General features: G+C 71.0%; 50 protein-coding genes, 1 rRNA gene and 1 pseudogene. 33 read left to right on the top strand and 19 right to left on the bottom strand.

Going from position 1 to position 49131, the window contains the following annotated elements:
- The 9 genes from rrf to ACF1G2_RS35430 all read left to right on the top strand — a co-directional run.
- Window positions 1-91 (top strand): 5S ribosomal RNA (gene rrf, locus ACF1G2_RS35470); the annotation flags it as partial.
- A gap of 72 nt (window positions 92-163) precedes the next feature.
- Window positions 164-811: an HAD family hydrolase gene (locus ACF1G2_RS35465; protein ID WP_391802279.1), complete on the top strand. Its 648-nt coding sequence runs from the start codon at window positions 164-166 to the stop codon at window positions 809-811.
- A 43-nt stretch (window positions 812-854) separates the two neighbouring features.
- Entirely contained in the window at window positions 855-2063 is a 1209-nt protein-coding gene (locus ACF1G2_RS35460; protein ID WP_391802278.1) for an MFS transporter, read from the top strand.
- The gene (locus ACF1G2_RS35455) at window positions 2032-3210 is read left to right on the top strand and encodes an acetoin utilization protein AcuC (RefSeq protein WP_391802277.1); all 1179 of its coding nucleotides are present in this window, start codon (window positions 2032-2034) and stop codon (window positions 3208-3210) included. Before ACF1G2_RS35460 ends, ACF1G2_RS35455 begins: the two co-directional genes overlap by 32 nt.
- Window positions 3211-3341: 131 nt before the next feature.
- The gene (locus ACF1G2_RS35450; protein ID WP_391802276.1) at window positions 3342-4157 is read left to right on the top strand and encodes a phosphatase; all 816 of its coding nucleotides are present in this window, start codon (window positions 3342-3344) and stop codon (window positions 4155-4157) included.
- A gap of 128 nt (window positions 4158-4285) precedes the next feature.
- On the top strand, window positions 4286-4495 hold the full coding sequence (locus tag ACF1G2_RS35445) for a helix-turn-helix domain-containing protein (protein WP_158988220.1): 210 nt from the start codon (window positions 4286-4288) through the stop codon (window positions 4493-4495).
- A 120-nt stretch (window positions 4496-4615) separates the two neighbouring features.
- Window positions 4616-4714, top strand: coding sequence for a 30S ribosomal protein bS22 (locus ACF1G2_RS35440; protein ID WP_003948845.1), 99 nt, complete (start codon window positions 4616-4618; stop codon window positions 4712-4714).
- Window positions 4715-4908: 194 nt separating this feature from the next.
- Window positions 4909-5949, top strand: a complete 1041-nt coding sequence (locus ACF1G2_RS35435; RefSeq protein ID WP_391802275.1) for an NAD-dependent epimerase/dehydratase family protein — start codon at window positions 4909-4911, stop codon at window positions 5947-5949.
- 2 nt (window positions 5950-5951) lie between these two features.
- Window positions 5952-7070: a lysophospholipid acyltransferase family protein gene (locus tag ACF1G2_RS35430; RefSeq protein WP_391802274.1), complete on the top strand. Its 1119-nt coding sequence runs from the start codon at window positions 5952-5954 to the stop codon at window positions 7068-7070.
- 65 nt (window positions 7071-7135) lie between these two features.
- Here the strand turns inward: ACF1G2_RS35430 and ACF1G2_RS35425 are convergent, their stop codons facing one another.
- The 3 genes from ACF1G2_RS35425 to ACF1G2_RS35415 all read right to left on the bottom strand — a co-directional run bounded on the left by ACF1G2_RS35425 (window position 7136) and on the right by ACF1G2_RS35415 (window position 10915).
- On the bottom strand, window positions 7136-8341 hold the full coding sequence (locus ACF1G2_RS35425) for a DUF5667 domain-containing protein (protein ID WP_352187031.1): 1206 nt from the start codon (window positions 8339-8341) through the stop codon (window positions 7136-7138).
- Between the two features lie 342 nt (window positions 8342-8683).
- Complete coding sequence (locus ACF1G2_RS35420) at window positions 8684-9475, bottom strand: ECF subfamily RNA polymerase sigma factor, BldN family (protein WP_137988687.1); 792 nt, start codon at window positions 9473-9475, stop codon at window positions 8684-8686.
- Window positions 9476-9964: 489 nt separating this feature from the next.
- A complete protein-coding gene (locus tag ACF1G2_RS35415; protein ID WP_391802273.1) occupies window positions 9965-10915 on the bottom strand; it encodes an HAD family hydrolase in 951 nt (316 codons plus the stop codon).
- Between the two features lie 135 nt (window positions 10916-11050).
- Here ACF1G2_RS35415 and ACF1G2_RS35410 point away from each other — a divergent pair, with 135 nt between their 5' ends.
- The 6 genes from ACF1G2_RS35410 to hemB all read left to right on the top strand — a co-directional run bounded on the left by ACF1G2_RS35410 (window position 11051) and on the right by hemB (window position 17599).
- Window positions 11051-11341 (top strand): glutaredoxin family protein, encoded by a 291-nt coding sequence (locus ACF1G2_RS35410; protein WP_391802272.1) that lies wholly within the window; start codon window positions 11051-11053, stop codon window positions 11339-11341.
- Between the two features lie 272 nt (window positions 11342-11613).
- Window positions 11614-12405: a redox-sensing transcriptional repressor Rex gene (locus ACF1G2_RS35405; protein ID WP_391802271.1), complete on the top strand. Its 792-nt coding sequence runs from the start codon at window positions 11614-11616 to the stop codon at window positions 12403-12405.
- The gene (locus ACF1G2_RS35400; protein ID WP_391802270.1) at window positions 12402-13757 is read left to right on the top strand and encodes a glutamyl-tRNA reductase; all 1356 of its coding nucleotides are present in this window, start codon (window positions 12402-12404) and stop codon (window positions 13755-13757) included. The genes ACF1G2_RS35405 and ACF1G2_RS35400 overlap by 4 nt, the downstream gene beginning before the upstream one ends.
- Complete coding sequence (gene hemC / locus ACF1G2_RS35395; RefSeq protein WP_391802269.1) at window positions 13754-14740, top strand: hydroxymethylbilane synthase; 987 nt, start codon at window positions 13754-13756, stop codon at window positions 14738-14740. Before ACF1G2_RS35400 ends, hemC begins: the two co-directional genes overlap by 4 nt.
- Window positions 14737-16407, top strand: coding sequence for a uroporphyrinogen-III synthase (locus ACF1G2_RS35390; protein ID WP_361438144.1), 1671 nt, complete (start codon window positions 14737-14739; stop codon window positions 16405-16407). Before hemC ends, ACF1G2_RS35390 begins: the two co-directional genes overlap by 4 nt.
- Before the next feature lie 190 nt (window positions 16408-16597).
- Entirely contained in the window at window positions 16598-17599 is a 1002-nt protein-coding gene (gene hemB / locus ACF1G2_RS35385) for a porphobilinogen synthase (RefSeq protein ID WP_391802268.1), read from the top strand.
- A 39-nt stretch (window positions 17600-17638) separates the two neighbouring features.
- Here the strand turns inward: hemB and ACF1G2_RS35380 are convergent, their stop codons facing one another.
- Entirely contained in the window at window positions 17639-18187 is a 549-nt protein-coding gene (locus tag ACF1G2_RS35380; RefSeq protein WP_391802267.1) for a hypothetical protein, read from the bottom strand.
- Between the two features lie 161 nt (window positions 18188-18348).
- Between ACF1G2_RS35380 and ACF1G2_RS35375 the strand changes: the two genes are divergently transcribed.
- A complete protein-coding gene (locus ACF1G2_RS35375) occupies window positions 18349-18618 on the top strand; it encodes a DUF1876 domain-containing protein (protein ID WP_391802282.1) in 270 nt (89 codons plus the stop codon).
- A gap of 9 nt (window positions 18619-18627) precedes the next feature.
- Here ACF1G2_RS35375 and ACF1G2_RS35370 read toward each other — a convergent pair whose 3' ends face one another.
- The gene (locus ACF1G2_RS35370) at window positions 18628-19341 is read right to left on the bottom strand and encodes a DUF4232 domain-containing protein (RefSeq protein ID WP_391802266.1); all 714 of its coding nucleotides are present in this window, start codon (window positions 19339-19341) and stop codon (window positions 18628-18630) included.
- A 272-nt stretch (window positions 19342-19613) separates the two neighbouring features.
- Here ACF1G2_RS35370 and ACF1G2_RS35365 point away from each other — a divergent pair, with 272 nt between their 5' ends.
- Complete coding sequence (locus tag ACF1G2_RS35365) at window positions 19614-21122, top strand: helix-turn-helix domain-containing protein (RefSeq protein WP_391802265.1); 1509 nt, start codon at window positions 19614-19616, stop codon at window positions 21120-21122.
- A gap of 61 nt (window positions 21123-21183) precedes the next feature.
- Here the strand turns inward: ACF1G2_RS35365 and argS are convergent, their stop codons facing one another.
- The gene (argS, locus tag ACF1G2_RS35360) at window positions 21184-22944 is read right to left on the bottom strand and encodes an arginine--tRNA ligase (protein ID WP_391802264.1); all 1761 of its coding nucleotides are present in this window, start codon (window positions 22942-22944) and stop codon (window positions 21184-21186) included.
- A gap of 196 nt (window positions 22945-23140) precedes the next feature.
- Between argS and lysS the strand changes: the two genes are divergently transcribed.
- Both lysS and ACF1G2_RS35350 read left to right on the top strand, forming a co-directional pair.
- A complete protein-coding gene (lysS, locus tag ACF1G2_RS35355) occupies window positions 23141-24865 on the top strand; it encodes a lysine--tRNA ligase (protein WP_391802263.1) in 1725 nt (574 codons plus the stop codon).
- 164 nt (window positions 24866-25029) lie between these two features.
- Window positions 25030-25236 (top strand): hypothetical protein, encoded by a 207-nt coding sequence (locus ACF1G2_RS35350; RefSeq protein ID WP_391802262.1) that lies wholly within the window; start codon window positions 25030-25032, stop codon window positions 25234-25236.
- 42 nt (window positions 25237-25278) lie between these two features.
- Here ACF1G2_RS35350 and ACF1G2_RS35345 read toward each other — a convergent pair whose 3' ends face one another.
- The 3 genes from ACF1G2_RS35345 to ACF1G2_RS35335 all read right to left on the bottom strand — a co-directional run bounded on the left by ACF1G2_RS35345 (window position 25279) and on the right by ACF1G2_RS35335 (window position 28336).
- Window positions 25279-26469, bottom strand: coding sequence for a DUF2637 domain-containing protein (locus ACF1G2_RS35345; protein ID WP_391802261.1), 1191 nt, complete (start codon window positions 26467-26469; stop codon window positions 25279-25281).
- A gap of 139 nt (window positions 26470-26608) precedes the next feature.
- A complete protein-coding gene (locus tag ACF1G2_RS35340; protein ID WP_391802260.1) occupies window positions 26609-27334 on the bottom strand; it encodes a DUF3558 domain-containing protein in 726 nt (241 codons plus the stop codon).
- Between the two features lie 141 nt (window positions 27335-27475).
- Window positions 27476-28336 carry a DUF3558 domain-containing protein gene (locus ACF1G2_RS35335; protein ID WP_391802259.1) on the bottom strand — a complete coding sequence of 287 codons (861 nt, stop codon included), beginning with the start codon at window positions 28334-28336 and terminating at the stop codon, window positions 27476-27478.
- A 162-nt stretch (window positions 28337-28498) separates the two neighbouring features.
- Here ACF1G2_RS35335 and ACF1G2_RS35330 point away from each other — a divergent pair, with 162 nt between their 5' ends.
- Window positions 28499-29692 (top strand): RtcB family protein, encoded by a 1194-nt coding sequence (locus ACF1G2_RS35330; protein ID WP_391802258.1) that lies wholly within the window; start codon window positions 28499-28501, stop codon window positions 29690-29692.
- A 113-nt stretch (window positions 29693-29805) separates the two neighbouring features.
- On the opposite strand, the gene ACF1G2_RS35325 is transcribed toward ACF1G2_RS35330, so the two are convergent.
- Together ACF1G2_RS35325 and ACF1G2_RS35320 are read right to left on the bottom strand one after the other, a co-directional pair.
- Window positions 29806-30570, bottom strand: a complete 765-nt coding sequence (locus tag ACF1G2_RS35325; RefSeq protein WP_391802281.1) for an SDR family NAD(P)-dependent oxidoreductase — start codon at window positions 30568-30570, stop codon at window positions 29806-29808.
- 62 nt (window positions 30571-30632) lie between these two features.
- Window positions 30633-30968, bottom strand: a complete 336-nt coding sequence (locus ACF1G2_RS35320; protein WP_391802257.1) for a YnfA family protein — start codon at window positions 30966-30968, stop codon at window positions 30633-30635.
- A gap of 75 nt (window positions 30969-31043) precedes the next feature.
- On the opposite strand from ACF1G2_RS35320, the gene ACF1G2_RS35315 reads away from it, so the two are divergent.
- Window positions 31044-31532, top strand: a complete 489-nt coding sequence (locus ACF1G2_RS35315; RefSeq protein ID WP_391802256.1) for a hypothetical protein — start codon at window positions 31044-31046, stop codon at window positions 31530-31532.
- A 29-nt stretch (window positions 31533-31561) separates the two neighbouring features.
- On the opposite strand, the gene ACF1G2_RS35310 is transcribed toward ACF1G2_RS35315, so the two are convergent.
- A complete protein-coding gene (locus ACF1G2_RS35310) occupies window positions 31562-32944 on the bottom strand; it encodes an FAD-dependent monooxygenase (protein WP_391802255.1) in 1383 nt (460 codons plus the stop codon).
- Window positions 32945-33068: 124 nt separating this feature from the next.
- Between ACF1G2_RS35310 and ACF1G2_RS35305 the strand changes: the two genes are divergently transcribed.
- Both ACF1G2_RS35305 and ACF1G2_RS35300 read left to right on the top strand, forming a co-directional pair.
- The gene (locus tag ACF1G2_RS35305) at window positions 33069-33629 is read left to right on the top strand and encodes a TetR family transcriptional regulator (protein WP_391802254.1); all 561 of its coding nucleotides are present in this window, start codon (window positions 33069-33071) and stop codon (window positions 33627-33629) included.
- Between the two features lie 24 nt (window positions 33630-33653).
- Window positions 33654-34139, top strand: coding sequence for a MarR family winged helix-turn-helix transcriptional regulator (locus tag ACF1G2_RS35300; protein WP_391802253.1), 486 nt, complete (start codon window positions 33654-33656; stop codon window positions 34137-34139).
- Window positions 34140-34164: 25 nt separating this feature from the next.
- Here the strand turns inward: ACF1G2_RS35300 and ACF1G2_RS35295 are convergent, their stop codons facing one another.
- Window positions 34165-34902, bottom strand: a complete 738-nt coding sequence (locus tag ACF1G2_RS35295) for a Mut7-C RNAse domain-containing protein (protein WP_391802252.1) — start codon at window positions 34900-34902, stop codon at window positions 34165-34167.
- 84 nt (window positions 34903-34986) lie between these two features.
- Complete coding sequence (locus tag ACF1G2_RS35290; protein ID WP_391802251.1) at window positions 34987-35838, bottom strand: NAD(P)H-binding protein; 852 nt, start codon at window positions 35836-35838, stop codon at window positions 34987-34989.
- A 237-nt stretch (window positions 35839-36075) separates the two neighbouring features.
- Between ACF1G2_RS35290 and ACF1G2_RS35285 the strand changes: the two genes are divergently transcribed.
- Window positions 36076-36525, top strand: coding sequence for a GNAT family N-acetyltransferase (locus ACF1G2_RS35285; protein WP_391802250.1), 450 nt, complete (start codon window positions 36076-36078; stop codon window positions 36523-36525).
- On the opposite strand, the gene ACF1G2_RS35280 is transcribed toward ACF1G2_RS35285, so the two are convergent.
- Window positions 36522-37082, bottom strand: coding sequence for a GNAT family N-acetyltransferase (locus tag ACF1G2_RS35280; RefSeq protein WP_391802249.1), 561 nt, complete (start codon window positions 37080-37082; stop codon window positions 36522-36524). The genes ACF1G2_RS35285 and ACF1G2_RS35280 overlap by 4 nt on opposite strands.
- A 14-nt stretch (window positions 37083-37096) precedes the next feature.
- Complete coding sequence (locus ACF1G2_RS35275; protein WP_391802248.1) at window positions 37097-38059, bottom strand: DUF6597 domain-containing transcriptional factor; 963 nt, start codon at window positions 38057-38059, stop codon at window positions 37097-37099.
- Between the two features lie 79 nt (window positions 38060-38138).
- Here ACF1G2_RS35275 and ACF1G2_RS35270 point away from each other — a divergent pair, with 79 nt between their 5' ends.
- Entirely contained in the window at window positions 38139-38723 is a 585-nt protein-coding gene (locus ACF1G2_RS35270) for a TIGR03086 family metal-binding protein (RefSeq protein WP_391802247.1), read from the top strand.
- A 46-nt stretch (window positions 38724-38769) separates the two neighbouring features.
- On the opposite strand, the gene ACF1G2_RS35265 is transcribed toward ACF1G2_RS35270, so the two are convergent.
- Window positions 38770-39015: a hypothetical protein gene (locus ACF1G2_RS35265; RefSeq protein WP_391802246.1), complete on the bottom strand. Its 246-nt coding sequence runs from the start codon at window positions 39013-39015 to the stop codon at window positions 38770-38772.
- 235 nt (window positions 39016-39250) lie between these two features.
- On the opposite strand from ACF1G2_RS35265, the gene ACF1G2_RS35260 reads away from it, so the two are divergent.
- Window positions 39251-40147 carry an ABC transporter substrate-binding protein gene (locus tag ACF1G2_RS35260; RefSeq protein ID WP_391802245.1) on the top strand — a complete coding sequence of 299 codons (897 nt, stop codon included), beginning with the start codon at window positions 39251-39253 and terminating at the stop codon, window positions 40145-40147.
- A gap of 247 nt (window positions 40148-40394) precedes the next feature.
- On the opposite strand, the gene ACF1G2_RS35255 is transcribed toward ACF1G2_RS35260, so the two are convergent.
- On the bottom strand, window positions 40395-40805 hold the full coding sequence (locus ACF1G2_RS35255; RefSeq protein ID WP_391802280.1) for a MerR family transcriptional regulator: 411 nt from the start codon (window positions 40803-40805) through the stop codon (window positions 40395-40397).
- Between the two features lie 94 nt (window positions 40806-40899).
- Here ACF1G2_RS35255 and ACF1G2_RS35250 point away from each other — a divergent pair, with 94 nt between their 5' ends.
- Window positions 40900-42864: an APC family permease gene (locus ACF1G2_RS35250; protein ID WP_391802244.1), complete on the top strand. Its 1965-nt coding sequence runs from the start codon at window positions 40900-40902 to the stop codon at window positions 42862-42864.
- Between the two features lie 98 nt (window positions 42865-42962).
- Here the strand turns inward: ACF1G2_RS35250 and ACF1G2_RS35245 are convergent, their stop codons facing one another.
- On the bottom strand, window positions 42963-43553 hold the full coding sequence (locus ACF1G2_RS35245; RefSeq protein ID WP_391802243.1) for a hypothetical protein: 591 nt from the start codon (window positions 43551-43553) through the stop codon (window positions 42963-42965).
- A 257-nt stretch (window positions 43554-43810) separates the two neighbouring features.
- Here ACF1G2_RS35245 and hemL point away from each other — a divergent pair, with 257 nt between their 5' ends.
- The 6 genes and pseudogenes from hemL to ACF1G2_RS35215 all read left to right on the top strand — a co-directional run.
- Window positions 43811-45118 carry a glutamate-1-semialdehyde 2,1-aminomutase gene (gene hemL, locus ACF1G2_RS35240; RefSeq protein ID WP_391802242.1) on the top strand — a complete coding sequence of 436 codons (1308 nt, stop codon included), beginning with the start codon at window positions 43811-43813 and terminating at the stop codon, window positions 45116-45118.
- Complete coding sequence (locus tag ACF1G2_RS35235; protein WP_391802241.1) at window positions 45115-45795, top strand: histidine phosphatase family protein; 681 nt, start codon at window positions 45115-45117, stop codon at window positions 45793-45795. The genes hemL and ACF1G2_RS35235 overlap by 4 nt, the downstream gene beginning before the upstream one ends.
- Window positions 45796-46137: 342 nt before the next feature.
- The gene (locus ACF1G2_RS35230; protein ID WP_391802240.1) at window positions 46138-47391 is read left to right on the top strand and encodes a hypothetical protein; all 1254 of its coding nucleotides are present in this window, start codon (window positions 46138-46140) and stop codon (window positions 47389-47391) included.
- 111 nt (window positions 47392-47502) lie between these two features.
- Window positions 47503-48108 carry a TlpA family protein disulfide reductase gene (locus ACF1G2_RS35225; RefSeq protein WP_391802239.1) on the top strand — a complete coding sequence of 202 codons (606 nt, stop codon included), beginning with the start codon at window positions 47503-47505 and terminating at the stop codon, window positions 48106-48108.
- Window positions 48109-48112: 4 nt separating this feature from the next.
- Window positions 48113-48850: a cytochrome c biogenesis CcdA family protein gene (locus ACF1G2_RS35220; protein ID WP_383166028.1), complete on the top strand. Its 738-nt coding sequence runs from the start codon at window positions 48113-48115 to the stop codon at window positions 48848-48850.
- A gap of 4 nt (window positions 48851-48854) precedes the next feature.
- Window positions 48855-49131, top strand: a pseudogene (locus tag ACF1G2_RS35215) (cytochrome c biogenesis protein ResB); the annotation flags it as partial.

Genomic DNA, 49131 nt, shown 5'->3' with positions numbered 1-49131 from the left:
GCCCGGTTACATTCCGAACCCGGAAGCTAAGCCTTTCAGCGCCGATGGTACTGCAGGGGGGACCCTGTGGGAGAGTAGGACGCCGCCGAACAATCATTGTGGGAAAGCCCCGCACCTTATGGTGCGGGGCTTTTCTGCGTTCACCCCCGATTATCGTGTGGGCATGCGCTATGAACTGATCGTCTTCGACAACGACGGTGTCCTCGTCGACAGTGAGCCCCTCGCCAACACCATCCTGGCCGGCTACCTCACCGAGCTCGGGCACCCCACCTCCTACGAGGACTCCCTGCGGGACTACATGGGCTCCGCCGTGCATCGCGTCCACGATCTGATCGGGGAGCGGACCGGCCGACGGTTGCCCGTGGACTTCGACGAGACCCTGCACGCGCGTACGTTCGCCGCCTTCGAGCGGGAGTTGGTGGCGGTCGCCGGGGTCACCGATGTGCTGAAGCAGCTCGTGGCCCGCGAGGTTCCGTACTGTCTCGCCTCCTCCGGATCCCATGAGCGGATCCGGGTGGGGCACCGGAAGACCGGGCTCGACGCATGGTTCCGGGACGAGAACATCTTCAGCGCCGAGGACGTCGGCAAGGGCAAGCCGGCACCCGATCTGTTCCTTCATGCCGCCGCTCGGATGGGGGTCGCGCCCGAGCGGTGTGTGGTCGTCGAGGACAGCCGGCTCGGGGTCCAGGCGGCGCTGGCCGCCGGGATGGACGTGTACGGGTTCGCCGCGATGACGCCCGAGGAGAGGCTCACCGGAGCCAACGGGTTCTTCCGGACCATGGCCGAGCTGCCGGCGATTTTGGGTCTGTGATCCATCTACCCATGGGTAGGCCCGGGTCCTACGCTGTGCCGCCATGACGGATGCGCGTTTGCGGCGTGGGCGGGGAGCCCTGGCGGTCAGTTTCTTCGTGCAGGGAGTGACGTTCGCGCTCCTGGTGACCCGAATACCGGCCATCCAGGACCGGTACGGCATCTCCGACGGGCTGCTCCCCGTCTTCCTGGCCGCCGTGCCGATCCTCGCCGGTGTGTCCAGCGTGGCCACCGAGAAGGTGGTGGCCCGGGTGGGGCCGGGGGTGGTGCTGCGGTGGGCGCAGCCGGTCGTCCTCCTGGCGCTGCTGGCCGTCGGCGCGGGTACGCGGCTGTGGCAGGTCGCCGTCGCCCTCGGGGTCTTCGGGCTCGCGGTCGGTGCGCTGGACGCGTCCATGAACATGCTCGGGGTGAGCCTCCAGCGGGCGTACGGGCGGTCCATCATGCTCGGGTTCCACGCCGCGTACAGCCTGGGCGGTATCGCCGGGGCCTCGCTGGCCTGGGCCGGGGCGCACTGGGATCTGCCGCTGTTCGTGTCGTACCTGCCGGTCGTCGCGTTGCTGCTGCCGGTGGCTCTCGTGGGGAGCCGCTGGTACACGCCGGGGGTGAAGCGGTCCGAGGCCGAGGAGGCCAGGGAGGCCGAGGCGCGTGGGGTCGGGGTCTCCTTCGCGCTCCTGCTGCCGCTCTGTCTCGTGATGACCTTCGCGTACATCGGGGACTCGACGGTCTCCAACTGGAGTGCCAAGTACCTCCAGGACGTGCTCGGCAGTTCGGAGGAGCTGGCGACCGTGCCGTACAACGCCTATATGGTCACCACGCTCCTGGGGCGTGCGGTGGGCGACTTCGGGGTGCGGCGGATGGGGGCAGCCACGGTCGTGCGGTGCGGCGCGGTCCTCGCCGCGCTGGGGTTCGCGCTGGTCGCGGTGGCGCCGGGGGCCTGGGTGGGGATGGCCGGGTTCACCGTCCTGGGGCTCGGGCTGAGCGTGGTCGTGCCGCAGACCTTCGCGGCCGCCGGGCGGCTCTTCCCCGAGGCGAGCGACGCGGCGGTCGCGCGGCTGAACGTCTTCAACTACGTGGGGTTCCTGATCGGCTCCCCGTTGGTGGGGGCCCTCGGGGACGCCTGGAGCTATCGGGGGGCGATGCTCGTGCCGATGGTGCTCGTCCTGGTGACGGTGGTGTACGCCACGTCGTTCGGTTCTCGAGCGGCCCGATACGGTGGCGGGCATGAGCGGCCGCGCACTGTTGATGTGGGATGAAGCTGTCACGCAGTACGACTTCGGGTCCGAGCATCCGATGGATCCGGTACGGCTCGCGCTGACCATGGGCTTGGTGCGGGCGTACGGGCTCGACCGTGCCGTGGACGTGGCGGCGGCGAGGCCGGCCGGTGACTCGACGCTGCGTCTGGTGCACCGTGAGGACTATGTGGCGGCCGTGCGGGCGGCCTCGGCCGATCCGCGCCACGCGGACCAGTCGTACGGCCTGGGGACGGTCGACGATCCGGCGTTCGCGGGGATGCACGAGGCGTCGGCGCTGATCGCCGGGCAGTCGGTCGGGGCTGCGGAGGCGGTGTGGCGCGGTGAGGCGGCGCACGCGGTGAACTTCGCGGGCGGGCTGCATCACGCGATGCCGGGTGCGGCGTCGGGGTTCTGCATCTACAACGACGCGTCTCTGGCGATCGCCCGCCTTCTGGAGCTGGGTGCGGAGCGGGTCGCGTACGTGGATGTGGACGTCCATCACGGTGACGGGGTGCAGGCGGCGTTCTGGGAGGATCCGCGGGTTCTGACGATCTCGCTGCACGAGCATCCGCGGACGCTTTTCCCGCAGACGGGGTGGCCGGAGGAGACGGGTGCGTCGGGTGCCGCCGAGGGGTCCGCGGTGAACCTGGCGCTGCCGGCGGGGACCGGGGACGCCGGGTGGCTGCGGGCGTTCCACGCGGTCGTGCCCGAGCTGATCGCCGACTTCCGGCCGCAGGTCCTGGTGACGCAGCACGGTGCCGATACGCATTTCGAGGATCCGCTGGCGCATCTGGCGGTGTCGCTGGACGCGCAGCGAGCGGTGCAGGTGGCCTGTCATGAGCTCGCGCACGCACATGTGGACGGCGGGAAGTGGGTCGCGCTGGGTGGTGGCGGCTACGCGGTGGTGGACGTCGTGCCGCGATCGTGGACGCATCTGGTGGGGATCGCCGGGCACGCGGAGATCGAGCCCGAGTCGGTGATCCCTTCCTCGTGGCGTGACCTGGTCTACGCACGGACCCGGCAGCCGGGGCCGATCCGGATGACGGACGGGCGCTGGCCGGTGGAGTGGCGGGAGTGGGAGCAGGGGTACGACCCGGCGGACCGGCTCGATCAGGCGGTCCTCGCGACGCGGCGGGCGGCGTTCCCGCTCCGGGGGCTGCTCGCGTAGCCGTATGCGTCCGCGAGGCACGCCTCGGAGACCTTTGAAGATGCCTGGGGACGGGCGGGTTGTTACGCCGACTGTGCGGTCTCCCTTGGGTTCTGGCCCCTCGTCACCTCCGCTCGGGCAGCATCGAGAGGGTGCTGAGTACCGGGGCGCTGCGGGCGCATCTGTTGGCGGCGGGGTTGGCCGGGACCGTGGCGACCTCGCGGGAGGAGAGCCTGCGGAGCTATCGGCTCTTCGCGGCTCGGGACCCGCGGGTGATGCTGGGCCTCGACCCCGAATGGGGCTGGGGCGAGGGAGACTTGCTGCGGCTGATGGCGGACAAGTGCGGGGTGTCGCGGGATCCGGCGCACCGCTCGGGGCCTGATGTCATCGATCCGGAACGGACGTTGAGCGCGCTGGACGCCTTCGCCGGGCGGCTCGGCGAGGCGGCCGGCCGACGCGCTCCGGTGCTGTTCGGGACCGGTCATCCGCATCGCTTGCTCGGCTTCTACGGAGAGCTCGCAGACGCTTTGTCGGCGGCGGGATGTCTTGTTCTCACACCCGCGCAGGGGCGATGTGTCGACATAACGACCCGGTTCGGTCTACGCACGTACGTCCTCGACTACGCGCGAGGTGTCGCGCTGGTGCGAGAACCGGGTCTGCCGGGAACCGGGCGTGAGACGGGGGCGCACACCCACTCGCCGCTGCCGGTCAGGGCCGCTCTGGAGGGGGTGGTGGAAGAAGGATGGCCGCTTCCGGAACTCGTCGTGGGGGACCACGGGTGGGTCTGCGGTGCAGGTCAGCTGGGTATCGAGGCCATGGGGCTGGCCGATACGGACGATCCCGCGCTGTTCGTCGGAGAGGCGGAGGGCCAGGTCTCCGTAGCAGTTCCGCTCGATGACGGGGTCCGGTCCGATTACTACCGCCCGCTTACTCGCTATGTACTCAATCGAGCGTGTCTGTCACGGTAAACGGCCGATGGCTGCTCCTCTTCCCCACTCGTACCACACGCCCCTAGTCTGGAGCGTGAGCGCACAGCGACGCAGGGTCACCGGAGGGGAAGCCGGTGGGCGTCGTGTGCGGAAGGTACAGGTGGGTCATGGCTGCTGGCGATCGGCCTCTGAACGAGGTCAAGTTTCTTACCGTGGCGGAAGTCGCCTCGGTGATGCGAGTGTCGAAGATGACCGTGTACCGCTTGGTGCACAGCGGTCATCTGCCGGCGATCCGGGTGGGCAGGTCCTTCCGGGTCCCGGAACAGGCGGTTCACGAGTACCTCAGGGAGTCCTTCGTGGGGGTGGAGACGGCCTAGCCGAGGGCCCCGTACCCCTCGGATTACAACTGCGGCGCTCTGGCCGGTAGGCTAGGCCGACGTAGGTCGTGTGGGCCCAGACGCCCCGCACCGAGTGAGAAGAAGTGAGCGAGGGTAGTCGTGGGCTCTGTTATCAAGAAGCGGCGCAAGCGGATGGCCAAGAAGAAGCACCGCAAGCTGCTCAAGCGCACCCGTGTTCAGCGTCGCAACAAGAAGTAAGCGACGGCTGTAACGACGGCTGTTTGTGCGTCGAAGCGTGGCCCTTCACCGAAATCGGTGAGGGGCCACGTTTTTTTCGGCCGGTTCCACCCGGTTGCCCACGGCGGTCATCGCGGCGCAACAACGAGGCGCTACGGTGGCGCACAGGGCCCTGCGGGAGAACCCGGGGCCGAGAGCGACGGAAGGCGCTGATCTTGGGCAAGGTCGTGCTCGTCACCGGTGCGGCCCGGCACCTCGGAGGCCGATTCGTACGGCGTCTCCAACGGGACCCCGAAGTGGACAGAGTGGTCGCCGTGGACGCCGTTCCACCGGCACACGACCTGGGCGGAGCCGGTTTCGTACGGGCGGACATCCGCCAGCCCGCCATCGCCAAGGTACTCGCGGAGCACGAGGTGGACACGGTCGTCCACATGGACGTCACCGGTATCGCGCTGGGCGCCGGCGGCCGTGCGTCCACCAAGGAGACCAACGTCATCGGCACCATGCAGCTGCTGGGTGCCTGCCAGAAGTCGCCGAGGATCCGGCGCCTCGTGATCAAGTCCAGTACGAGCGTCTACGGCTCCGCGCCCCGCGACCCGGCCGTCTTCACCGAGACGACGCCGCCCAAGTCCCTGGCGAGCGGTGGCTTCGCCAAGGACGCTGTCGAGGTCGAGGGGTACGTACGGGGCTTCGCGCGGCGCCGCCCGGACGTGGCCGTCTGTGTCCTGCGGTTCGCGAACATCCTCGGGCCGCGGGCGGACTCCCCGCTCGCGGAGTATCTGTCCCTGCCGGTCATGCCGACCGTCTTCGGCTACGACCCGAGACTGCAGTTCGTCCACGAGGACGACGTCGTCGACGTCCTGGAGCTCGCCTCGGGCGAGCCGCGCCGGGCGACGCTGAACAGCGGCACGTTCAACGTGGCCGGTGACGGTGTGCTGCTGCTGTCGCAGTGCGCGCGGCGGCTGGGGCGCCCGACGGTGCCCGTGCTGCTGCCCGCGGTCACCTGGGTGGGCTCGGCGCTGCGGACGGTCGGGGTGACCGACTTCTCGCCCGAACAGATCCGGCTCCTCACCCACGGCCGGGTGGTCTCCACCGTTCAGATGCGCGAGACCCTCGGTTTCACCCCTCGGTTCACGACGGCCGAGACCTTCGCGGACTTCGTCCGCAGCCGAGGACCGGGGCTGCTGCCGCCGGAGACGCTCGCGGGGGCCGTGGACCGGGTCGCGGCCCGGCTGGATCAGAAGGAGCCCAGGTAACGATGGCGGACGCCAAGGTCATTCCCTTCGACGACGACCGTTCACGGGCGCGCCGGCGGCCCGGCAGGGCGGCCAGGGACGCCGCCGTACGGGCTCTGCCGGGGCAGCAGGGGCCCGAGGACGTTCCGGGCCCCGCCGTGCCGGTGGAGGCCGCGAAGACCCCGAGGACCGTGGAGACCGCGACGACCCCGAGAGCCGTGGAGGCCGTGGAGGCTTCCGGCGGCGGCCCGGACGGCGCCGCGGACCGGTCGGAGGGCGCCTCGGGTGCGGAGGGGCGTCGGAGCGGGTGGGAGCGCAGGCTCGCGGGTGGGCTGTCGTTCCTGCGGCGGCGCGTGACCGGTGAGTACGAGGTCGACGAGTTCGGTTACGACAAGGAGCTCACCGACCAGGTCCTGATGTCGCTGGTGCGGCCGCTCGCGGAGAAGTACTTCCGTGTGGACGTGAAGGGCGTGGAGAACATCCCCGCCGAGGGTGGCGCCCTGGTGGTGGCGAACCACTCGGGGACGCTGCCGCTGGACGGTCTGATGATGCAGGTCGCCGTCCACGACCATCACCCGGCGGGCCGTCATCTGCGGCTGCTCGCGGCGGACCTGGTCTTCATGCTGCCGGTGATAAACGAGCTCGCCCGTAAGGCCGGGCACACGCTGGCGTGCGCGGAGGACGCGGAGCGGCTGCTGCGGTCCGGCGAGATCGTGGGTGTGATGCCGGAGGGGTTCAAGGGCATCGGGAAGCCGTTCAGCGAGCGGTACAAACTGCAGCGCTTCGGCCGGGGCGGGTTCGTGTCGACGGCGCTGCAGGCAGGTGTGCCGATCGTGCCGTGTTCCATCGTGGGGGCGGAGGAGATCTATCCGATGCTCGGCAACGCGAAGACGCTGGCGCGGGTGCTGGGCTTCCCGTACTTCCCGATCACACCGACGTTCCCCTGGCTGGGACCGCTGGGCGCGGTGCCGCTGCCGACGAAGTGGACCATCCAGTTCGGTGAGCCGATCCCGACGGACGGCTATCCGCCGGAGGCGGCGGAGGACCCGATGCTGATGTTCAACCTGACGGACCAGGTCCGCGAGCAGATCCAGCACACGTTGTACAAGCTGCTGGTGCAGCGCAGGTCCGTGTTCTTCTGATCTGCCGGCCGTACGTGTGTGGGGCGCCTCCTCCGGAGAGGGGGCGCCCCACACACGTATCGGCGCTAGGGGGCGTCCTCGCTGTCGATGCCGAGACCGGGGAGCAGGCCCGGCAGCAGCGGCGGCAGCGTGACATCCGGCATGTCGGGTGTCGTGTGGCTGCCGGACGGCGTCGGGAGTGTCCCCGTCGGCGGGTTGTCGAGCAGGCCGCCCGTGTTCCCGCCGAGCAGGCCGTCGTCCTGTGGGGAGCCCGTGCCCGATCCGGAGCCCGAGGGCTGCGGCCGGGTGGAGCCCTCGCCGCCCGTGGAGGGGGCGGCCGGGGAGGACGGCGGGCGCTGGGTGTGCGTACGCGGGGTGTCCTGCGGGGTGCCGGCGCCGCCGCTCTCGACGGCTCCCTTCTCCGGCGTGCGGGGGAGCATGCTCTGGAGCGGCTCGACCTCTTCGTCTATGGCGACGAAGACGTCGTTCACCTCCTTGCCGACGTCGCTGAGCTGGACGGGAAGCCGGTCGCGCAGGCCGTTCCAGGTGGAGCGGTGGGCTTGGGCGAAGGAGTTCAGCCGGGCCATCGGCCCGATCTCGCCGTCCCGTTCGTACGCCTGGCGCAGCAGTCGGTGGCCCTCGGAGGCGTCGTGCTTCATGCCGCCGAGGACGCGGCGGATCTCGCTGAGCGACTCGTGGTCGAGGTCGCCCGCGCGTCCTCGCTCCATGAGCCTGCGCGCTTCGCTGAGCCGCGTCGACGCCTGGTCCAGGAAGATCCCGCCCCGCTCGGAGTCGTCGTCGGCCATGCCGCGCTTGATGTCCTCCATCCCGCGCTTCAGCCCGTAGAGCGAGTCACCGGGGAGGGCGTCGGAGCTGGCAGCGGCCACACCGCTGAACGCTCCCGCGGCCACACCGACCGTGAGACCGCCTGCGGCGATGCCCTTCGACCAGCGGGAGCGGGGGCGCAGTTTCCGGAGCGGGGAGGCCCGGTGGGCTCCCCGCCCGCTCGACGTCCGTTGCTCCGGCACCGTAGGGCCCGCGGCTGCGCTCCCCTCCGCGAGCATCGCTTCCATGGCGGCGACGAGCTGCGCTCGTTGCACCACCTTGACCTCGGGGTCCATCTCCGGTCTCGGCAGCTCGCCGAGACCGTTCGCCAGGGCCAACAGCCGCCCCTGCTCCGCCGGTTCGGCCGACGCCTCGGGCTGCTCGGCCGTCGCGTCGTCGGGCGTCCGGTCATCCAGGGCCTGGGCGAAGGCGTTCGCCCGCCGGTGCGCCGATACGTTCGCGATCACTGGCGGCACCTCCTCTCGTCATGACGGTCGACTCCCCGGGGTGTCCGGAAGGTTGCACGCCTTGAACACATCCACACGAAAGAGTGAGTGGCTGCGGGCATGGCGTGACCACAGGGAGCCTGCATTCCGCACAACGAGCGGCGCGGCACTTGGGTTACGCGCGAAAGATGATCGGACCAGTGCGTCATCGAGGCGTCACCGACTGTGAGTTGGACGGGGGTCGGGGGACGTGGGGGAAGTGGGGGACATGGGGGTGGGGACGTGTGGGGGCGGAGCCGGGGGTGAGTCGTTGCGCGGGCGCGGGCGCGGCGGGCGGGGGCGCGTGTGGGGGGCGTGCAGCGGTCAGCGGGCGTCGTCCGGGAGGAGACGCGCGAGGGTGCGCACGGCCCGGTACTGGAGGGTCTTGATCGCGCCCTCGTTCTTGCCCATGACCCGAGCCGTCTCTGCGACCGACAGGCCCTGCAGGAAGCGCAGGGTCACGCACTCCTGCTGCTGGGGGTTGAGTCTGCGGACGGCGTCGAGCAGCGCGGCGTTGGAGAGGGACTCCAGGACGGAGTCCTCGGGGCTGCGCTCGACCTCGTTGGCGTCGAGCATCTCGCCGGTGGTCACCTCCAGCCGGAAGCGGCTGGACTTGAAGTGGTCGGCGACCAGGTTGCGGGCGATGGTGACCAGCCAGGCCCCGAAGTCGCGGCCCTGCCAGGTGAAGGTGGAGATCCGGCGCAGGGCGCGCAGGAACGTCTCGCTGGTGAGGTCCTCCGCCGTCGCCTTCCCGCCGACGCGGTAGTAGATGTAGCGGTAGACGGTGTCGCTGTACTGGTCGTACAGGCGGCCGAAGGCCTCGGCCTCGCCGGCCTGGGCGCGCTCCACCAGGTCCATCATGCGGGCGCTGTCGCTGTCGGCGGTGGGGCGGCGGGCGGCGGTCGAGGTTCCGGTGCCGCCGCGGCTGCCCCGTCTGCCGACAGCGGCACCGCTCTCGGCGAGGGCATAGCAGGGACCGGCGGGTGCCGGTGCGGCGAAGGCAAAGGCGGGGACAGGGCCGGCGTACGCGGTGGGGACGAAGCCGCGCAAGTGGTCGAGGACCGTTGCGCGCAGCGTAGCCAGGCCCGAGGCGTCAACCCCGACGTGTGGGTACACGGGACTCCCAGAGGCAGAGCTTCCATCACGTGCAGTGCGGGACCGTTCACTCGTCGTGGCGACGTGTGGGTTCCGTTGTGCGTCTGAGGAGAATAACGCTTCGTACAGGCAGCGCTACACCCAGTTGCTCAAATCATCGATTCCGTCGCATCCGTTACTACTTGCGGACGGGATTCTTAGCACTTGGTGACCGGTTGTTGATCAGTTGGCTTCCGAGTGTGACTGCGTGCACGCTCTGTTGTGGTCGAGTGCTAGGGCCGTGAGTGATCTGGGCCGCTGCTGGGTAGGGAGCCGCGAATGCCCCTGAGTCGACCTGCGCGGCGGTGTTCGACCACGTAAGGGTGAGGGCGACGGATCCCGCGTTGTCGCAGACGATCGCAGCCGAAACGTATCGGCAGGGGACGGCGTGCGGCCGGTGCCCGCGTGCCGCGGCAGTGTGTTCGGTGGTGCCCGGTGTGTCGCGCGTGGCGACCGGTGCGGGGCGCCGGGTCAGCGGCGGCGGCGGTGCAGGGCCACGGCGGCGGCCGTGCCGCCCGCGAGCGCGCCGACCCCGGCCGCGGCGGGGATGCCGACCTTGGCGGCCTTGCGGCCCGTCCGGTAGTCGCGCAGCCGCCAGTCACGGGCCTTCGCGTGCTTGCGCAGCTTGGTGTCCGGGTTGATGGCGTAGGGGTGGCCGACCAGCGAGAGCATCGGGATGTCGTTGTGCGAGTCGCTGTACGCCGCGCAGCGGTTCAGGTCCAGGCCCTCGGCCGAGGCCAGGGCGCGCACCGCCTCCGCCTTGGCGGGCCCGTGCAGGGGCTCCCCGACGAGCTTTCCGGTGTAGACGCCGTCGACGGACTCGGCGACCGTGCCGAGCGCGCCGGTGAGGCCGAGGCGCCGGGCGATGATCGTGGCGGTCTCGACGGGCGCGGCGGTGACGAGCCAGACCTTCTGCCCGGCGTCGAGGTGGGCCTGGGCGAGGGCGCGCGTGCCGGGCCAGATGCGGTCGGCCATGTACTCGTCGTAGATCTCCTCGCCGATGGACATCAGCTCGGAGACGCGGTGGCCCTTGACGATGGACAGCGCGCTGTCGCGGGCGTCCTGCATGTGCTCGGGGTCCTCGACGCCGGCGAGCCGGAACCAGGCCTGCTGCCAGGCGAAGCGGGCCAGTTCGCGGCGCTGGAAGAACTTCCGCTTGTACAGGCCGCGGCCGAAGTGGAAGATCGCGGCGCCCTGCATCACGGTGTTGTCGAGGTCGAAGAAGGCGGCGGCCTCGGCGTCGCCCACGACGGGGAACTCGGGCTCGGCAGGCTGCTCGGGCGCGGCGCGCGCCGCCGTCTCCCGTTCCAGTTCGAGCTGTTGCGAGGTCTTGCGCGCCGCCTCGGCGGCGGCCTCGCCTGCCAGAACGCTGCGCGCGGTGGCGGAGCGCCTACGGGGGGTGAGCCATCCCATTGCGGCCATGTCGTGAGCATAGCCAGTCTGTTCGGTGGTTCCCGACGCGTCGGGATGCGGCGGCGTGAACACTCCGCGACTCTCCTGTTAAGCGGACATCGGGGGCAAGCTGGAGACAGGGGGCACGGCACGGCGCGGCGCAGAATGGACGGCATGTTTGGACGAGCGAAGAAGAACACCTCCGCCGCTCCCGCCGCCGCGCGGACGGTGACGCTGATCGGCAAGCCGGGCTGTCATCTCTGCGACGATGCCCGTGCCGTGATCGAGGCGGTCTGCGCCGAGACCGGAGCGAGCTGGGAGGAGAAGGACATCACCCAGGACGAGGAGCTCCACCGGGCGTACTGGGAGCAGATTCCGGTGGTCCTGGTCGACGGCGAGCAGCACACGTTCTGGCGTGTGGACGCCGGGCGGCTCAGGCGTGAACTGGGTGGCTGACGCGAAGACGGTTACCATCGTGGACGTTTTGTTGGGTTTCGGGGGCATGATCGTGAGGAGAGTGTGCGGTTTTGCCCCCTTCGGTTTCCCAACGGCTTGAGGCGCTCCGCGGTTCCGTCCTGGCGCGAACCGGTCGCGTGACCCCGGTCACTTTGGCCGGACAAAACGGACACCATCTTTGTGCACGCGTTCACAAAGACATAGCCTGCATTCGACGGGGCGGTCTTGGGACACACGGCCGCCTGCAGCCCCGCTCATCCCGCAGGAGCACCGTGGCAACTGGCCGAACTCACCGACCGGCGACCCGTAGCCGAGGAATTCCCGAGGCCACCGTCGCCCGGCTTCCGCTGTATCTGCGTGCGCTCACCGCACTGTCGGAGCGCTCCGTACCCACGGTCTCCTCCGAGGAGCTCGCGGCGGCCGCGGGCGTCAACTCCGCGAAGCTGCGCAAGGATTTCAGCTACCTCGGTTCCTACGGCACGCGGGGCGTCGGCTACGACGTCGAGTACCTCGTCTACCAGATCTCCCGTGAGCTCGGCCTGACGCAGGACTGGCCCGTCGTCATCGTCGGTATCGGTAACCTCGGCGCCGCGCTCGCCGGCTACGGCGGCTTCGCCTCCCGTGGCTTCCGGGTCGCCGCGCTCATCGACGCCGACCCCGCCATGACCGGCAAGCCGGTCGCCGGGATCCCCGTCCAGCACAGCGACGACCTCGAGAAGATCATCGAGGAGGACGGCGTCTCGATCGGCGTCATCGCGACCCCCGCCGGCGTCGCCCAGCAGGTCTGCGACCGGCTCGTGGCAGCAGGCGTGACCTCGATCCTGAACTTCGCCCCGACCGTGCTCTCCGTGCCCGACGGCGTGGACGTGCGCAAGGTCGACCTCTCCATCGAGCTGCAGATCCTCGCCTTCCACGAGCAGCGCAAGGCGGGCGAGGAGGCGGAGACCGAGGCCACCGCCGTACCGGCGCCGCCCGTGCCGCTCGGCCCGACGGGCGAGACCCCGGCCAAGGGCACCGGCCGCAAGGGACCCGACGGGGACGTCCCCGCCGTGATGCCGGCATGAGTCTCCTCGTCGTCGGCCTCAGCCACCGCAGCGCTCCGGTCAGCGTCCTGGAGCGGGCCTCGCTCGCCCCGGACACCCAGGCCAAGCTGCTGCAGGACACCCTCGCCGCCGAACCGGCCGCCGAGGGCGCGGTCCTGGCCACCTGCAACCGGATCGAGCTCTACGCCGACGTGGACAAGTTCCACGCCGGTGTCGCCGAGCTGTCCACGCTCCTCGCCCAGCACAGCGGCGTCGGGCTGGAGGAGCTCACCCCCTATCTCTACGTGCACTACGAGGACCGGGCCGTCCACCACCTCTTCTCGGTGGCCTGCGGGCTCGACTCCATGGTCGTCGGCGAGGGTCAGATCCTCGGCCAGATCAAGGACGCCCTCGCGCTCGGCCAGGACCTGCACACCGCCGGCCGCCTCCTCAACGACCTGTTCCAGCAGGCGCTGCGGGTCGGCAAGCGCGCCCACAGCGAGACCGGGATCGACCGGGCCGGGCAGTCGCTCGTCACGTTCGGCATGGAGCAGCTCGCGGAGGGTGCGGACGCCGACGCCTGGGTCGCGGGCAAGCGGGCCCTGGTGATCGGCGCCGGCTCGATGTCCTCGCTGGCCGCCGCCACCCTGGCGCGCTCCGGCGTCGCCGAGATCGTGATCGCCAACCGTACGGCCGCGCGCGCGGAGCGGCTGGTGCAGATCCTCACCGAGCCCGGCGGTACGGGCGTGGCCGCACGCGCGGTCGAGATGGTTGCCGTCGGCGACGAACTGACACGTGCCGACATCGTCGTCTCCTGCACCGGAGCCACCGGACTCGTCCTGACCGGTGAGGCCGTCGAGACCGCGATGGCGGGCCGTACGGCCCCGCTCGCCCTGCTCGACCTCGCCATGCCGCGCGACATCGACGCCGCCGCCCACCGCACGCCGGGCGTCCGGCTCGTCGACATCGAGTCGCTCGCCGAGGCCTCCGCCGACGCCCCCATGGCCGCCGACGTCGACCAGGTGCGCTCCATCGTCTCCGACGAGGTGGCCGCCTTCGGCGCCGCCCAGCGCGCCGCGCACATCACCCCGACCGTGGTCGCCCTGCGCACCATGGCCGCCGACGTCGTCGCGGGCGAGGTGGCACGGCTGGAGGGCCGGCTGCCCGGCCTCGACGACAAGCAGCGCGCCGAGATCACCCAGACCGTGCGCCGGGTGGTCGACAAGCTCCTGCACGCGCCCACCGTGCGGGTCAAGCAGCTGGCCAGCGAGCCCGGCGGCGCCGGGTACGCCGACGCGCTGCGGACACTCTTCGACCTCGACCCGGAGACGGTCGCCTCCGTCTCCCGGGCCGACCTGAATGACGCCGACGTCAAGAACCGAGGGCGAGTATGACCGAGAGGGCACTGAGGCTCGGGACCAGGCGCAGCAAGCTCGCCATGGCCCAGTCCGGGCATGTGGCCGACGCCGTCCGGCGGACGACCGGCCGGCCCGTCGAGCTCGTGGAGATCACGACGTACGGGGACGTCTCCCGTGAGCACCTCGCGCAGATCGGCGGCACCGGCGTGTTCGTCGCCGCTCTGCGCGACGCGCTCCTGGCCGGCGAGGTGGACTTCGCCGTCCACTCCCTGAAGGACCTGCCGACCGCGCAGCACCCCGACCTCGTGCTGGCCGCCATCCCGGAGCGCGAGGACCCGCGTGACGTGCTGGTCGCCCGCGAGGGAGTGACGCTGGACCGGCTGCCCCAGGGCGCCCGGATCGGCACCGGCTCGCCGCGTCGCGCCGCCCAGCTCAACGCGTACGCGCGCAGCCACGGGCTGGCCATCGAGACCGTGCCGATCCGCGGGAACATCGACACCCGCGTCGGATACGTACGTGGCGGAGAGCTGGACGCGGTGGTTCTCGCCGCGGCCGGCCTCAACCGCATCGGCGGGACGGCGGAGCTCACCGGCTCCCTGTCGCTCGACCACCTGTCGGTCGACTCCGTCCTGCCCGCCCCCGGCCAGGGGGCACTGGCGATCGAGTGCCTGGCGTCCGACGCCGACCTCGTCGCCGCGCTCGCCGCGCACGACGACCCGCACACCCGGGCCGCCGTGACCGCCGAGCGCTCCCTGCTCGCCGCCCTGGAGGCCGGCTGCTCCGCACCCGTGGGTGCGCTGGCCGACCTGCTGGCCGAGGATTCCGGCCGCGGGCAGATTGTCACCGAAATGCGCCTGCGCGGCGTCGTCGGCACCACCGACGGCTCGACGCTGGTGCAGCTGTCCACCACCGGTCCCGTACCCGCGTCGCACGACGAGGCGATGGCGCTCGGACGCGAACTCGCGGACGAGATGCTCGCCAAGGGTGCGGCCGGTCTTATGGGGGAGCGAGCACTTTGAGCCCCACCAGCCCGACCACCAGCCCCGCGCCCTCGGCCTTCTTCGGCCACGGGAGCGTCACCTTCCTCGGCGCCGGTCCAGGCGACCCCGGACTGCTGACACTCCGGGCCGTCGAAGCCCTCGCCGGCGCGGACGTACTGATCGCCGAGCCGGAGGTGCTCGAAGTCGTCCGGTGCCATGCGCGCGCGGGCGTGAGCACGCCTGAGCTGACGATTGTTGACGAGGCGTCAACAACCGCCGGTGTCCCCGTGTTGAGGGATGCCACCAATCTTGTCATGGAGGCCGCACGCGGCGGCAAGCGGGTCGTCCGTGCGGTGACCGGCGACCCCGGCCTCGACGGAAACGCAGGTCAGGAGATGCTCGCCTGCGCCGCCGAGGGCATCCCCTTCGAGGTCGTGCCCGGTGTCGCCACGGCGGTGGGCGTACCCGCGTACGCCGGTGTCCCGCTGCGCGACGCGCAGGGCACCGATGTGCGCTTCGTCGACGCCCGGACCGCCGACGACCGCTGCTGGACCGAGGTCGGAGCGTCGGACGGCACCGTGGTCGTGTCCACCTCGCTGGACGCGGTGGCGGCGGCGGCCGGTGAGCTGGTGGCGGCTGGCCGTAAGCCGGACACCCCGCTCACCGTGACCATCGGCGGCACGACGACCCGGCAGCGGACCTGGACCGCGACGCTCGGCACGATCGCGCAGGTCTTCAAGCAGGGGAAGATCCTCCCCTCGCCCGAGGGCCACCGGCCGGTCATAGCCGTGGTCGGCGAGCGCAGCGCCCCGGCGCAGCGGGACCAGCTGGCGTGGTTCGAGTCCAAGCCGCTCTTCGGCTGGCGGGTCCTCGTGCCGCGCACCAAGGAGCAGGCCGCGTCGCTCTCCGACCAGCTGCGTTCGTACGGTGCGGTGCCGCACGAGGTGCCGACCATCGCCGTCGAGCCGCCGCGGACCCCGCAGCAGATGGAGCGGGCCGTCAAGGGCCTGGTGACCGGACGCTACGAGTGGATCGCCTTCACGTCGGTCAACGCGGTGAAGGCGGTGCGGGAGAAGTTCGAGGAGTACGGGCTCGACGCGCGTGCCTTCGCCGGGATCAAGGTCGCGGCGGTGGGCGAGCAGACCGCCGCGGCGCTCGTCGACTTCGGTGTGAAGCCGGACCTGGTGCCGAGCGGTGAGCAGAGCGCCGCCGGGCTCCTGGAGGACTGGCCGCCGTACGACCCGGTCTTCGACCCGATCGACCGCGTCTTCCTGCCGCGGGCGGACATCGCGACGGAGACCCTGGTCGCGGGTCTGATCGAGCTCGGGTGGGAGGTCGACGACGTCACCGCCTACCGGACAGTGCGCGCGTCGCCGCCGCCGGCGGACACGCGTGAGGCGATCAAGGGCGGTGGCTTCGACGCCGTGCTGTTCACCTCGTCCTCGACCGTGCGGAACCTGGTGGGGATCGCCGGGAAGCCGCACAACGTGACGGTCATCGCCTGTATCGGTCCGGCGACCGCGAAGACCGCGGAGGAGCACGGGCTGCGGGTGGACGTGCTCTCGCCCGAGCCGTCGGTGCACAAGCTCGCGGAGGCGCTGGCGGACTTCGGTCTGCGGCGGCGGGCGGCGGCGCTGGAGGCGGGGGACCCGGTGACGCGGCCCTCGGAGCGTCGGCCGGGCGCGCGGAGGCGTCGGACGACGTAGTCGTCGTCGCGTTGTGCACGGGGTGCGGGGCCTTGTCCGGGTCCCGCACCCCGGTGCGTTGTCGGGGCCTCGGGCAGGCGCGGGGATCGCGGGTGGGCACGGCGGAACGATTGCTCACCACGCGGTGGCGGGGTGTATGCCCACAGGCGGTCGGTAAGTGCATCGGTTCAGTCGGCGTAGCCTCGGGCGTATGAACTCGTACGGAACCTTTCCCGGGGCGCGGCCGCGGCGGCTGCGGACGACGCCTGCGATGCGCCGGATGGTGGCCGAGACGCGGCTGAGCCCGGCCGATCTGATCCTTCCCGCGTTCGTGCGCGAGGGGATCACCGAGCCGCGGCCGATCGCCGCGATGCCCGGCGTGGTGCAGCACTCTCGGGACACCCTGCGGAAGGCCGCCGTGGAGGCGCTGGAGGCCGGGGTCTCCGGGATCATGCTCTTCGGTGTGCCGGACGACGAGAAGAAGGACGGTGCCGGGACCGCGGGCACGGACCCGGACGGGATCCTGCAGGTCGCGATCCGGGACGTGAAGGCGGAGGTCGGCGACGACCTCGTCATCATGTCGGACCTGTGCCTGGACGAGTACACCGACCACGGACACTGCGGTGTCCTGGACGAGCACGGGCGGGTCGACAACGACGCGACGCTGGAGCGGTACGCCGAGATGGCCCAGGTCCAGGCCGACGCCGGCGTCCATGTCGTCGGGCCGTCCGGGATGATGGACGGTCAGGTCGGGGTGGTCCGTGACGCGCTGGACACCATCGGCAAGGAGGACGTGTCGATCCTCGCGTACACCGCGAAGTACTCCTCCGCCTTCTACGGCCCCTTCCGCGAGGCCGTCGGCTCTTCGCTGCAGGGCGACCGCAAGACGTACCAGCAGGATCCGGCCAACCTCCGTGAGTCGCTGCGGGAGTTGGCGCTGGACCTGGAGGAGGGGGCCGACATGGTGATGGTGAAGCCGGCGGGTCCCTACCTGGACGTGCTGGCGAAGGTCGCGGACGCCGTGGACGTGCCCGTCGCCGCGTACCAGATCAGTGGGGAGTACGCGATGGTCGAGGCGGCGGCCGAGAAGGGCTGGATCGACCGCGACAGGGCCATCTTCGAGACCCTGACCGGGATCAGGCGCGCCGGGGCGCAGATGATCCTGACCTACTGGGCGACCGAGGTGGCCCAGAAGCTGGGCCGCGGCGTCTGACGCCGGCCGGACGGGCTTCGCGGCCGGCTTCGGGCCGGACTACCGTGCGGCTCCTCGTACGACGCCTCGACAGGGACGGAACCGCAGGACGGTTCCGTCCCCTTCGTCTTCGTGGGCCGTGAGGACACGGACGCTCCTGCCGTCGGCCGCCCGGTGAGCGTACTGCGCGACGCCGTCCCCGGACGCGCCCGTGCTGAGGCTGCGTATCGGCGCGTTCCGCAGCCGCACCGTGCGGTCGTGGGTGTAGCGGCCGGGCGGGCCGACCGTGATGAGAGGCCGGATGCGGTCGGCGATGGCCAGCTGGTTGGCGGGATCCGCGGAGAAGGCCAGGTGGGCGGTGGAGTCGGCCCACTGGGCGTAGTTGAGGATCGTGCGGCCGTCGGAGCCCGCCAGGCAGTGGCGTGCGAGGAAGGTGTCCGGCAGCTCGGCCTGTGCCCAGACGTCCACGACCGCGTCCATCACGAACCGCTGCCGCTCGGCGTCCTCCGTGAGCCACTCGGAGATCAGGACGAGGCCCGCGTCCGGCCGGCCGAAGAGAGGGATCGCGTCGGTCTCCACGAGCTCCGTGGGAGCTAATTCGTTAGTCATGACTAACAGTTTGACCGGATGCCACCGAACGCGCAAACCAATTAACGGACGGTGATCATCGCGGTCGGCCGTGACGGCCGGCGCGCCGTGTGCTCAGGGCCGGTTGGTGAGGACGGGCCGCGCGGCGCACCCTGGAAGTACCTCAGGAGGTGGTCCTCATGATGCACACGCTCGTCGGATGGCACATCGAGATGGAGTTCCAGGAGGACGGCGACCGGACGAGGTCGGCCGCCATGGTGCGCCTCGGTGACGGCACCGAGTTCCGCGCCCAGGGCAACGCCCACAGGCACCCGTCCGACCCGGAGCAGCTGCGGGTGGGCGAGGAGATCGCGGGCGCCCGCGCACTCATGGATCTCGCCTCGCAGCTGCTCCAGAAGGCACACACCGAGATCGACGAGGCGTCCGGGAGGACCTCCCGCCCGATCCGCTGACCGGCGGGCTCAGAAGGTCAGAGCCTGGTCCATCTCGCGCTGCCAGTACGTGACGGTGGCGTCGTCGTCGGCGTACGTACCGCTCGGCGCCGCCACCGTCCTGCCGCTGCCCACGGATCCGCCCGAGCCGTCGCCCCGGGCGAAGTGGACAGACACGTTCCGCACGGTGCGGCCGTGCGCGTCGGGGTCGCCGCCCCGCTCGCCCGTGAGGATGACCGAGGCGTACGCCGAGGCGCCGGGGGTGAGGGTGACGACGGCCTGGGGCCGCGACTCCTCGAGGGTGCCGATGGGGGCCTGGGCGTCGTCGAAGCCGACGAACGGTGCGCCGTAGGCGTTGCAGGCGCGGCTGCCGGTGTTGGTGACGGTCAGCAGCAGGTGGTTGACGGGGCGGGACACCTTGCTCACGACGACCTTGGCCGTGGCGCCGGTGCAGGCGGTGGTGACCGGGCCGTCGTCCTTCGCTCCGGTCGTGGGCCTCGCCCCCTGCCGCGACGACGGCTGCTTCGACTGCGGCTGCTGCGAGGGCGGGGCGGCCGACGGTGATGCCGCGATCGGCTGGGTGGAGGGCTTCGGAGCCGGAGTCTGCACGGCCGGCGCCGTCCCCGCAGACGCCTTCGAGGAGGTGGCGGCGGACTCGGCGCCGTCCCCCTGGCAGGCGGTGAGTGACAGCGCGGCGACCAGGGCGGTCGCGGCGGTCGTGACGGCACGAGTGGTGTTGCGCATAGGTGTTCCCCCGTGAAGTGCGATGAACGGCTTGATCAGTGACGGTTGATCAGCACGATGGCGATGGCGGTGCACACGATCAGCACCGCGAGGGCCACGGCGTCCGTGGCTCGGCTGTTCGGCATGGCTCATACCCTGCGGGCCGATGCGTTCCGTCCGCAATCGGCACGGGACAATAGGGGAAGCTGGAACGCACGCACCTACCTGACCTGGGGAAACAAGGCTTCCCTGGAACGCGTTCCTGGGACGGCGAGACGAGGGGGACGGGGCGGGTGGCAACGGAGACGGGCGGTTTCGCGGAGCTCGTACGCGGACTGAAGGAGCGATCCGGGCTCAGCTACGGGGCGTTGGCCAAGAAGCTGCACGTGAGCACGTCGACGCTGCACCGGTACTGCAACGGGGACGCGGTCCCGACGGAGTTCGCCCCCGTGGAGCGGCTCGGGCGGCTGTGCGGGGCCACGCGCGAGGAGTTGATCGCGCTCCACCGCAGCTGGATCGTGGCCGACGACGCGAGGAGGCGGCGGGCCCTGCCGGAGCCGGCGGCTCCGGTCGCCTCGCCGGCCGGGACGACGGACGACGTGACCGTCACTGCGGATGCAACGGCTGCAACGGCGGCCCCCGTCGAACACGTCGAGTCCGATGTGCCGGTGGAGCGTGTCGAGCCCGCCGGACCTGTCGAGCCCGCCGGACCTGTCGAGCTCGTCGGGCCTGTCGAGTCGGCCGAGCCGGTTCTCTCCGCCGGGCCGGCCGAGACCGGCGTGGGCGCGCCGGAGGGCGTCGTACCCGGGAAGAACCCGGCCGTCGTGCCCGGGAAGGACCCGGCCGAGACCCTCGTCACCGTGAGAGCGCCCTCCACGGCCGTCCCCCGGTCCCGCAAGCGGCTGCGGATCGCGCTCGCGGCGGCCGCCGTCGTCGCGCTCGCCGTACCCGTCGCGTACGGCATCGGGCGGTCGGATTCCGTGGAGCCCACCGGTGACGCGGGCAAGGGCGAGCGCGTCGCGGCCGGTCCCTCCACGGCGCCCGGCGTGACCGTCTCCCCGAGCGGCTCGCCGTCCACCGCGTCCCCGTCCGCCTCCACGCCCCCCGTCTCGGCGAAGCCGTCGGGCGCGTCCGCGACTCCGAGCCGAGTGAAGGGCAGCTCGGCGCCCGGCGGAAAGGGGACCGGAACGCCCGTGCGCGCCGGCATCAGCTCGTACAACTGGACGGGACCCTGCGGGCAGCACTACCTGCTCGACCGCCGGCCCGACCAGGTCCCGCCGCCGCCGATGCAGGAGCAGTCCCGCCGCTGGGCGGCCTCGTTCGACGGGGTCGACGCCGGGCACATGTACCTGGAGCTCACCACCACCGGCCGTACCGACGCCGCCGTGGTCATCACCGGCCTCCACGTACGGGTGGTGGAACGCGGTGAGCCCCTCGACCGGACGGTCTACTCCATGGGCGAGGGCTGCGGCGGCGGCGTCACGCCCCAGACCTTCGACATCGACCTCGACGCGGCGCAGCCGTCCGCCAAGCCCATCGCGGGCCAGGACGGCGACCGGACGGTCCCCGCCAAGGACTTCCCGTTCAAGGTGTCCACGAGCGACCCGCAGGTCTTCAACCTCGACGTGCACACCGAGGGGCATGTCGTGACGTGGTACCTGGAGCTGGAATGGAGCGACGGCGAACAGCACGGCAAGGTCGTCGTCGACGACGGCGGCAAGCCCTTCAAGACCAGTGCGATGAAGGGCGAGAAGCGATACGGCTACCGGTACGACACGGACGAGTGGGCCCTGCTGGAGTGAGCGAAGGCCCCGGCACCGTACGGATACGGTGCCGGGGCCTTCGTCGTACGGCGGCGCGACGTCAGAGGCGCTCGGGCGTCCGGATGCCCAGCAGGGCCATGCCCTGGTGCAGCGTCCGGGCCGTCAGGTCGCAGATGAACAGACGGTTCTCCGCGACCTCCTGCGGCGGCTCGGGCTTGATGACCGGGCACTGGTCGTAGAACGTCGTGTACAGCGACGCCAGCTGGTACAGGTACGCGGCGAGCTTGTGCGGGGCGTACTCGGCGGCGGCCTCGGCCACCGTCTCGCCGAACTGGTCCAGGTGCAGGCCGAGCGCACGCTCCGCCGGGGCCAGCTCCAGCTCGGGATGGGCGACCGGAGTCCGGTCGCCGGCCTTGCCGAAGATCGACTTGATACGCGCGTACGCGTACTGGAGGTACACCGACGTGTCGCCGTTCAGCGACACCATCTGGTCCAGGTCGAACTTGTAGTCCCGCGCCGCCGAGGTCGACAGGTCCGCGTACTTCACCGCGCCGATGCCGACCTGGGCACCCCGCTCGGCGATCTCGTCCTCGGTCAGGTCGCGCGCCTTCTCGCGGACCACGGACGCGGCCCGGACGATCGCCTCGTCCAGCAGGTCCACCAGCCGGACCGTCTCGCCCTCACGGGTCTTGAACGGCTTCCCGTCCTTGCCGAGCACCGTGCCGAAGGCGAGCTGGACGGCCTTCACGTCCTCGTTCAGCCAGCCCGCCCGGCGGGCGGTCTCGAAGACCATCTTGAAGTGCAGGGACTGCCGGGCGTCGACCACGTACAGCAGGGACGTCGCCTTCAGGTTCTGCACCCGGTCCCGGATCGCCGACAGGTCCGTCGCCGCGTAGCCGAAGCCTCCGTCGGACTTCTGGACGATCAGCGGCGTCGGGTTGCCGTCCGGGCCCTTGACGTCGTCGAAGAAGACACAGAGCGCGCCGTTGGAACGGACCGCGACACCGGACTCCTCCAGGATGCGGCAGGTCTCGGTCAGCATGTCGTTGTAACCGGACTCGCCGACGATGTCGGGGTCGCGGATGTCCATGTCCAGCTTCTCGAAGACGGAGAAGAAGTAGATCTTCGACTCGTCGACGAACTTCTGCCACATGGCGAGCGTCTGCGGGTCACCGGCCTGGAGGTCGACCACCCGGCGGCGCGCCCGCGTCTTGAACTCCTCGTCGGAGTCGAAGAACTTGCGCGCGGCCTTGTAGAGCCGGTCGAGGTTCGACATCGCCTCTTCGCCGGACACCTGCGCGTCCTTGTGGTCCAGCTCGTGCGGGTGCTCCTCCAGGTACTGGATGAGCATGCCGAACTGGGTGCCCCAGTCGCCGATGTGGTGGCGGCGGACCACCTTCTCGCCCGTGAACTCCAGGATCTCCACCATCGCGGCGCCGATCACGGCGGAGCGGAGGTGGCCGACGTGCATCTCCTTGGCCACGTTCGGCTGGGCGTAGTCGATCACCGTCGTGCCCGCGTCCTCCGCGAACGGCACGCCGAGGCGGTCGTCGGCGGCGCGCGCGGCGAGGGTCCTGACGATCGCCGCGTCGGTGACCGTGATGTTCAGGAAGCCGGGGCCCGAGACCTCGATCTCCTTCAGCACGTCGTTCGCCGGGATGCCGTCGACGACCTTCGTCGCCAGCTCACGCGGATTGCCCTTGAGCTGCTTGGCGAGGGCCAGGATGCCGTTGGCCTGGAAGTCGGCCCGGTCGCTTCGTCGCAGCAGCGGGTCGGCGGAACCGGCCTCCGGCAGGGCTGCCGAGAGACCTTCCGCGAGACGCTGCTGCACGGTCGAAGCGAGGGAAGGGACCGAGGCCATGAGCTTCCGTTCCTGTCGGTGGTTCAGTGGTGGGCTTTATCGCTTGTCAAGTGTCCCATGGGCGGGCAACGTGTTTTCTCCCTGTGGACAACTCCAGCGCTGTGGACAACCTCGGAGTGGACTGTTCCGTCTGGGAGAATGACTGACGTAAGGCTGCAAGGCTTTCGAGGGACCAAGGAAGAAGGACGTACCGACCGTGGCTCAGAGCAGCACCGAGACCGACTGGGTCTCCCGTTTCGCGGACGAGGTCATCGCCGAGTCGGAGCGACGTGCGCCTGGCAAACCGGTCGTCGTCGCCTCCGGACTCTCCCCCTCCGGCCCGATCCACCTGGGCAACCTCCGCGAGGTCATGACCCCGCACCTGGTCGCCGACGAGATCCGCCGCCGCGGACACGAGGTCCGTCACCTCATCTCCTGGGACGACTACGACCGCTACCGCAAGGTGCCGAACGGCGTCGAGGGCGTCGACGAGTCCTGGGCCGAGCACATCGGCAAGCCGCTGACCTCGGTCCCGGCCCCGGCCGGCTCGCCGTACGCGAGCTGGGCGGAGCACTTCAAGGCCGCCATGGTCGAGTCGCTCGCCGAGCTGGGTGTGGAGTACGACCCGATCAGCCAGACGGAGCAGTACACGTCGGGCGCGTACCGCGAGCAGATCCTGCACGCGATGAGGCACCGCGGTGACATCGACGCCATCCTCGACCAGTACCGGACGAAGAAGGCGCCGAAGAAGCAGTCGCAGAAGGCCGTCGACGAGGCGGAGCTGGAGGCCGAGGAGGGCTCGGGCGCGGCCGCCGAGGACGACGGCTCCGGCGGCGCCGGCGGCTACTTCCCGTACAAGCCCTACTGCGGGCAGTGCGAGAAGGACCTGACCACCGTCACCTCGTACGACGACGAGACCACCGAGCTGGCCTACACCTGCACGGCGTGCGGCTTCTCCGAGACCGTCAAGCTGAGCGAGTTCAACCGCGGCAAGCTGGTCTGGAAGGTCGACTGGCCGATGCGCTGGGCGTACGAAGGCGTGATCTTCGAGCCCTCGGGCGTGGACCACTCCTCGCCCGGCTCGTCGTTCGTCGTCGGCGGCCAGATCGTGCGCCAGATCTTCGACGGCGTGCAGCCGATCGGCCCCATGTACGCCTTCGTCGGCATCAGCGGCATGGCCAAGATGTCCTCCTCGCGCGGTGGCGTGCCCACTCCCGCGGACGCGCTGAAGATCATGGAGGCGCCGCTGCTGCGCTGGCTGTACGCGCGCCGCAAGCCCAACCAGTCCTTCAAGATCGCCTTCGACCAGGAGATCCAGCGGCTCTACGACGAGTGGGACAAGCTGGAGGCCAAGGTCGCCGACGGCTCCGTGCTGCCGGCCGACGCGGCCGCGCACGCACGCGCCGCGCGCACGGCAGCCGGGGAGCTGCCGCGCACGCCGCGCCCGCTCCCGTACCGCACGCTGGCCTCGGTCATGGACATCACCGCCGGCCACGACGAGCAGACCCTGCGGATCCTCACCGAGCTGGACCCGGAGACGCCGGTCACCAGCCTGGACGAGGTCCGTCCGCGCCTGGACCGCGCCGAGAACTGGATCACCACCCAGGTCCCGGCCGACCAGCGCACGATCGTCCGCGACGAGCCGGACGCCGAGCTCCTCGGCTCCCTCGACGACCAGGGCCGCGAGTCCCTGCGCCTCCTCCTGGAGGGCCTGGACACGCACTGGTCCCTGGACGGACTGACCACGCTCGTCTACGGCGTCCCGAAGGTCATGGCCGGTCTCGACCCCGAGGCCAAGCCGACCCCGGAACTGAAGGTCGCCCAGCGTGCCTTCTTCGCCCTGCTCTACCAGCTGCTCGTCAGCCGCGAGACCGGGCCGCGCCTGCCGACGCTGCTGCTCGCGGTCGGCGCCGACCGGGTGCGCAAGCTGCTCGGCTCGTAGCCGCACGGAGAGCACGAAGGGCCGCCACCGGGTTCGGTGGCGGCCCTTCGCCGTGTCCGGTCCCGCCGTCCGGTGCCGTCGACGGACTCCTCCACACTTCGGACTAGGCGGGATTCCGACGTGGGCACGACGAAACCGGGTGCCGCGCGGGAGACCGTGGAGACATGAAGAACGACGTCATCGCAGTCATCGGATGGATCACGCTCGTGCAGGGCGCACTCGGCGCGGGCGGGCAGATCTTCGGCGACAAGCCCTGGGGACTGCTCCAGAAATGGTGGGACATCCCCACCGCCGGATACCTCGCCCTCGCCGTCGTCGGCGCCGCGCTCGCCCTGTGGGGCGAGACCGCGAAGAAGCGGGCCAAGGCCTGAGACCCGGGGCCCGGCCCCGGCCCGGGGCCGGCCCGCGTGCGGCTACGGAATGTGGTTCTCCGCAACCTCCTGCTGGATGCGCTGCCGCAGGCCCGGTGTGACCTGCCGAAGAAGCGACGTGCTGCGAGGGTGCCGCGTGCCGTACCGGTCGCTGAGCAGTATGTCGAGTTCCTCGTTGCTCGGGAACTGCTGGTTCTCCTGGACGTAGTCCCACATCGCCTTGTACGCGACCTCCGCGAACTCGGCCGTGGACGGCTCCGGATCGACGTACTCCTCGTACTCCTCGAACTGCTGTTCCTGGCGAGGGCCCGGGTCCGGAAAGTCCTCGGGGCCCTGCGGAACCGCCACCGGGGTCGGCTCCAGCCCCTCCACGTACTGGGGGTCGTAGGCCGTCTCGTGAGCCTCCGGCGGGAGCGTCTGCGCCTGGAACCACGGACTGTCGTGGTTCGCCGGCAGCTGCGGCTGCGGTGCCAGCTCGACCGGCGGCTGGACGGCCTCGACCGGTACCGCCTCCGCCAGCACGGGCTGGGGAGGGAGCAGAACCGGTTCCACGCCCGCCGCCGCGAGGCCCGCCGGGGCCGTCTCGGCGAGCGGCACGCCGTACTTCGCCAGCCGCAGCGGCATCAGCGCCTCCACCGGCGCCTTCCGCCGCCACGCGCGACCGAACCGCGCCTGCAGCCGGGCCTGGTAGATCAGCCGGTCCTGCTCCAGCTTGATCACCTGCTCGTACGAGCGCAGCTCCCACAGCTTCATCCGCCGCCACAGCCGGAACGTCGGTATCGGAGACAGCAGCCACCGCGTGAGCCGCACGCCCTCCATGTGCTTGTCCGCGGTGATGTCGGCTATTCGGCCCACCGCGTGCCGCGCCGCCTCCACCGCGACCACGAACAGCACCGGGATCACCGCGTGCATGCCGACGCCCAGCGGGTCCGGCCACGCGGCCGCGCCGTTGAACGCGATCGTCGCGGCCGTCAGCACCCACGCCGTCTGGCGCAGCAGCGGGAACGGGATCCGGATCCAGGTCAGCAGCAGGTCCAGTGCCAGGAGCACACAGATACCGGCGTCGATACCGATCGGGAAGAAGTACGAGAAGGTGCCGAAGCCCTTCTCCACGGCGAGCTCACGCACAGCGGCGTACGAACCCGCGAAACCGATACCGGCGATGACCACCGCACCGGCGATCACCACACCGATCAGTATCTTGTGCGTGCGTGTCAGCTGCACCGCGGCCACCCGCGATCCCCTCCCGTCAATCCACATCTCGCGGGCACAGCGTGGCACACGTGTGAGGAGCCCGACCCCCGGGGGAGGGACAGGCTCCTCGAAAACATGCGCAAATACGGGTGTACGCGACGCCCGCGGCCCGCGTGGGCTACTTGTTCGCCGCCGCGACCGCCGCGACGGCCTCCTTCGACGCCTTCAGCGCACCAGCCAGGACCGTCTTGTCCGAGGGTCCGTCGGCACCGGCGTACCCCGCACCGTTGTACGTGAGCAGCACGAGCACGTTGCCCGTACGCGCCACGACCGAGGCGTACGTGAAGTCCTCGCCCGTCTTGCGCACCTCGTACGTGACGGCCTTCGCCTCGTCCCCGAGACCGGCCGACTCCGACGTCTTCAGCTTCTTCGCGCCCTCGGTCGCCTGGACCTTGGCGAGCTCCTTGGCGAAGTTCTCCTGGGCGCGCTTCTCGCCGCTGCCCAGAGAGGCGTCCGACTCGTAGCGGTAGAAGGAGACGTCGAGCCAGCGGTACTGCGAGCCCTTCACACCCTTGTCGTCGAGACCGTTCCACGAGCAGCCGCCACGGCTCGCCGTGTCGCTCGACGCGGCCGCCGTACCGTTCTTCGCCTTCGCCTTCGGCACCAGGCTCTCGGTCGTCTTCGCGGAGATCGACTTGCACACCTCGGGCAGCTCCGCGAACTTCGCGGGCTCGGGCGCCTTCGTCGTCTGCTGGCTGCTGGGGGCCGAGGAGGCCGAACCCTTGCCCTTGTCGGGCGTACCCGAACCGCTGTCGGAGTCCGAGGAGCAGCCGGCGACGACGAGCATCACCGGAACGGCTGCGCAGGCGAGTATGCGGGTGAGTCGCGGGGCTGATCGGTGCATGGTTCCTTCAGTCGCTTGTCGTACGGTCCGGTCACGGTCCGGCCAGGCGGCCACGGTACGCCGACACGTTACGTGGTCCCGGCGCGGTCGCGGAGTGCTCGCGGCGTGGCCGCCGGACGGCCCCGGGGCGGGACGGGGCCGCTACTCCTCCAGGCGTTCGGAGAGCAGACGGGCCAGGTTCAAGGCCTTTTCCTGCAGTTCCCGGCTGTCCGGGGCCTCCGCGGAGCCGGTCGTCTGTTCCACGTACTCGACCGTCACGACCACGTTGGATGTGCGGAACACCACGCTCACGGTGCGATGCCGGCCGTTCGCCCCGCCGGCGCTGAGCGCGTCGTCGAGGAAGGCGATCTGGCCGAGGCCCTGCAGGACGCGCGGTTCCAGACCGGTCGTCGGGGCGCCCGTGGGGGTCTGCTGCGGGGACTCGGTGCCCGAGGCCGTGGGCTGCGCCCCGCCGCCCGGCGCCACGCTCGTGCTCGGGCCTCCGCCGGCGTCGCCGGAGGGGCTGGGGCTCTGCGTGGGCTGGGTCGGCTGAGTGGGCGGGGGCGGCTGCGTCGGCTGGGGGAGGTCCGCCGCGAGCTGCTTGCCCGAGAACACCTCCTGCGCGCGGTCGTCGTCGCTCACGGCGGGGTCGTAGGAGACGACCCGCTCGATGTCGAGCCGCAGCCGGTGCATGGCGTCCGGGGTGTCGGCGTTCCAGCTGCAGCCGACGCGGCGGTCGGTGTCGTAGGTGACGGCGGCGGAGCCGCGGTACACGGCGTTCCGCTCCTCGTCGGGGAGCTGGGCCGCACCGGGGAGCAGGTCGCGGAGCGTGTTCTGCGGGACGGCGCCGCAGGGCTCGAAGAGGGTGCGGTAGCGGCCGGGGGGCGCGGCGGGGGTGGCGGGGCCGGCCTTGGAGTCGACGGCGCCGGTTCCGGCCCCGCCTCCGGAGGAGCATCCGGTGAGTCCGAGGACGAGCGCTGCGGCGAGCGCTGCCAGACCGGGTACGTACGCCTGTCGCTGCACGCTCCCAGGCTCCCTTCTCCCGAAAACTGTTTGCCGCCGGATACCGGCCGGTGGACACAATGTCTACCGCACGCACGGCTGTTGATGCCGGTCCGTTGTCACCTGTACGGGCCTTGGTTCCGGTTTTTGCGTTATCAGGCTTTTGTGGGGAATCGAGGAAGTATGTCGTATGTAGAGGTACCGGGCGCGAAGGTGCCCATCCGGATGTGGACCGATCCTTCCACGGTCGAGGGCGGCGCGATGCAGCAGCTCCAGAACGTGGCCACGCTGCCGTGGATCAAGGGCCTGGCCGTGATGCCGGACGTGCATTACGGCAAGGGTGCGACCGTCGGCTCGGTCATCGCGATGCACGGTGCGGTCTGTCCGGCGGCGGTGGGCGTGGACATCGGTTGCGGGATGTCGGCGGTCAAGACGTCGCTGACGGCGAACGACCTGCCGGGGGACCTGTCGCGGCTGCGGTCGAAGATCGAGCAGGCGATTCCGGTGGGCCGCGGGATGCACCGCGACGAGGTGGACCCCTCGCGGCTCTTCCAGTTCCCGACGGCGGGCTGGGACGACTTCTGGTCGCGGTTCGACGGGATCGCGGAGTCGGTCAAGTTCCGTCACGAACGTGCCCAGAAGCAGATGGGAACGCTCGGATCGGGGAACCACTTCATCGAATTCTGTCTCGACGAGTCGGGTTCGGTCTGGCTGATGCTGCACTCCGGGTCGCGGAACATCGGCAAGGAGCTCGCCGAGTACCACATCGGCGAGGCGCAGAAGCTGCCGCACAACCAGGGGCTCGTCGACCGTGACCTGGCGGTCTTCGTGTCGGACACCCCGCAGATGGCGGCCTACCGCAACGACCTGTTCTGGGCGCAGGAGTACGCGAAGTACAACCGCGCGATCATGATGGCGCTCTTCCAGGAGGTCGTCCGCCGGGAGTTCCGCAAGGCGAAGGTGACCTTCGACCCGGTGATCTCCTGCCACCACAACTACGTGGCGGAGGAGCGGTACGAGGGAATGGACCTGCTGGTCACCCGTAAGGGAGCGATCCGGGCCGGCTCCGGCGACTTCGGGATCATCCCGGGCTCCATGGGCACCGGCTCGTACATCGTGAAGGGGCTCGGCAACGAGGCGTCCTTCAACTCCGCCTCGCACGGCGCCGGCCGGAAGATGAGCCGGAGCGCGGCGAAGCGGCGCTTCTCGACACGGGACCTGGAGGAGCAGACGCGGGGCGTGGAGTGCCGTAAGGACTCCGGCGTCGTGGACGAGATCCCGGGTGCGTACAAGCCGATCGAGAAGGTCATCGATCAGCAGCGGGACCTGGTCGAGGTGGTCGCGAAGCTGAAGCAGGTCATTTGCGTGAAGGGCTGATGCCTGTGGTGCGGAGGCCGAAGCGCGGAGGGAGGGGGCCGGTGCCCGGCACCGGCCCCCTCTGCGTCCGCTGATCCGGCTGGGGCCGGTCGCGGCCGGTCGCGGCCGGCTGCTCAGAGTTCGCGGTGGACCTTGGTGTTGGAGGCCTGGGCGCGGGGGCGGACCACCAGGAGGTCGATGTTGACGTGGGAGGGGCGGGTGCAGGCCCAGGTGATGGTGTCGGCGACGTCGTCGGCGGTGAGGGGTTCGGCCACGCCCGCGTAGACCTTGGAGGCCTTCTCGGTGTCGCCGCGGAAGCGGGTGGTGGCGAACTCGTCCGTCTTGACCATGCCGGGGGCGATCTCGATGACGCGGACCGGGGTGCCGACGATCTCCAGGCGGAGGGTCTCGGCGAGGACGCGGGCGCCGTTCTTGGCGGCGACGTAGCCGGCGCCGCCTTCGTAGGTGGCGTGTCCGGCGGTGGAGGAGAGGACGACGACCGTGCCGTCGCCGCTCTCGGTGAGGGCGGGGAGCAGGGCCTGGGTGACGTTGAGGGTGCCGATGACGTTGACCTCGTACATCTGGCGCCAGTCGTCGGGGTTGCCGCTGGAGACGGGGTCGGCGCCGAGGGCTCCGCCGGCGTTGTTGACGAGGACGGCGATGGTGCGGAAGGCGGTCGCGAAGGTCTGGACGGCGTCGCGGTCGGTGACGTCGAGGGCGTAGGCGGTGGCCTGGTGGCCGGCCTCGACGATCTCGGCGGCCAGCGCCTCGATCCGGTCCTTGCGGCGGGCGGTGAGGACCACGCGGTATCCGGCGGCGGCGAGCTGCCTGGCGGTGGCCGCGCCGATTCCGCTGCTCGCTCCGGTGACGACGGCGATGGGGGTACCGGCGGCAGTCATGACGTGCTCCTCGCGCATGTGGTCGATTGTGTCGATCGCGTGGTCAGGATAGGTCCGGGGTCTCAGCGGCCGCGGGGGGCGTACATGATCACGGCCATGCCGGCCAGGCAGATGAGGGCTCCGGTGATGTCCCAGCGGTCGGGGCGGTAGCCGTCGGCGACCATGCCCCAGGCGAGGGAGCCGGCGACGAAAACTCCGCCGTAGGCGGCGAGGATGCGGCCGAACTCGGCGTCGGGCTGGAGGGTGGCGACGAAGCCGTAGATGCCGAGGGCGGCGATGCCTGCGCCGATCCAGATCCAGCCGCGGTGTTCGCGTACGCCTTGCCAGATGAGCCAGGCTCCGCCGATCTCGAAGAGGGCGGCGACGGCGAAGAGGGCGGCGGACCGGGCGATGAGCATGGAGTCAGGGTGCCATGGGACACGCTGACTGACAGGTAGTCAGAATATATGCGGTGTTGTCGGTATCTTCTGGGCATGAGTGCGATGCGCAGGATCCTTCTCGGTGTGGTGCTGGCGGCCGCGGCGGTGGTCGGTACGGGCGAGGGGGCCCGCGCCGTCGGGGCCGAGGTCGGGGTCGAGGCTGAGGCCGATCTGGCGCATCACGGCCATCTGTCCTTGTGGGAGGGGCGGATGGGTGTCCGGCTGGTGAGTGAGAACCACGGTCCCTCGGACGTGCCCCAGGCGACGGTGCGGTTGGCCTTCTCCGAGGCGATGGCGGGTGGGCAGGTGCTTCCACCGTCCTGTCTGTGGGCGAGTGAGCGGGTCGTGGTCTGCCGTACGGGGGAGCTGCGCGCCGCCGGGGCGGTCGAGGAGCTGGTGCTCGATCTGCGGACGGCCGGTTCGCCGGACGAGGTGATGGTCGACATCGCGACGATCTGGTCCGACGGCGTCGCCGACGGGAACGCCCTGAACGACCGCCATCGCGTCCTGGTCCTGGCCACCGGGGACCCGTACGTCTTCTGATCCGGCTTCCGCCCGCCGCGGCCGCATCGTCAGAAGGTGTAGCCGTCGGGGCGGACGAGGAGTGTCGTCCGGCGCGCGGGGTCGGTCCAGGTCGCCCGTACCACCCGGGCCGGTGTCGTGGGGGACGCCGGCAGCTGGGGTGTGGTCCCCTCGGGGGCGATCAGGACGAACTCGCCCTCGCGCAGCAGCTCGTAGAGCCTGCCCTCGCGCAGCTTCAGGTCGGGGACGCGCCGGGTGTCCCGGCCGTAGGAGATGCCGATCCCGCTGATCATGCCCATGGCCTTGGCGGACGCGGCCGGGACGCGGTTGAGGAGGTGCGCGGCGAGAGCGCGCAGGGCGAGCCGGACGGGGCCGCGGGCCATGGCGAGCCGGATGATGGCGCCGCTGCTGCGGAGCACCGAGGCGCCGACGGGGTGCCGCTCGGACTGGTAGCTGTCGAGGAGGGCCTCGGGGTCGGGCGCTTCGCCGCGCAGGACGGCCGCGAGCTTCCAGGAGAGGTTGGCGGCGTCCTGGAGGCCGGTGTTCATGCCCTGACCGCCGGCGGGGGAGTGGACGTGAGCGGCGTCTCCGGCGAGGAAGACGCGTCCCGTGCGGTAGGCCGGGGCCTGGCGTTCGTCGCTGTGGAAGCGGGAGAGCCAGCGGGCGTCGTGCATGCCGAAGTCGGTGCCGAGGGCGCGGCGGGTGATGGCTCGGACCTCGTCCAGGTCGAGGGGTTCGCTGTCGGGGACCTCGCGGTCGCGGTCCCAGCCCATGACGCGGTACCAGCCGTCGCCGAAGGGGGCGATGAAGGCGAAGGCGTCCCCCACCCCGTTGACCGTGAGCATCCCTTCGGGCTTCTCGGCGAGCCGGACGTCGGCAAGGACGATGGAGCGGATCACCGACTCGCCGGGGAAGGGCAGGCCGAGGGCGGTCCGCACGGTGCTGCGCACGCCGTCGGCGCCGACGAGATAGCGGGCGCGGATGGTGGTCGGGGTGCCGTCGGGGCCGGTGACCTCGGCGGTGACGTGGTCGGTGTCCTGGCTCAGTCCGCGCAGTTCCGTTCCGTACCGGAAGTCCACACCGGTGGACAGTGCGCGCCGTTCGAGGAGTCGCTCGACCTGGTACTGGGGAGTGATGAGGAGGTACGGGAAGCGCGAGCGGAGCCGGGTGAGGTCGAGGGAGAGGCGGCGGAAGAGCTTCAGCTCGGTGATGGGGGTGCCGGTGGCGATCAGTTCGTCTGCGAGGCCGCGGGCGTCGAGCTGCTCCAGGGTCCGGGCGTGCACTCCGAAGGCGCGGGTCATGTTGCTGATGCCGTGCGGGCGGCGCTCGATCACCGTGGCGCGGAGGCCCGCGGTGGCGAGGTCGCCGGCGAGCAGCATTCCGGTGGGGCCGGAGCCGGCGACGAGGACGTCCGTGTCCAGAGGGTGGTTCATGACTCACTCCTGACTGACAGTGGTGCCCACGACCGTTGGCCAACGAGTGTTGGTCAACGCTTGTTGGCAAATGTAGACCCCGTCGCTTTGGGCTGTCAACGCCCGTTGGCCTACAGTTGTTGGCATGACGACCGCCCGCCGCTCCGACGCCACCCGCGCCGCGATCCTCGAAGCCGCCCGCGAGCGGTTCGCCTCCGACGGCTACGACCGCGCCACGATCCGGGCCATCGCCCGCGACGCGGGGATCGACCCCTCGATGGTGATGCGCTACTACGGCAGCAAGGAGGGGCTGTTCGCCGCGGCGTCCGAGTTCGAACTGGATCTGCCCCAGCTCGGCGCCCTCCCGTCCCAGCACATCGGAGCGGTCCTGGTCAGGCACTTCCTCGAACGCTGGGAGCGCGACGACGTGCTGACCGGGCTGCTGAGGGTCGGCGTCACGAACACCGCGGGCGCCGAGCGGATGCAGGCGATCTTCGCCGGGCAGCTCGGCCCCATCACCCTCGGGGTCTGCCCCGACCCCGCCGAGGCGCCGCGCCGTGCCGCGCTCGTCGCCTCGCAGATCCTCGGCATGGCTCTCGCCCGCTACGTGCTACGGCTGCCGCCCGCGGTCGAGATGACCCAGGACGAGATCGTCGCCTGGCTCGGACCGACCGTGCAGAGGTACCTGACGGCCCCCGAGCCGTAGGAGCCTGCTCCGTACACTTTCTGCATGCCGCAGAAGAGCTCCGCCCGGCGTGACGGCCTCATGACCGAGCTGTACGAAGAGGCCCGCCGCTACATGGCCGCCTACGCGCTGTTCAACCAGGCCGTCGCCGACCAGCTGCGGCTGCACCCCACGGACGTGCAGTGTCTGAACCTGCTCTCCCTGGAGCCCGGCCCGGTGACCACCGGCCGGGTCGCCGAGCTCACGGGACTGACCACCGGCTCCGCCACACGGCTTGTCGACCGCCTGGAGCGCGCCGGCTACGTCACGCGCGAGCGCGACGCCGAGGACCGGCGGCGCGTCCTCGTCACCGCCGTGCCGGAGCGGATGGCGGAGCTGGGCGCGTTCTGGCGCAGGCTCAACGCGACCTGGGGCACCATGTTCGACGCGTACAGCGACGCCGAAGTCGCCCTGCTCATCGCCCATATGCGACGGACGGTCGAGCTCAGCGCCGCTCAGGTCGAGCGGCTGCGCAAGGGCGAACTCGACTGACCTTCGCGCCCGGTACGGCCCTCGGTCAGTGCGCGGCCGCGCCGCCGAACTCCCGTAGGGCGTCGGTGACGATCGCCTCCAGGCGGGCGTGGTGCGCGCCGCGCCAGTACACCCGCTCGCACTCCGTGCACCGCGCGAACACGTCGTACGTCTTCTCCGTGCCCTGCTCCAGGCGCTCGCGTACCGAGTCCTTGTCGGCGTCGGTCAGCGGTCCGTTGCAGGCGGTGCAGCGGGTCCACGGCCTCAGGGGCGGCGCGAACCGCTCCAGTACGTCACGGAGCTGGTCGTCGGGCTGGTCGCTGTAGACATACGCGCCGGCCCACAGCTCCCGGCGGCGCAGCAGCCCGCGGTCCCGGGAGAGCATCACGCGCCGCTCCTTCGCGGAGAGCGCCGCGAGCGCCGGGTCGCCGATGTCCTCGCTTTCGTACGCCGCGTCGACCCCGAGGAGGCGCAACCGCCGGGCGAGCGTGCCCAGATGCACGTCGAGCAGGAACCGCAGCGGGGCACCGGGCACCTGCTGGGGCCGCTCGACGCCCTCGACCTCGATCGTCTCGCCCGCGGCGGGGATGTGGGACACCTCCACCGGACGCCCGTCCACCAGCAGCCGGCCGGTCTCGGTCAGCGGCACGCCGAGCGACTCCACGACATGGCCGAGCGTCGAGGCGCCGTCGGTGGCCACGGCCGTGCGTCCCGAGCGCCGTTCGGCCGAGACGAAGAGGCGCAGTCCGGGGGCGAAACTGATCTGGATCTCCGGTCCGTTCACGGGGACAGGATGTCACCGCGGCCCACGGGGCGGCCAGGGAATTCGGCCCGGTGGCGGCCCTGCCGGGCGCCCGCGCACCCGCGCCTACGGGCGGAAGGCCTCCGCGTGCTCGGCGGCCCATTGGGCGAAGGTCCGCGCAGGGTGTCCGGTCAGTTCCTCGACGGTCCGCGTCACGGGGACCGGCCGGCCGTCGTGCGAGGCCCAGTAGGAGAGCAGGGCGTCGGCGAAGGGCTCGGGGATGTGGGCGGAGACGGACCTCTTCCACTCCTCAGGGGTCACCGCGGCGGAGGCCGCGGGGCGGCCTGTCACCTCGGCGAGTATCGCCAGCTGCTCGGTGAAGTCGAGCGACTCCGGTCCTGTCAGCAGATGGGAGGAGCCTCGCAGCCCGGGATCGGTCAGGACGGCGAAGGCGGCCTCCGCGATGTCCTGCTCGTGGATCGGGTCGCCGTGCGACCCGGGGTACGGCAGCTCCACCGCACGGCCCGACCTGATCGCCCACGACCACTGCAGGGCGTTCGTCGCGAACGCACCCGGCTGGAGGTGGGTCGCCTCGAAGGCCCCGTCGGCGGCCGCGGCCGCCAAGGCGCGCTCGACGGTCAGGTGCGAGGCGGCGATCGGGTTCTCCGCGGCGTCGGGGGCGAGGACGGAGCTGGAGGAGAGCAGGGCGATGTGCTGGACGCCGGCCGTCCGGGCCCGGGCGACGAAGGCGTCGATGTGCGAGGGCTCGGCGTACAGGAAGACGGAGTCGACGCCGTCGAGCGCGGCCTCGAAGTCCGCCGGATCGGAGAGATCGCATCGGACGGTGTCCACGCCGTCGGGTGGTGAGAGATCCGCGGGGTTCTTGGACGCGGCCCTGGCCTTGATGCCGGCGCCGTGGAGAAGGTCGAGCAGGGCCGAGCCCACGCGGCCGCGGCTTCCGGTGACGAGAACGGTCATGGCAGAGGTCCTTTCGTCGGGCTTCCCGCGCGATCACTTGCGCTGAGAAGAATCTGTGTCACGCAGATAAATATCCGTGAGTGTGCCCGGCGCGTCAACCCCGATAAAACCCGGACGCCCGGACGCCCACCCCGATGAAACCCGGACGCCCACCCCGATGAAACCCGGACGCCCGCACCCGTAAAGCCCGGACGCCCACCCCTGCAGGGCCGCCGGCTCCTGGGATACCGTCCCGGCATGAAGATCATCGACCTCGAGCTCGGCGACCCGCGCCTGGAGACCGACCTGCTCCCCGTCCTGCGTGAGCTCCGCCCCCATCTCACGCCGGAGCTCTTCCACGACGTCCACCGCAACGGCCACCCCCAGGGGCTGCGCTTCAGCGCCGCCTACTCCGAGGACGGTCTCTGCGTCGGTGCCGCAGGCTGGCGGATCATCGACAACACCAGCTCGATCCGCAAGCTCTACGTCGACGACCTGGTCACCGCCGCCACCGCGCGCTCCACCGGCGTCGGCCACGAGCTCCTGACCCACCTGGAGCGGCACGCCCGTGAGGCCGGCTGCCACGAGCTCAACCTCGACTCCGGCACCCACCGCACCGGAGCCCACCGCTTCTACCTGCGCGAGCGCCTCGACATCGTCGCCTTCCACTTCACCAAGGAGCTGAACACGGACACCCCGGAGGGCTAGAGCGTCTCCAGGTCCAGGCGCCAGTCGTTGCAGCGCATCGGGCGGCCGGGCGGGTACTCGAGATCCCGCGCGCCGAGCAGCTCGAAGCCCGCCTTGCGGCAGACCGCGTTCGACGGTCCGTTCTCCGTCGAGGGGAAGGCGTGCAGGAAGCGGTGCGTGTGCTCGGCGCGCGCCAGCTCGGCGACCAGGCGCGTGGCCGCCGTCGCGACGCCCCGGCCCTGGTACCCCGGGAGTACCGTCCAGCCCGTCTCGTAGACCGGCTCCCCGTCCTCGGCCTGCTCCCAGAACCCGATACCGCCGACCGCGATCTCCTCGGGGAGCAGCACGATCCGGAACATCCGGCCCGTGCTCGTCCGCGCCGCGCTCAGGTCCACGTAGCGCCGATGCCGTTTGACGAGTGCCTCGTCGGTCTCCGGGCCGCCGAGATGCTCCATCAGCTCGGGCGCGTTCATGGCGGCCAGCAGCTCGAAGTCGCCCTCGGACCAGGGTTCCAGACGTACGGGCGAGGCAGCGGGGGAGGGCGAGGCGGACGAGGGGAGCGAGGCGTCGGCTTCCATGCCCGCACTGTAGGTCAGGGGTCTGACACCTGGCGTGCGTAGGCGGTGGGCGGCACCCCCACCGTCGCCGTGAAGTCCCGTACGAGATGGGCCTGGTCGCTGTAGCCGAGTTCCGCCGCCAGGGCGGCCCAGTCGGGGGAGCTCCCGGCCTCCGTCGCCTCGGCGCGTTCCAGGGCCTCGTGGATGCGGTACCGCAGGATGACCCATTTCGGCCCGACCCCCACGCAGTTCGCGAACAGCCGCTGGAGCGACCGGCTCGACAGCCCCGCCATGGCGGCCAGTTCGGACGCACGGCGGATCGTCCGGTCCGTACGCACCAGGTCCACCAGCGCCATCGCGTGTGAAGCCTGTGGATCGGGCGCGGGGCCGCGGGCGAGCAGGAAGGCGTCGAGCGCCGCCACGCGCGCGTGCTCGGCGTCCGGGGCGAGTACGGCCTCCACGGCGGTGGCGTCGGCGTCCGCGAACACCTCGCCGAGCGGGACGCGACGGCCCGTCCACTCCGACACGGGCCAGGCGGGGGCGAACGGCCGGAAGCCGCCAGGCCGGAACTGCACGCCGCAGACCCGGCCGACGCCCGTGAGCTTCTTCGTGAAGAGTTCGAGCCCGATCCCGGCGACCTCGCCGAACGTCCCGCCACCCTCGCCCGCGTCCCCGTCCTCGGTCCCGCCCGCGTCTTCCCCGCCCGCGTCCCCGCCCTCGGTCCCGCCCGCGTCTTCCCCGCCCGCGTCCCCGCCCTCGATCTCGCCCCTGCTCCCGCCTCCGTCGTCGTAGCGCTGGAAGACGACGTTCACGGACGGATGCGGGACGACGTGGCTCGCGTACGGCTCGGACAGGTCCCAGTCGATGAACCAGTAGTGCTCCAGGTACGGGCGCAATCCCGGAGCCGGCTCGTGGCGGCGGAAGCGGACGCGGGTGAGGAGTTCGGCCGCGTCGACGATTCCGCGGGTGTCTCGGCGCGGGCCGCCGGAGGACGTCATGCCACTCAGCCTAGGCGGCGGCCTTCCGCTGTCGTGTTTCTTCAAGACTCCGACGGGAAGGATCACTTAGCGTCATCTCATGACGAACCGTACGCAACCTCTCAGCGAGCTGCTCGGTACCGCCGCCGCCCACGCCGCCCCCGTGGTGCGCGGTATCCCCGACGGCAGCCTCAGCGCGCCCACGCCGTGTTCCGAGTACGACGTACGGGCCCTGCTCAACCACCTCTTCCATGTCGTCGTGAACTTCCAGGCGCTGGCCGCCAAGCAGCCCGCCGACTTCTCCACGACCCCGGACCGCCTGAACGACGCCGACTGGCGCGCACGCTTCGAGGCCGAGACCGCGACGCTCGTCGAGGCCTGGGCCGCGCCCGGCGCGGAGGAGGGGACCTCGGGGGCGATGGGGCTGCCGGCCCGTACCGTCGGTTCGATGGCGCTGCTCGATCTGACCGTCCACATCTGGGACCTCGCCCAGGCCACCGGGCAGAGCTTCGAGCCGGACCCGGCCGTCGTGGCGAGCCTGGCGGGAACGGTGGAGGAGCTGGCGCCGACTGCCCGGAAGATGAACGTCTTCGGTGAGGCCGTGGAGGTTCCGGAGAGCGCCTCCGCCTTCGAACGGCTCCTCGCGACGACCGGACGGAATCCGCGCGAGCGGGCGGCGGCCTGAGGGTCCGCGCCCCTCGCAGGCGGCCTTGAGGTCCCGCGACCCGTGCCTATCGCAGGCGGCCCGGGGAGCTCACCGAGAGGCGCGAGACGACCTGTCCGAACGCCTGCTCCTCGGCGTGGGTGAGCGGCACGGTCTCCTGGGGGTGCCAGACCCGCTCCAGCGGCGCTTCTGCCCGCGCGCGGCGCGCACGGGAGCGCAGGCTCAGCGCCACCCAGACCGCGGTGGAGACGGCGAGGAGTCCGACGAGGGTGATCACACGAGGGTCCGAGAACTGGCCGGGCAAGGACGACATGGCTGACTCCGGGGAGCGAGGGCCGCTACGGGGGGCGTGCCCCGGCAGGGGGCGCGTTCGCACGGCGCTGACGATTCCTACTGCTTCCTCCCGACCTGTTCAGTTAACACCACGGTGGGGGTCTTTCGGCAGGGGGACCGGGACCAAAGTCCCGCCCGGAGGCCCTCTTGTGCGGCTCGGTGAACCGCTTCAGTGTGGCGGGGCAGCAGGTTTCGGCCGGGGAGGGAGCAGCCGCATGTCGGACATGAAGGTGTGGGGGTTCACGGACGACAGGGGCACGGCGCTGGGCGCGGTGCGGGGGCCGGAGAGGGTGGTGGCCTATGTACGGGCGGGGGCGGCCCTGCTCGATCTGGGGGTGACGCCCGTCGCGGTGTACGGCTCGGGCCATGACGGCGAGGGCCTCGATCCGGTCAAGGCGGGAGAGCTGGCGGCGGCCGGGGTGCCGTACCTGGGGCCGGGGCGGGCTCTCGACGAGGCGCGGCTGCGGAGCCTCGGCCCCGAGCTGATCGTCGACGTCACGTACGACGGGAAGAGCGCGTACGCGCTGGACGAGGGTGTCGCCGAACGGCTCGGGGTGCCGCTGGCCGCGCTCTCCGTGGGCAACGAGCTGCCGCTCGCGGCGATCATCGGGCGCTTCCGTGAGCTGGCGGCGGCACTCGGCGTGACCTCCGCCGGTGTGGCCTCGGCCGGCGTCACCTCCGCCGGTGTGGCTTCCCCCGGCGCGACGGCGGGCCCGGCCGCCGACCCCGTGGCCCCCGCCGAGGCGGCCCTGCGGGACGCGGCCTCCCGGGCGGACGTCACCGTGCTCGCGCTCTCCGGTGCCGGTCCCGACCAGGTGCACCTGGCCCGGCCGCAGGCCTGGCCCGAGCTGGCCCGCCTCCGGGAGCTGGGCGTCCGTGTGCTCGATCCCGGCCCCGGACCCGGCGCCAACTGGCTCACGGCCGACTGGGAGCACGCCGCGGCGCTCCGCCCGGACGTCGTGCTCTTCGACAGTCGCGCCAACGCCGTGGGGCCCGAGGCGCTCCCGCCCGTGGGTCACGCGCGCGTGGCGCCGTGGAATCCGGAGACCCCGCCGAGCCCGGCGGCCTACGCCCGCTTCTTCGAGGGCATCGCGCAGGCGCTTCTGAGCTAGGGCCCGCCCGTGCGGCCCCCGGCCTCCGCCGTGCGGCCTCCCGCCGTGCGGCCCCGGGCCTCCGACGCTCCCGCCGTACATCCCCCGGCCTCCGACGCTCCCGCCGTGCGGCCCCCGGCCTCCGCCGTGCGGCCTCCCGCCGTGCGGCCTCCTGACGGCCGACGACCAAGCACCGACCCGGTCAAGCGCCAGCCCGGTCAAGCACCGACCCGGTCGAGCGCCGACCCCGGTCAGGCGCCGACGCCCGTCAGACGCCACCCCCACCGCTCACGCCACCCGCCACGCCCTCGCCCAGCTTCGCGCGCAGGGAGGCCGCGAACTCCTCCACGCGCGACAGCTGGGAGCGGAGCTCCGCGACGCGGGCGGCGGCCGCCTGCTCGTAGCGCCGTACGCGGGCGGCCAGGGCGGGCCGTTCGGCGGGGGAGAGGCGGGGGTCGGCGAGGCGGTCCACCGCCGAGAGGAGGTCGCGGGTCTCGTCGATCGTGAAGCCCAGCGGCTTCATCCGGCGGATCACCATCAGCCGGTCGACGTCGGCGTCCGTGTAGAGCGGGAAGCCGCCCTGGGACGAGGCGGAGGGCACGACGAGACCGCTGTCCTCGTACTGGCGGATGGTCCGCAGGGACAGCTCCGTCCGGGCGGCGACCTCGCCGATCTGCATGGGCTCGCCGGCGATGCGCACTCTGCTCACGGTGCCCCTCCTTCCCGCGCGGCTTCCGCGCACTCCATAGGCGTTTGTCCTAACTTCAGCACTTATGAGAGCTGGAAGTGCGGCGAAACGCCTGCTGGTGGGGCGGCCTTTGGACAGCGGCCGGCTCGGCGAGACCCTGCTGCCGAAGCGGCTCGCGCTGCCGATCTTCTGCAGCGACCCGCTCTCCTCCGTCGCGTACGCCACCGAGGAGATCCTGCTCATCCTCGCGCTCGGTGGCCTCGCCGTACTCCATCTGGCCTGGTACGCGGCGATCGCGATCGTCGTCCTGCTGGTGGTCGTCGTCGCCTCCTACCGGCAGACCTGCCACGCCTATCCGGGCGGCGGCGGGGCCTACGTCGTCTCCGCCGAGAACCTGGGCCAGACCGCCGCGCTCACCGCCGCCAGCGCGCTGCTGATCGACTACGTGATGACCGTCGCCGTCTCGATCGTCTCGGGCGTCGCGGCCCTCACCTCGGCCGCCCCCGCACTCGACCCGTACGCGGTGGGTCTCTCGGTCACGTGCGTGGTCGTCCTGGCCTGGCTCAATCTGCGCGGGGTCCGCGAGTCGGGCCGCTACTTCGCCATCCCGACGTACGCCTTCATCGCCACCATCTACCTGATGTTCGCCGTCGCGGCCGTCCGGATGGCGACCGGGACGACGATCCGCGCCGAGTCGGCCGACCTGCCCATCCACGCCGTCTCCAGCTACACCGGACTCGCGCTCGTCCTCCTCGCCATGCGCGCCTTCTCCTCCGGCTGCACGGCGCTCACCGGCGTCGAGGCCATCAGCAACGGCGTGCCCGCCTTCGAGAAGCCCAAGAGCCGCAACGCCGCCACGACCCTGGCGATCATGGGGGCGCTCGCGGTGACCATGTTCTTCGGGATCACCACCCTGGCCATGGTCTACGAGGTGCACGTCGCCGAGGACCCGACCGAACTCGGGCTCGCCCCCGGCACCGCCATGCCGACCGCGCTCGCCCAGATCGGCCGTGCCACCTTCGGCAGCTGGCACTTCCTCTTCTATCTGCTCCAGGCCGTCACCGCGGCCGTACTGATCATGGCCGCCAACACCGCCTTCAACGGCTTTCCCATGCTCGCCTCCGTCCTCGGCCGTGACCGCTACGCGCCCCGCCAGCTCTTCCACCGCGGCGACCGACTCGTCTACTCCAACGGCATCGTCCTGCTCTCCCTGGCCGCCATCGCCCTGATCGTCGCCTTCGACGCCAACCTCACCCGCCTCATCCAGCTCTACATCCTGGGTGTCTTCGTCTCCTTCACCCTGTCCCAGGCCGGCATGGTCAAGCACTGGCGGCGAGAACTCGCCACCCCGGCGGGCTCCGGAGAGCGCGGCGCCATCCTGCGCCGCATGGCCGTCAACGCCTTCGGCGCCTGCCTGACGGCCGTCGTCCTCGTCATCGTCCTGATCACCAAGTTCACGCACGGCGCCTGGATCGTCGTCATCGCCATGCCCGTCCTGTTCGCCGGGATGAAGGGCGTGCGCCGGCACTACGAGACCGTGGCCGCCGAGGTCGCCGTCGAACCGGGCACCCGCCCCCGCACGCTCACCGAGAACCACGTCATCGTCCTCGTGGCCTCGGTCAACGCGCCGAGCCTGCGGGCCCTGTCGTACGCGCGGACCCTGCGCCCCGCCTCACTGACCGCGGTCACCGTCGCCGAGGACCCGGCGGAGGCGGAAGTGCTGCGGGCCACCTGGGAGGCCCACGGCATCGAGGTACCCCTGCGGGTCCTCGGCTCTCCGTACCGCTCCGTCGTGCAGCCGCTCCTGCGGCACATCAGGGACGCGCCCGAGCGGACCGAGGACTCGGTGGTGTCGGTCGTCATCCCCGAGTACGTGATGGGGCACTGGTGGGAGCAGCCGCTGCACAACCAGAGCGCGCTGCGGCTCAAGGCGCGGCTGCTGTTCATGAAGAACGTCGTCGTCATCGACGTGCCGTACCGGCTCGCCTCCGCCCGTGAGCTGGCCGCGGAGCGGGCGAAGGCCGCCGCGGCCCGCGAGGGGGAGGGATGACCCCTGCCGGCCGACCCCTACGCACGGGGCCACCCCTACGCCACGGGGCCACCCCTACGCCACGGGGCCACCCCTACGCACGGGGCCCCGGCGCGCCCTTACGGCCAGACCAGGCAGTACGGCTGGTGTCCCGCCTCGTGCAGACGGTGCGAGAAGTCCTGCCACTCGTGGAGCAGCTGGTAGACGTTGAAGGCGTCGCGCGGGCCGCCGCGGTCCGGGACGGTGGACCAGATGAAGGCCGCCGCGCCGACGGACTCCTCACCGATGCCGCGCAGCGGGTCGACCACGGTCATGGGCAGCTTCACCACGGCGTAGTCGGGGTGGAGGACCACCAGTTCCAGCGGGGGCACCTTGTGCAGGGGCATGCCCTGGATGCCCGTGAGGACCATCGCGGCTATCGTCTCGGGCTTGATCTTGCTGAACATGCCGCCCATGCCGAGCTCGTCGCCGCCCAGCTCCTCCGGGCGCATCGAGATCGGGACGCGTGCCGCCGTCGCGCCGTCCGGCGCGCCGAAGTACTTGTAGGTCACCCCCAACCGGCCGCCGCCCCCCGTCGTGGGTTCCGAGGACCCCGTGGGTCCTGTTGATTGCGTGGGCTCTTCCGTACGCCGTCGCCGGTGCCTCCCCCGCCGGGCAGGCTCGGGACCCAGGTCGTCGGTCCCCTCGCCCAGTCCGCCACCGCGATGCATATCTCCACCCGACTGCTTTTTAGGCAACACGACCCCCGCCGCGCAACCCGATCATCGTGACAGTGACCTCCCCCACGCTCTCGCGGTGAAACACCTGTCCGCAAGAACGTCCGGCCCTCTGACACCATGGATTCCGTGAGCCATCCCTATGACGCCCCAGTTTCGCAGACGCCGGGGATCGACGCCCCGGCGTAATGCGCGGGGTGCTCACGCCCGTACCGTAGTACTCGCAGCCGTACTCGCAGGTCAGGACCACAGTGCCGTATTCATACGAAGCCCCAGTCTCACAGACGCTTTTCGACCGCGCGTCCCTCGTGACGCCAGGCGGCGTGAACTCACCGGTGCGCGCCTTCCGGGCCGTGGGCGGAACGCCCCGGTTCATGGTGTCCGGTACCGGCCCGTACCTCACCGACGCGGACGGCAGGGAGTACGTCGACCTCGTCTGCTCGTGGGGGCCGATGATTCTCGGCCATGCCCACCCCGAGGTCATCGCGGCGGTCCAGGCCGCCGTCGCCCGCGGCACCTCCTTCGGCACGCCCGGGGAGGGCGAGGTCGCCCTCGCCGAGGAGATCGTCGGCCGGATCGAGCCCGTCGAGCAGGTTCGGCTGGTTTCCTCCGGTACGGAAGCCACGATGTCCGCGATCCGGCTCGCCCGTGGCTTCACGGGCCGGGCGAAGGTCGTGAAGTTCGCCGGCTGCTACCACGGGCACGTGGACGCGCTGCTGGCCGCCGCCGGCTCCGGTGTGGCCACCTTCGGCCTGCCCGACACGCCCGGCGTGACCGGCGCGCAGGCGGGGGACACCATCGTCCTGCCGTACAACGACCTGGAGGCGGTCCGGGCCGCGTTCGCCGCGCACCCCGGCGAGATCGCCTGCGTGATCACCGAGGCCTCGCCCGGCAACATGGGCGTCGTCCCGCCGCTGGACGGCTTCAACGCCGGCCTCAAGCAGCTCTGCTCGGAGAACGGCGCGCTGTACATCTCCGACGAGGTCATGACCGGCTTCCGGACCTCCCGCGCCGGCTGGTACGGCGTCGACGGGGTGAAGCCCGACCTGATGACGTTCGGCAAGGTCATGGGCGGCGGCTTCCCGGCCGCGGCCTTCGGCGGCCGCGCCGACGTCATGGGGCACCTCGCGCCGGCCGGCCCGGTCTACCAGGCGGGCACCCTCTCCGGTAACCCGATCGCCACCGCCGCGGGCCTCGCGCAGCTGCGTCTGCTCGACGACGCCGCGTACGCCAGGGTCGACGCCGTGTCGAAGGAGATCCAGGAGCTCGTCACCGGCGCGCTCACCAAGGAGGGTGTGGCGCACCGGCTGCAGACCGCCTCCAACATGTTCTCCGTCTTCTTCACGGCCGACGAGGTCCGGAACTACGACGACGCGAAGACGCAGGAGGCGTTCCGCTTCAACGCGTTCTTCCACTCGATGCTCGCCGACGGCGTCTACCTGCCGCCGTCCGCCTTCGAGTCGTGGTTCGTCTCGACGGCCCACGACGAGCGCGCGATCGAGCGGATCGCCGCCGCGCTGCCCGCCGCCGCCCGCGCCGCCGCGGAGGCCACCGCATGAGCGCCTCCGACATCACGGTCGTCCACCTGGTCCGCCACGGCGAGGTGCACAACCCCGACGGAGTCCTCTACGGCCGCCGCTCCGGTTACCACCTCTCCGAGCTGGGCCGGCAGATGGCCGACCGGGTCGCCGAGCACCTGGCCGACCGGGACGTCACGTACGTCGTCTCGTCCCCGCTGGAGCGCGCGCAGGAGACGGCGCAGCCCGTCGCCAAGGGCCACGGCCTGGACCTGGCCACGGACGAGCGGCTCATCGAGGCGGGCAACGTCTTCGAAGGCAAGACCTTCGGCGTCGGCGACGGCGCGCTGCGCAAGCCGGGCAACTGGAAGCACCTCACCAACCCGTTCAAGCCGTCCTGGGGCGAGCCGTACGTCGAGCAGGTCGTACGGATGATGGGCGCGCTGGACGCGGCGAAGGACGCGGCGCGAGGGCACGAGGCGGTCTGCGTCAGCCACCAGCTGCCGATCTGGATCGTGCGGAGCTTCGTGGAGAAGCGCCGGCTGTGGCACGACCCGCGGCGGCGTCAGTGCACGCTGGCCTCGCTGACCTCGTTCACGTACCAGGGCGACAAGATCGTCTCGGTCGGGTACAGCGAGCCGGCCCGGGACCTGGTGCCGGCGCATCTGCTGGCGGGCGCGAAGCCGGTGAAGGGGAAGTCGAAGGCCTTCGGCGCGTGAGCGCTCCGCTAGCAGAGCGGTAACTGGGCTGCGGGTGAGCGGTCGGCTGCGGGCCGGTGGGGGCTGGTCGCGCAGTTCCCCGCGCCTCTTCGGGGGGCCCGCGCAGTTCCCCGCGCCCCGTCGAGGGCCCTTCGTGCAGTTGCCCCCGCCCCTCCGGGGGGGGCTTCGCGTTCGGGCGGGTGTTTCGTGGGTAGGGCCTCAGGGCGATCGGATGACGTGTAGTCATCTGGTCGCCCTGAAATTTTTGTGCTAATTCCCGGAACCTCCCCGTTCCTCCCGGCATCTCACTCATTGTCGGTTTGGATGACCGGCCGGTCGTACGTACACGCGAATGGGGACGTCATGCGCGGGATCACTCGAAGGGGACTTCTCGGGGCGGGTGTTGGTGCCGCCGCCGCGATCGGGATCGCGGGTTGCAGTGACAACGGGTCCGGTAAATCGGGCAATTCGGGCGCCGGTAAGGGTGGTGACGCCTCGGGGACTTCGGGCAACCCCACTCCCACCAAGGAAGAGGCCCGGCTCATAGGCGACGGTTCCACGTCCGACACCGGGAAGCAGCCGAACCAGCCCGACGCGCCCGTCCCGCTCGAACCGGGCCAGACCCCGCCGCAGTTCGTGATCTTCTCCTGGGACGGCGCCGGCGAGGTCGGCAACGGCCTCTTCCCGCGCTTCCTCGAACTCGCCAGGAACCACGACGCCGCGATGACCTTCTTCCTCTCCGGGATCTACCTCCTGCCGGAGTCGAAGAAGAGCCTCTACCGCCCGCCGAACAACCGCGTCGGCGCCTCCGACATCGGCTACCTCACCGACGACCACATCAAGGACACGCTCAAGAACGTCCGCCAGGCCTGGCTCGACGGACACGAGATCGGCACCCACTTCAACGGCCACTTCTGCGCCGGCTCGGGATCGGTCGGCAACTGGACCCCGGCCCAGTGGCAGAGCGAGGTCGACCAGGCCGTGAAGTTCGTCACCGAGTGGAAGACCAACAGCGGCTGGACCGACCTCGACCCGCTGCCCTTCGACTACCGCAAGGAGCTGATCGGCGGCCGCACCCCCTGTCTCCTCGGCCAGGACAACCTCCTGCCCACCGCGAAGCGCCTCGGCTGGCGCTACGACGCCAGCTCGCCCGGCGGCCGCCAGATGTGGCCGGTCAAGCGCCAGGGCATCTGGGACCTCCCGCTGCAGGCCGTGCCGTTCCCCGGCCACTCCTTCGAGGTCCTCTCGATGGACTACAACATCCTCGCCAACCAGTCGAAGAACACCACCAAGGGCATGCCCTCGCGCTACCCGGGCTGGCGCAAGCAGGCCACCAAGGCGTACCTCAACGGGTTCGAGCGCGCGTACGGGTCCAACCGGGCGCCGTTCTTCATAGGCAACCACTTCGAGCAGTGGAACGGCGGCATCTACATGGACGCCGTCGAGGAGTCCCTCAAGGCCATGGCGGGCAAGAAGGACGTCCGGCTGGTCTCGTTCCGCCAGTTCGTGGACTGGCTGGACGTGCAGGACCCGGCGATCCTCGCCAAGCTCCGTACGCTCGAGGTCGGGCAGTCGCCGGCCGGCGGATGGAGCACCTTCCTCAAGGCCGCCGCCTAGCGATCGGGGCGCTTGGCCCTCGTACGTCCCTTAAGCCCCCTTGACAAGGGGCTTTACGGGCAGTCAGGGGGGTGCCCAAGATCCCCCAAACGCCCATGCGAAACTTTTCACATGAGCCTTAGCCGTGCCCCTCGACGCACCCTGCTCGCCGTCGGAACCCTGTCGGCCGCCCTCGCTCTGTCGGCCTGCGGCTCGGACTCCAACGGCAAGTCGGGCGGCGGTGGCGGAACCAACTTCGTGACCAACACGGGCGGTATCTCCACGGTCGCCAAGGGCGAGCGCACGGCGCCCACGAAGATCGCGGGCGAGACCGTCGACGGCGAGCAGCTGGATATCGCCGACCTCAAGGGCAAGGTCGTCGTCCTGAACGCCTGGGGCTCGTGGTGCGGCCCCTGCCGCGCCGAGGCGCCGCACTTCGCCAAGGTCGCGAACGACCTCAAGGCCGAGGGCGTGGAATTCGTCGGACTGAACACCCGCGATTTCAACAAGCAGCAGGCGGTGACCTTCGAGGAGGAGTACGAGGTCCCCTATCCCAGCCTGTACGACCCCGCCGGAAAGCTGATCCTCAACGGGTTCCCCAAGGGCACGCTCAATCTGCAGGCCATTCCGTCCACCGTCGTGCTCGACAAGGACGGGAAGATCGCCGCCCGCGCCCTCATGGCACTCAACGAGGAGAAGCTCCGCTCGATGATCGAGCCGCTTCTCGCGGAGAAGTGATCCGGTGAACGAGACGGTCTTCAGCGGGGCGCTCCTGCTCGCCCTGCCCATCGCCGTGCTCGGCGGCCTGGTCTCCTTCTTCTCCCCGTGCGTCCTGCCCCTCGTGCCCGGCTACCTGAGTTACGTGACCGGCGTCACCGGCACCGACCTGGCCGAGGCCAGGCGCGGCCGGATGGCGGGCGGGGCCGCGCTCTTCGTCCTGGGCTTCACCGCCGTGTTCGTCTCCGGCGGCGCCCTCTTCGGCGGCTTCGGCAACACCCTGCAGGAACACCGCGAGGTCATCTCCAAGGTCCTCGGCGCGCTGACCATCGTGCTCGGCGCCTTCTTCATGGGCGCGATGCCGTGGATCACCCGCCGTGAGTTCCGCTTCCACAAGCGGCCCGTGACGGGACTCCTCGGCGCCCCCATGCTCGGCGTGCTCTTCGGCGTCGGCTGGGTCCCGTGCATCGGCCCGACCCTCGCCGCCGTTCTCGCGCTCGCCTCCAACGAGGCCAGCGCCGGCCGCGGCGCCCTGCTCACCGTCGCCTACTGCCTGGGCCTCGGCCTGCCGTTCATCCTCACCGCGATCGCCTTCCGACGGGCGCTCGGCGCCTTCGGCTGGGTGAAGCGGCATTATGTCTGGGTCATGCGCATCGGCGGCATCATGCTGATCGCAACCGGCCTGCTGCTCGTCACCGGAGCCTGGGATCGCATCGTGTCCGAGATGCAGGTCTGGACTGCCGGCTTCACCCCGGGGATCTGAACCCATGACCCACACCAGCCCGAGCGACACGAACGTGAGCGGAACGAGCGCGAGCGACACGGACGCGAGCGACACGAGCGCGAGCGAGGCCGAGGAGCGCGCGGACCTCGGCGCCGCGGGCTCGCAGCTCTCCACCGCGCCCCGCGAGGAGAGCGCCGTCGGCGGCCCCACCCTCGGGGTCGTCGGCTGGATCCGCTGGTTCTGGCGCCAGCTCACCTCCATGCGGGTGGCGCTGATCCTGCTCTTCCTGCTCTCCCTCGGTGCGATCCCCGGCTCGCTCA

The organism is Streptomyces sp. NPDC013457 (genome assembly GCF_043089925.1).
Taxonomy (GTDB): Bacteria; Actinomycetota; Actinomycetes; order Streptomycetales; family Streptomycetaceae; genus Streptomyces.
This window is presented reverse-complemented; position numbering and strand designations above follow the sequence as displayed.

Bases quoted from the DNA above. Each gene is read 5' to 3' on its own strand.
- hemB (WP_391802268.1), top strand. From the start codon at position 16,598: ATGAACTCGTACGGAACCTTTCCCGGGGCGCGGCCGCGGCGGCTGCGG.
- ACF1G2_RS35270 (WP_391802247.1), top strand. From the start codon at position 38,139: ATGACGAACCGTACGCAACCTCTCAGCGAGCTGCTCGGTACCGCCGCC.
- ACF1G2_RS35230 (WP_391802240.1), top strand. From the start codon at position 46,138: ATGCGCGGGATCACTCGAAGGGGACTTCTCGGGGCGGGTGTTGGTGCC.
- ACF1G2_RS35325 (WP_391802281.1), bottom strand. From the start codon at position 30,570: ATGACTGCCGCCGGTACCCCCATCGCCGTCGTCACCGGAGCGAGCAGC.
- ACF1G2_RS35250 (WP_391802244.1), top strand. From the start codon at position 40,900: ATGAGAGCTGGAAGTGCGGCGAAACGCCTGCTGGTGGGGCGGCCTTTG.
- ACF1G2_RS35245 (WP_391802243.1), bottom strand. From the start codon at position 43,553: ATGCATCGCGGTGGCGGACTGGGCGAGGGGACCGACGACCTGGGTCCC.
- ACF1G2_RS35300 (WP_391802253.1), top strand. From the start codon at position 33,654: ATGCCGCAGAAGAGCTCCGCCCGGCGTGACGGCCTCATGACCGAGCTG.
- ACF1G2_RS35315 (WP_391802256.1), top strand. From the start codon at position 31,044: ATGAGTGCGATGCGCAGGATCCTTCTCGGTGTGGTGCTGGCGGCCGCG.
- ACF1G2_RS35430 (WP_391802274.1), top strand. From the start codon at position 5,952: ATGGCGGACGCCAAGGTCATTCCCTTCGACGACGACCGTTCACGGGCG.
- ACF1G2_RS35380 (WP_391802267.1), bottom strand. From the start codon at position 18,187: ATGACTAACGAATTAGCTCCCACGGAGCTCGTGGAGACCGACGCGATC.
- hemC (WP_391802269.1), top strand. From the start codon at position 13,754: ATGACCGAGAGGGCACTGAGGCTCGGGACCAGGCGCAGCAAGCTCGCC.
- ACF1G2_RS35305 (WP_391802254.1), top strand. From the start codon at position 33,069: ATGACGACCGCCCGCCGCTCCGACGCCACCCGCGCCGCGATCCTCGAA.
- ACF1G2_RS35260 (WP_391802245.1), top strand. From the start codon at position 39,251: ATGTCGGACATGAAGGTGTGGGGGTTCACGGACGACAGGGGCACGGCG.
- ACF1G2_RS35455 (WP_391802277.1), top strand. From the start codon at position 2,032: ATGAGCGGCCGCGCACTGTTGATGTGGGATGAAGCTGTCACGCAGTAC.
- ACF1G2_RS35280 (WP_391802249.1), bottom strand. From the start codon at position 37,082: ATGGAAGCCGACGCCTCGCTCCCCTCGTCCGCCTCGCCCTCCCCCGCT.
- ACF1G2_RS35445 (WP_158988220.1), top strand. From the start codon at position 4,286: ATGGCTGCTGGCGATCGGCCTCTGAACGAGGTCAAGTTTCTTACCGTG.
- ACF1G2_RS35285 (WP_391802250.1), top strand. From the start codon at position 36,076: ATGAAGATCATCGACCTCGAGCTCGGCGACCCGCGCCTGGAGACCGAC.
- ACF1G2_RS35225 (WP_391802239.1), top strand. From the start codon at position 47,503: ATGAGCCTTAGCCGTGCCCCTCGACGCACCCTGCTCGCCGTCGGAACC.
- ACF1G2_RS35310 (WP_391802255.1), bottom strand. From the start codon at position 32,944: ATGAACCACCCTCTGGACACGGACGTCCTCGTCGCCGGCTCCGGCCCC.
- ACF1G2_RS35410 (WP_391802272.1), top strand. From the start codon at position 11,051: ATGGACGGCATGTTTGGACGAGCGAAGAAGAACACCTCCGCCGCTCCC.
- ACF1G2_RS35415 (WP_391802273.1), bottom strand. From the start codon at position 10,915: ATGGCCGCAATGGGATGGCTCACCCCCCGTAGGCGCTCCGCCACCGCG.
- argS (WP_391802264.1), bottom strand. From the start codon at position 22,944: ATGGCCTCGGTCCCTTCCCTCGCTTCGACCGTGCAGCAGCGTCTCGCG.
- ACF1G2_RS35350 (WP_391802262.1), top strand. From the start codon at position 25,030: ATGAAGAACGACGTCATCGCAGTCATCGGATGGATCACGCTCGTGCAG.
- ACF1G2_RS35275 (WP_391802248.1), bottom strand. From the start codon at position 38,059: ATGACGTCCTCCGGCGGCCCGCGCCGAGACACCCGCGGAATCGTCGAC.
- ACF1G2_RS35465 (WP_391802279.1), top strand. From the start codon at position 164: ATGCGCTATGAACTGATCGTCTTCGACAACGACGGTGTCCTCGTCGAC.
- ACF1G2_RS35460 (WP_391802278.1), top strand. From the start codon at position 855: ATGACGGATGCGCGTTTGCGGCGTGGGCGGGGAGCCCTGGCGGTCAGT.
- ACF1G2_RS35255 (WP_391802280.1), bottom strand. From the start codon at position 40,805: ATGCAGATCGGCGAGGTCGCCGCCCGGACGGAGCTGTCCCTGCGGACC.
- ACF1G2_RS35370 (WP_391802266.1), bottom strand. From the start codon at position 19,341: ATGCGCAACACCACTCGTGCCGTCACGACCGCCGCGACCGCCCTGGTC.
- ACF1G2_RS35400 (WP_391802270.1), top strand. From the start codon at position 12,402: ATGAGTCTCCTCGTCGTCGGCCTCAGCCACCGCAGCGCTCCGGTCAGC.
- ACF1G2_RS35290 (WP_391802251.1), bottom strand. From the start codon at position 35,838: ATGACCGTTCTCGTCACCGGAAGCCGCGGCCGCGTGGGCTCGGCCCTG.
- ACF1G2_RS35330 (WP_391802258.1), top strand. From the start codon at position 28,499: ATGTCGTATGTAGAGGTACCGGGCGCGAAGGTGCCCATCCGGATGTGG.
- ACF1G2_RS35320 (WP_391802257.1), bottom strand. From the start codon at position 30,968: ATGCTCATCGCCCGGTCCGCCGCCCTCTTCGCCGTCGCCGCCCTCTTC.
- ACF1G2_RS35375 (WP_391802282.1), top strand. From the start codon at position 18,349: ATGCACACGCTCGTCGGATGGCACATCGAGATGGAGTTCCAGGAGGAC.
- ACF1G2_RS35340 (WP_391802260.1), bottom strand. From the start codon at position 27,334: ATGCACCGATCAGCCCCGCGACTCACCCGCATACTCGCCTGCGCAGCC.
- ACF1G2_RS35235 (WP_391802241.1), top strand. From the start codon at position 45,115: ATGAGCGCCTCCGACATCACGGTCGTCCACCTGGTCCGCCACGGCGAG.
- ACF1G2_RS35265 (WP_391802246.1), bottom strand. From the start codon at position 39,015: ATGTCGTCCTTGCCCGGCCAGTTCTCGGACCCTCGTGTGATCACCCTC.